The sequence below is a fragment of the Sphingomonas crusticola genome, assembly GCF_003391115.1.
Taxonomy (GTDB): domain Bacteria; phylum Pseudomonadota; class Alphaproteobacteria; order Sphingomonadales; family Sphingomonadaceae; genus Sphingomonas_I; species Sphingomonas_I crusticola.
This window is the reverse complement of sequence record NZ_QTJP01000001.1, coordinates 3,156,573-3,214,243: the sequence shown is the minus strand read 5'-3', so window position 1 is coordinate 3,214,243 and position 57,671 is coordinate 3,156,573. Positions and strand designations below refer to the sequence as shown.

Here is a 57,671-nt window from a genome sequence, read left to right as displayed (position 1 = left end):
CACATAAGCGCCGATCGTCTCCGCGACGATCGAAACCCGCACGGCGTCGACATCGGCTGCCGCGGCGCCGACATCGCCATGCGCGGCTTCGATCTCGCGCCGTACACGGCCGGACAGGTCGAGTTCGTAGGAGACGTCCAGTCCGGCATCGACCTGCCAGTCGTTACGCTTCGTCCCCGGCAGGCGCTGATCGGAAGGCAGTCGGCCGTAAGCGGGGCTGGCGCTGAGTGTGGTCTGCGGTAGCAGGTCGGAACGGGCGCCGCGCAGCGACGCCTTGGCGCGATCCAGCCGCGCCACTGCCACCCGGATGTCGGTGTTGGCGGCCAGCGCATCGCCGACCAGTCCGTCGAGCACCGGATCGTCGTAGAGTTTCCACCACTGACCTGGCGTCTGCGCGTCGCTGACCGGCGCACTGGCCGTGAGTAGAGGCGCCTGTGCATTGGCCGCAGGCAAAGGCGGCACGTAATTCGGGCCAACCGAACAGGCGACCAGCGCCAGTGCCGAGACGGCCGGAAGCAATTTGACGAAAGTCATGACATTTTCCTTATTCGGCCGGCTGCAGCGCGAGGCTGCCGGCCTGGCCGCCGCGGCGACGGGCAAAGCGATCGCCCAATGCGCGGCAGACAACGTAGAAGGTCGGCGTGAAAATCAGGCCGAAGCCGGTCACGCCGATCATGCCGAAGAAGACAGCCGTGCCGAGCGCCTGGCGGAGTTCCGAGCCCGCCCCCTTGGCGATCACGAGCGGCACTGCGCCGAGGATGAACGCGAAGCTGGTCATCAGGATCGGCCGCAGGCGGGTGCGCGCAGCATGGACCGCGGCATCGACCGGCGACATGCCCTGTTCTTCCTCCGCCTGTTTGGCGAACTCGACCACCAGGATCGCGTTCTTCGCCGCCAGCGCGATCAGCACGACCAGCCCGATCTGCGTGAGGACATTATTGTCCATGCCGCGCAGGTTCACGCCGGTCATCGCCGCCAACAGGCACATCGGCACGATCAAGACGATCGCCAGTGGCAGCGTCAGGCTTTCATATTGCGCCGCCAGCACCAGGAAGACGAACACCACTGCCATTGCGAAGACCAGCGCGGACGTGCTGCCGGCCGCCTTCTGCTGATAGGCGATGCCGGTCCATTCGTGACCGTAGCCCGCAGGCAAAGTCTTGTCGGCCAGCGCATCCATAGTCTTGAGCGCTTCGCCCGACGACGTGCCCGGTGCGGTGTCGCCATCAACCTCGACCGCCGGGAAGAGATTGTAGCGCGTTACGCGATACGGCCCGGTCTTGTCCTTGAAGGTTGCGACCGATCCGATCGGCACCATCGCGCCGGAATTCGAACGCGTCTTCAGGTTGGCGATGTCGGCGGTCGTGTTGCGGTACCGCGCGTCAGCCTGCGCGGTGACGCGATAGGTGCGGCCGAGCAGGTTGAAATCGTTGACGAACGCCGAGCCGAGATAGACCTGCAAAGCTTCGAACACGCGTTCCGGCGGCACGCCCAGCAGATCGGCCTTGCGCCGATCGATATCGGCGAAGATGCGCGGCGTGTTGGTCGCGAAGAAGGTGTAGATCTGCTTCAGGCCCTTGGTCTGATTGGCCTGGCCGATCAGACCATAGCTGACGGCGCCAAGGTCGTTATAGCCGTGGCCGCCCTGGTCCTGGACCATGATGCGATAGCCGCCGGCGGAACCGATACCTTGGATCAGTGGCGGCGGGACGATCAGCAGCCGGGCTTCGGTGATGTCGGCGGTCGCCTTCTGCGCTTCGCCCATGATGCTGCCGAGCGAGACCCCGAGCTTCTTGCGCTCCTCGAAGCTCATCAACGGGACGTAGGCCGCGGCAGTGTTCGGGGCGAGAGTCTGCGACGGCCCGTCGAAGCCGGCGAGCATGACCGAACCCTTGACCCCCTTGAGCGGCAGGATGCGCGCGGCAACCTTCTTCATCACGGCATCGGTGCGCGCGATCGAGGATCCGGGCGGCAGCTGGATCACGGTCAGGAAATAGCCCTGATCCTGCGCCGGCACGAAGCCGGTCGGCGTGGCCCAGAAAACGCCCACGGTGAGCGCGATCAAGCCCGCATAAGCCAGCATCATGCGACCCGGCCGCAGCACCAGCCGGTGCGTCAGGCGCCCATAGCCCTGGCTAAGCCGCTCGAACCCACGGTTGAACCGGCCGCCCGCAGTGCGGATCGCACGCCGCCAGCGTGGGCCGCCTTCGTCCTGCGCCGCGTGCGGCTTGAGCAGGATTGCGGCAAGCGCCGGGGAAAGCGTAAGCGACAGGACGAGCGAAATGATCGTTGCCGACGAGATCGTGACCGCGAACTGGCGATAGAAGGCGCCGGACAGACCGCTCAGGAACAAGGTCGGCACGAACACCGCGCACAGCACCAGCACGATCGCCACCAGCGCCGTCGAAACCTCGTCCATCGACGTTCGCGCCGCCTCGAGTGGCGTGAGCCCGCGTTCGAGGTTCCGCTCGACATTTTCGACCACGACGATGGCGTCATCGACGACGATGCCGATCGCCAGCACCATGCCGAACAGCGACAGGTTGTTGAGCGAATAGCCGACCGCCTCCAGCACCGCGAAGGTCCCGATCAGCGAGACCGGGATGGCCACGATCGGAATGATCGCCGCGCGCCACTTCTGGAGGAATATGAGGATGACCAGCACGACCAGGATCATCGCCTCGGCCAGCGTATGCTTCACCGCGTCGATCGACTGCGAGATGAATTCGGTCGGATTGTAGATCACGCGATAGGCGAGACCCTGCGGGAACTTGCCCGACATTTCCTTCATCGCGGCGGAGACACCTTCGGCGGCGGCGAGCGCGTTCGATCCGGGCCGTTGGAAGACGGCGACGATCACGGTCGGCTTGCCGCTGAGATAGGTGTTGGTGCCGTAATCCTGCGCGCCGAGCTCGACGCGTGCGACATCGGAGACACGCACCTGATGTCCATCGGGATCGGTGCGGACGACCACGTCCCCGAACTGCTTTGGATCCGTCAGGCGGCCTTGCGTCTCGACGTTGAGCTGGAAGGCCTGGCCCGTGTCATAAGGGGGCTGCCCTAGCGCGCCGGAAGCGACCTGCACGTTTTGCGCGCGCAGCGCCGACACGATGTCGCCCGCGGTCAGGCCCAATGCCGCCGCACGGCCGGGATCGATCCACACGCGCATCGAGAAGTCGCGGCTGCCGAACAATTGCACGTCGCCGACGCCGTCGATCCGCGCCAGGCGGTCGCGCACCTGGGTCAGGGCGTAGTTGGAGATATAGCCGCGATCGAGGCTGTCGTCGGGCGAGATCAGGTTCACGACCATCAGGAAGTCGGGCGAAGTCTTCTTGGTGACGACGCCAAGCCGCTGAACTTCTTCCGGCAGGCGCGGCACGGCGACCGCGACGCGGTTCTGGACCAGCACCTGCGCGGCGTCGAGGTCGGTACCGATCTTGAAGGTGACGGTGACGACCAGCTTGCCGTCGCCGGTCGATTGCGACGACTGGTACAGCATGTTGTCGACGCCGTTAATCTCCTGCTCGATCGGCGCGGCGACCGTCTCGGCCACCGTCTCCGCGCTTGCGCCCGGATAATTGGCGGTCACGGTTACGGTCGGTGGCACGATGTCCGGATATTGCGAGATCGGCAGCGCGAAATAGGCAAGCGCGCCGACGATGGTGATCGCGATCGCGATCACCGCGGCGAAGATCGGCCGCGTGATGAAAAAGCGCGAAAAGCGCATGATCTTTGTCCTGTTGGTCCGGCTTAGCGGGCGAAAGTGGCTTGGGCTGCGGCCGGAGCGATGGCGGACGGCGTCGCATCGGCACCCGCTTCGGGCGCGATCTTGCCGGGATGGGCATCGACCGGCATGCCGGGCAGCGCCATTTGCGTTCCGCTGATGATGACCTTGTCGGTCGGCGAAATGCCGGAAGCGATGACGCGCAACCCGTCGACGACGGGGCCGAGCTGCACCGGTTTGACGGCGACCTTGCCGTCCTTGCCGACAACCAGCAAAGTTTTGCGCGCCTGATCCGTCTGGATGGCGGAATCCGGCACCAGCAATGCGCGCTGCGTGCCACCGCTCGCCAGACGCATGTTTCCGAACATGCCCGGCGTCAGGAAGTAATTGGGATTGGGCAATACTGCCCGCCCCCGGATCGTGCCCGATCGAGGATCCAAGCCGTTGTCGGTGAAGTCGAGCCTGCCCTTCCAGCGATAGCCCGCTTCGTCCTGCAATTGAATTTCCACCGGCGATGCAGCCGTACCGGCGGCACGGGCCCGCTGCGCCTTGATGAACAACGCCTCCGACCCATCGAACGAGAAGTAGATCGGATCGAGCGCGTTGATCGTGGTGAGCAGGCTTCCCGCCGTGCCCTCGCCGCCCGCAACCTGATTGCCGGCGTCGACGCGACGATCGGAGATGCGGCCTGAGATCGGCGCGCGTACCTGCGTGAATTCAACATCCAATGCCTTATCCCGCGTTCGGGCATCGGCCGCCGCCACCGCGGCCTGGGCGGCCTGTACGCGCGCCCTCAAGGCATCGACTTCTCCGGCGGAGATCGCCTCGTCGCCGACCAGCCGGTTGGCGCGGGCGAGGTCGGCGCGGGCCAGTGCCAGCGTGCTGCGCGCACTGGCGCCATTGGCACGGGCTTCGGCCAGCGCGGCCGCAAACGGGCGCGGGTCGATCGTGAACAGCAACTGGCCCTGGCGGACGATGTCGCCGTCCTTGAAGTGAACGCCGACGACCTGGCCCGAAACGCGCGGCCGGACCTCGACCGTCTTGCTCGGCGCGAAGCGCCCGACATAATCGTCCCAGGCGCGGACGTCGCGCGCCAGCGGGCTGGCGATCGTGACGTTGGCCGGCGGCGGAGCGGCCGCAGCCGGGGCCTGATGCGTCAATTTCCAGGCTCCGCCGGCAACCAGCAGGGCTGCGACGACCGCGACGCTGCCGTTACGCACCGAGCGCGATCGGGCTGATCGCGCTTCGGCATCCTTATCGGCGTGGATGTCGTGGGTAAGCATGTTCATGCCGCGGAACTCCGGCGACGCTCGAGGCGCTTCGAAGCGACGCTGGCGAGCAAGGTTTCGAATTGGCCGGTCGAGAAACCGGCAGCGAGGAAGCGTTTGATCTCGGACACGGGCAGCGTGTAGCCGCGGCGCCAGGCATGGACGGCAACCCGACGCAAAGCTTCGAGCCGCGGGTCGGCCAGCGTGGATTCACGGCCAAGTCCGAACAGGCTGCCAAGCGCACGGGCAATGGGTCCGGGGGTGCTTAGGCTCGAAATGCTGTCGCGCCGCGACAGGGCGATGACGGTCCATTCCAGCGGGCTGAAATCGACCTTGCCTTCATCCTGGGCAGCCCACGGTGCCGGCACGGAATGCGCACCGGCGATCGCGAAGGCGGATGCGTGATCGAGATAAGCCATGATGTTTTCCCTTCTTATCTTCTCAAGGCAGCCGCACTCACTCACTAGCCGCAGGAATGCGGCCAGGTTCGCCGGCGGGCGGCGCAAGTCCTCGACGGCGAGCGGATACGCTGCTCGCGTCGGTCGATTTTACTGTTGGTTGGGGCGGGCCGGAGCCTGCGGATTACTGGATCGGGTTCTTCATTCAGGCGGCTCCTTTACGGTTCGCCACTTCAATACCGATCGGTATATAACGCTCTGCTGCGACGCGTCAACGGCTTTTTATACCGCTTAGTACTTTTTTATGTCAACGCCCCGGCCAGGTGCGCATCGCCATATCGACTAAGCTCTTGAGTTCCTGCGCAGAAGCCCCCGTACCGGACTGTACTGACAGCCCCTGCAGCACCGCGGTCATGTAGCGTGCCAGCGCTTCCGGCTCGATGTCCGCAGGCAAATCGCCCTCTGCCTTATACTCCTCGAGTCGCGAAATCAGCGCGTCGCGGGAGGATTTCTGGCGTTCGATCACGCAGTCCCGGATCGGCGACGGTTCCTGTCCGCATGCGACCGAACTGATCACGCCAAGACATCCCTTGGGGTTGCAGCTGCTGGTCTGCATTTCGAGCGCGCCCATCAAAAGCCGCTCCGCCATCCTGCGTGATGTCGGCTCCTTCAGCGCCTCGGCCATATAAGCCATCTTCTCACGCTCGTAGAGGTCGAGCGCCTTTTTGAAGAGTTCTTCCTTATTGCCGAACGCGGCATAAAGGCTGGGCTTGGCGATCCCCATCTCAGAGGTAAGCTCGGCCATCGAGGCGCCTTCATACCCGCGCTGCCAGAAAACCCGCAGCGCCGCGGTCAGCGCCTCGTCAATATCGAATTCACGAGGACGCCCCTTGGGCGTGAGACAAGAGAGAACGCTTTCCATACCGGGCGGTATATAGTGAAGATTGTGTCTCGCGTCTAGCGTCATGCTCCATAAGTCACGGAAATACCGAGCGCTCTCCGTGCGCGCTGTTCCATCGCTTCAATGCGCGATAGGCTGGGGGGTGCAAGCAGCGGATCAGAACCGGCTCGCGAACGCCCGTGCAGCCGTTCGCCAAGGGCAATATGCAGTGGCCGATTCGTTGGCGCGCGAGACGCTGCGGCAATCCCCCGACGATATCGACGCGCTCGAAATCCTGTTCCTCTGCCAGCAAGCCCGCAACGATCGGCCGAATGCGGAAGCCACTCTCCGCCGCGTGATCATGCTGGCGCCTGGCCGGCAGTGGCCGCGCAGCGACCTTGCCCGGCTTTTGCTGGCAGGCGGGCGCAGGCCCGAGGCCGAGCATGTGCTGCGCGCCGCGCTGGCGGTGGACGAGAGCCATGCTGAAGCCCATGCCATGCTCGGCGCGTTGCTGTCCGAGCGCGAAATATTGGTACCGGGCGCACATCACCTTCATCGCGCGATCGCGCTGGCCGGGCGGCACCCCCAGCTTCTCGCCAATCTCGGCCGCAATCTCATGCGACAGGGCAAGCTTGGGGAAGCCGAGCCTCTCCTGCAGGATGCCATTGCCGCCGCGCCGGACATGCTCGCGCCCCTCGTGCATCTGGCTGAACTGGCCGAGCAGCGTGACGAGTTCGATCGGGCGGCTTCCTTGCTGGACCGCGCGGAAACCATTGCACGGCGCGAGGGGCGCGACGTCACGGCCCAGCGCGCTCACCTGCTCAGCCGCACCCGGCAATGGCGCGCCGGTCTCGCCTTGCTTGATGCCGTTGCCGACCTCTCCGGCACACCGCTGCTGCTGCGCGCGCGGCTGCGCGACCGCGCTGCCCGCTATGACGAGGCGTGGTGCGACGCGGTGCAAGCGAAGGCGCAACTCGCGCAGGCCCGGGGGCACGTCTACGCCGCCGAAGCGGTTGCGCGCGACTTCGAAACGTTGGCCGCGCTTGCCGCGCGGCTGAGCGAGCTTACCCCGGCGCCCACGCGTAACGACGTTGCCCAGCCGATTTTCATTCTCGGCTTCCCCCGTTCGGGAACGACAATGACGGAGCAGGTGCTGGCCAGCCATTCGCGGATTCGCGCCGGAGGGGAATTGCCGTTCGTGGCCGAACTGCCGACGCTCATCCAGGGATGGACGGGTCTACCCTTTCCGGCCGCGCTCGAGCAGTTGAAGGATGACGCCGGCATCGTCACACGCATACGCGACTTCTACCTCGCACAGGCGGAGGCCTACGGGCTGCTTGCCGAAGGCGCGGACTTCTTCACCGACAAGATGCCGCTCAACGAAGTCTACCTGCCGCTGCTGCGCCTCGCTTGCCCTGCGGCACCGCTGATTGCGGTTCAACGCGACCCCCGCGATATTCTGGTGTCGGCGATGCAGCACGACATGACGCACGGCTTGCACTGCACGTATCGGCTGGAAGACGCCGCGCGCCATCTGGCATCCGTGTCAGACCTCACCGAACGATATCTTTCCGCCGGTATCGCCCCTTACGCATTTCGCTACGAAAGCTTCATAGCCGACCAGAAGGTCGAGACCGCGAGGCTGATGGGCTTTATCGGCCTTCCTCCAGAGCCCGCGCAGACCGCATTCCACCAAAGCCGCCGCCATGCACCGACGCCAAGCTATGCTCAGGTGCGTGAGCCGCTCCACAACCGGGCGGTCGGACGGTGGCGCAATTATACCGGGCAACTTGCGCCGGTCGCGCCGCTCCTCGATCGGCCGATCGCGCGCGGCGGTTACTGACGCAGGGCTGCCGCGAGCGGGATAGCATCCGCGCCGACGATCAGGTGAACGATGCCGTCGGCGGGCACCGCGATCGCCCGCGTGCCCAGCGCTTGCAGTGCGGCGGCATCGATCCGGTCGACATCCCGCAGCTTTAGCCAGACACGGCTCGAGGCTGCGCCTGCCTCGAGCAGATTGTCACGCCCTCCGATCGCAGCGAGCCAAGATCTGGCATCGACCTGCGCGACGGGGATTGCCGCTTGCTGCCCTGGTGTCGGAGCGGGTGCAGCGAGTGTCCCGGCGGCGGCGCGCATCTCCGTGGCAACCTGGTCGGCAATCGGCCCCAGCACGACCTGGAGACCCTGCGCGCTGGGGCGTAGCAGGCCCCGCGCGCCAAGCGCCTTGAGCCGCGGCTCATCGACATTCGCCTGATTTACCACCAGCAGCCGCAGCCGCGTGGTGCAGGCATCGATGCTCGAGAGGTTGGACGATCCGCCGAGCGCGGCAATAAAGGCAGCCCCGCGATCACCCGCGGCGACCGGCGCGGCGATCGCCTCCGTCTCGCGGCCAGGCGTGTTCAGGTTGAAGCGGCGGATCGCAAAGCTGAACGCGACATAGTAAATGCCGAAATATGCCAGCCCGACCGGCAGCAGCAGCAACGGCCGCGTCGCCTTGGTGAAGTTGAGCACATAATCCAGCGCACCCGCCGAGAAGGTGAAGCCCAGCTTCACCCCGAGCAGGTCCATCACCACGAAAGCAGCACCGGTCAGCAGCATGTGCACCGCGTACAAAGCGGGCGCCAGGAAGATGAAGCTGAACTCGATCGGCTCCGTCACGCCGGTGAGGAAAGCGGTCAAGGCCATCGACAGCAGCAGGCCGCCCACTGCCTTGCGACGCTCGGGCAAGGCCGCGCGATACATGGCCAGGCATGCCGCGGGCAGGCCGAACATCATCACCGGGAAGAAGCCTGCCATGAAGCTGCCGGCGGCCGGATCGCCCGCGAAGAAGCGCTTCAAATCTCCGGTCGAGCCATGGAAATCGCCGACGATGAACCACACGACGTTGTTGAGGATATGGTGAAGGCCGGTGATGATCAGCAGCCGGTTGAACACGCCGTAGAGGAACAGCCCGACCATGCCCGAATGGATTACGATGCGGCTGAGCCCATCGACCGCTGCGGCGATTGGCGCATAGCCGAAGCCGACGATTGCAGCGAGGAACAGCCCGGCGAAACCCGATACGATCGGCACGAAGCGGCGGCCGCCGAAGAAGGAAAGATAGTCCGGCAATTTGATGGCCGAATAGCGGTTATAGGCTGCCCCCGCCGCAAGGCCCGACAATATGCCGACGGGCACCGACAATTTGTCGATCGCCTTGGTGCGGTAGGCTTCGCTGGCGAGATCCGCCGCCTCCTTGGCCAAACCCGCAATCACTTCGGCCGGCACCGGCAACAGGGTCGCCGCACCGCGCGTGGCGATCAGGAAGCAGACCAGACCGGCAAGCGCGGCCGCGCCATTGCCGTCCTTGGCCAGCCCCGCGCCGATCCCGGCCGCGAACAGCAGGCCGAGATTGTCGAACACGGCGCCACCCGCCGCCGCAACGAACGGCAGGTTGAGCAAATCCGGCTGGCCGAGGCGCAGCAGCAGACCGGCGATGGGCAATACCGCGATCGGCAGCATCAGCGCGCGCCCGAGCGGCTGTAGCGATTCCAGCGAGAACTTCACGCTAGGCCTCCCATGAAGGCACGAACCAGCTCGCGCACGACAGCGGCGCTCGCCGCATCGCAGGCGCGGGCGGCGAGGATCATCGCGCCCTGCATATCGATCCGCCGAACGATCTGCTTGATTTCGGCAACGGCGGCCGGCGGCACCGATAATTCGGTCACGCCCAGGCCGACGAGGATCGCGACCGCTTGCGGATCCGCCGCGACGCCGCCGCACACGCCAGTCCATCGGCCATGCCGGGCGCCGCCATCCACCGTCGCGCGGATCAGCCGCAACACCGCCGGATGGAGCGCGTCGAGCCCGGCGGCGGTCCCTGCATTGCCGCGGTCCATCGCCAGCGCATATTGGCTGAGATCGTTGCTGCCGATGGAGAAGAAGGCCGCATCCGCCGCGAGCGTATCGGCAATCAACGCGGCCGCCGGTGTCTCGACCATGATCCCAAGCGGCGGCGCCGCGCGGCCCATCGCGATGGCTTCGCGATCAAGGATCGCCCGTGCTTCGGTGAGCTCGCTCGCGCTTGCAACCATCGGCAGCATAATCTTGAGACCAGGGGCATCGACACCGATCAACGCGCGGAATTGCGTCCTCAGCAATTCCGGCCGCGCGAGCCCCAGCCGCAAGCCGCGCACACCCAGCGCGGGGTTTTCCTCCGCCGGCATCGGCAGATAGGGTGCGGGCTTGTCGGCACCGATATCGAGCGTGCGCACGATCAAGGGGCGGCCATCGAGCGCGTCCGCGATCGCCTGATAAGCCGCGCGCTGCTCCTCTTCGTCGGGAGCGCTCGGCCGGTCGAGAAATAGGAATTCCGTGCGTAGCAGGCCGCATCCTTCGGCGCCTTCGCGCACGGCCGCCTGCGCATCGGCCAACGATCCCAGATTGGCGAAGACTTCGATCGTCTTGCCGTCGCGCGTGACGGCGGCCTCGTGCTGGCGGGCTCGCGCCGCCGCCCCGTCCCTGTCGCGCGCACCCTGCTCGGCCGCGGCCGCTGCTTGGGCGGCGGGAGAGGGGTCGATGATGACGATGCCTTTGCTGGCGTCGAGGATCAGCGGAATATTGTCGGCAACACGCTCGATCGCGCGTCCGAGCGCGGTCAGCATCGGCACGCCCATCGACGCGGCGATGATCGCCGCGTGCGATGTAGGCCCGCCCTCGGCCGTGCAGATGCCGCCGACGCTGGCATCGGCCAGCGCCATCAATTGCGAAGGGAGAATTTCCCGCGCGATAAGGATCGCCCCCGCCGGCACGGCGCGGTCGAGTTCCTCGCCCGCCAATGCCGCGAGGACCTGGCGCTCCACGTCGCGCAGATCGTCGATCCGTTCGGCGAAGCGATCGCCGCCGCCCGCGAGCGCGGCCGCAAATCCTTTGCCGGCCCCGATCCACGCCTGCCCGGCCGAGGCGCCTGCCGCGATCGCCTTCTCCGCCTCGCCCAGCAGCGCCGGATCGTCGAGAAAGGCGAGATGGGCCTGCGCGACCTGCGCGGCCGCGCCCTGCCCCAGCGACCGCGGCCGCAGATAGTCCCGCACGACACTGCGCGCCGTCTCGAGTGCCGCGCGCTCCTCCCCTATGCCGCTGCCGCGCGCACTTGGCGCCGGCACCGCCAAAGGATCGAAGCGGAAGCTCCTCCCCACGGCGAAACCGGGCGCGGCCGTGACGCCCCGCAGTGTCCCGGTCGGCGCGGCGGCTGGCTCAGGCTCAGGCTCAGCGACAAAGGCAGCCATCGGCATCGTCGCTGCATCGGAGGCGACCGCCGCCAATTCCCCCATGCCGCTTTCGATCAAGTCGACGATCGCCGCCACCGCCGCTTCCGCCTGCGCTCCACCGGCCGAAACCGTGACATCCGCGCCATGGGCAAGCGTCAGCGCGAGCATCGCCACCGGGCTCAATGCCGATGCGGTCCTGCCATCCTGCGTGCGTAGTTCCACGCTTGCCTCGAAGCCGCGCGCCAGTTCCGCGATGCGCGCCGCCGGGCGGGCGTGCAGGCCGTGCTTGAGCGGCAGCCGCAGGCTCCGCGAACTGGTCTGAACCGCTTGGTCGCTGGCTGAGGTCCCGGTGGTGGCCTGCACTTCGAGCAAGGCCGCGCCGCCCGCCACCAATCGTTCCGTACTGCCCGAAACGCCCTCGCCGCGCGTGACGATTACCGGCGTGATCAGGCTTCTCGCGTGGCGCGCGAGATAATCCATGTCGAAGCTGATGAGCGCCTCGCCCGCCGCAACGCGCTGGCCCTCGGTGACGTGGGCGGTGAAGCCGGCACCAGCGAGCGCCACCGTATCGATCCCGATGTGGATCAGGAGCTGTACGCCACTGTCCAGCTCGATCGTCACGGCATGGCGCGACGGGTTGAGCGTGACGATCACGCCCGGGCCCGGAGCGGTCACCTCGCCCTCGGTCGGATCGATGGCCACCCCATCGCCCAGCATCCGTCCAGCGAACACTGGATCGGGAACATCGTCGAGTGCGGTAACCCAACCGGCCAGCGGACTGGCGATTGCGACCGTCATTGATCCGGCGCCAGCGTCAACTTATCGATCACCCACAGCGGATTGAGCGCATCTTGCGTGAAGGTGATGCAAAGGTCGCGCGTGCCACCGCCTGCCTTGACCGCGCCGCTGAGCGTCGTGACGCCGCTATTCGCCGCGGCAGGCGCAAGCGGCAGCTTCGCGATCACCGGGCCGTCGCAATCGTCCTGCCGGATCTCCAGCTCACCCGCAGGCGTTTCCGGCTTGCGGAAGGTGATATGGTTGATCGCGTCGCCGATCGAGAAGTTGAACGGCACGTTGCCGACCACCGCCGTCGCCTTGCTCACCCCGTCGAGCGGAGCGCCGCGCCAGCGCCAGCACGGCTGCATGATATCGACCCAATGGATTGCACGCGGCCCGGCGGCGGGGCCGTCATCCTCCAGCCGCAGCGGCAATTTGTTCGCGCACAGCTCCAGCTGCGCCCCGTCGCGCGTGGACAGGCTTGCTGCATCGACGCGGAAGCTCTTCGCCACGCCCAATGGCCGGGCGTCGAGGAAAGCCTGTGCCGTCAGGATGCCGCTGGTATCGATCGGTGCCTGATAGGCCGGTGAAGCCGCAGTCGGCGCGGTCCCATCGGTGGTATAGCGGATCGTACCAATGCCTGCCTGTTGGCGCAGTGATACCTTGAGCGCCCCCGGTGTGCCGCTGATGTTGGCCTGCGGCACGAGCGGCGTCACATCATAGCCCAGCTTGAGCGCCTGATAACGGCCAAGCTCGGCGGCAAGCCGTGGCGCAAAGCCGGCCCAGTCGCGCGTCTCGGGCTTGGACCAGCCGAGTTCCGCCAGGATCGCCGCACGTGGCCAGATCATGCGCTCCACATAATCCGTGGTCCGGGCATGCTCGGTCCATTCATTGACCTGCAGGCCGAGCAGATGCTTACGCTCATCCACGGTCAGCGCCGGCGGCGCCACGTCGAAAGCATACAGCTTCTTCCAGTCGATGATTGCCCCGCGGCCGGGCGGCTCATCCGCGGAATCGCTCTGGCGATTGTCGAGATACAGGTCCGGCGCCGGCGACAGCACTGCGTCATGCCCCGCCTTCGCAGCCGTGATCGCGCCATCCATGCCGCGCCACGACATGATCGTGGCCGTCTGCGGCACGTCGCCGAGCAATATCTCGTCCCAGCCGATCAGGCGCCGCCCACGCTTTTCGATGTAGGCGCCGATCCGCGCGGTGAACCAGCCCTGCAGCTTGTCGTCGCTGGTCAGGCCGAGCGCGGTACGCTTGGCCTGAATGCGCGGATTGGCGGCCCATTGCTCCTTGGTCGCCTCGTCCCCTCCGACATGGATGTAGCGCGAGGGGAACAGCTCCATCACCTCGTCGAGCACATTTTCCAGGAAGGTGAAGGTCGCATCCTCGGTGCTGAACAGATTGGGCAATATGCCCCAATCGTTGCTCGGCTGGGTCAGCCGCGTTGGGGAGGATCCCAGTTCCGGATAAGCGGCGATCGCGGCACTGGCATGGCCGGGCATCTCGATCTCGGGCACGATCGTGATGTGGCGCGCGGCGGCATAAGCGACGATCTCGCGAACCTCGGCCTTGGTGTAGAAGCCGCCATAGCGCACCGGATTGCCCGCAGCGTCGAGACCAGCCGCGCCGGCTTCCTGGCGCCATGCCCCGACTTCGGTAAGGCGGGGGTAGCGATCGATCTGCAACCGCCAACCCTGGTCGTCGGTCAAATGCCATTGCAGCACGTTGAGCTTATCCAACGCCATCCGGTCGATCAGCCCCTTGATGAAGGCGGGCGGCTGAAAATGGCGGCAGGAATCGAGCATCACGCCACGCCAGGCGAATGCAGGCGCGTCGTCGATCGTCATGGCGGAGATCGTACCGCCGGGGCCGGCTTGCTGGATCAGCTGCCAGAGCGTGACCGCGCCATAATATAGACCGGTGTCGGTCGAGGCCCGGATGGTGACCCCCCTGGGCGTCACATCCAGCTTGTAGGCCTCGCCGCCAGTAACCGTGCGATCCCGCCGAAGGTGGATCGTCCGGCCCTTGCCGTCGGCGATTGCCGGCAGGCTGGATCGGATGAGCAATTCATTCAGCCGATCGGCGGCGGCGCGCACGCCGGGGTCGCCGGCATCGTATGACAAAGTGCTGCCCGCCGGCGCGAACGCCCCCGCTTTCGGCACGATCGAAGCCGGCATGGGCAGCAGGGGCACGGAAACCGTCAGAGGGCTGGCGGTTTCCGCGGCCGCCGTGCCCGACAGAAGGGCAGCGGCGGCAATCAACATCAGGCGCATCGACATTTCACCTCGGCCGGCACGCCCACCTTGTTTCAGAACGTGACCTTGGCGCCAACCCAGAAGGTGCGGCCGTTATTGTAATAGGCCCGCGGGATGCTGGGATTGCCCACGAAGTAATAGAGCTTCTTGTTGAGCAGGTTCTGCGCGTCCACCGTCAGCGCGATCTGTTGCGTGACATGAACCAGGATCGATCCGTCGAGCTGACCGAAATCGTCCTGCCACATTGGGGTGCCGCGATCGATGCCGGAGCGGAACTTCGATCGGAAGCTGTAGGCCGCGCGGGCGCTCAGCAGGCTGTTTTCGAAGTACAGCGTGGCATTGTAGGTATGCTTGCTGTTGCCATCGATCGTGCCCCCGCCCTTCGCCTTGGCGTCGGCATAAGTGTAATTGGCGAGGATGCCGAAGCCGAACCACAGCGGCTGCTGCCAGTTTACTTCGAAGCCCTTGTTGGTGCCGCCCTTGCCGTTGACGGGCGCGGTGACAAGGAAGTTCGCGCCCTGCGGATGCTGCTGGGTGGTGTAGAATTGCGTCGTCGTCTGGTTCGTGATGTACGATTGGATATCGAGCGCGAATACGCCGACCGAGATCAACGCCTGCTTGCCGTAATACCATTCACCTGCGACGTTATACTGCCAGGCGCGGGTCGGCTTGAGATGCGGATTGCCGCCGGCCGTGCCCGTCAGCGCCAGGTCCGAAAGCGAGAAGGCGCCGGCAAGCTGCGCGTAGCCGGGCCGGGTCATGACCTTGGAAACCGACCCGCGCACCAGCAGATCCGGCTGGATATTATAGGTCAGGTTGGCGCTCGGCAGGATGTCCCAATATTTGCTGTTGTCCTTGACCGTGCCGAAATTGCCGAAGACGTTCTTGATGTCGAGCACCGGCGCATTGGGGGAATATTGGGTCGTGTCGAGGTCGGTGTGGACCGCCCGCACGCCGACATTGCCGCGCCAGTCGCTGTCGTTGCCCAGTTTGGCCATCGCATAGACCGCCTGCGTTTCCTCCTTCACGGAGAAGCTGAGCGGCGGATAGAAAGCGAACTGGCGGCCACCCGCTACGCTGTCGAGCTCGTTCTGGACCTTGCCCTGGTCGGCCAGCGAATATTGCGGGAAATCGTAGAGCCCCTTGCCGAAGTTGCCGGGGATCAGATCGCCGTCATAGACGGTCCCGAGGCCGACGCCCTTCGTGCCGGAGTAGAGGCCGTTACCCGGCCAGGCATAAGCCGTATAATCGAGCGAACGGGTGTGATGGGTCAGGCGCCCGCCAACCTTGATCGACTTGACGAAGCCATTGTCGGGCAGCTCCAGTTCGACGTCGGCGCGGCCGTACAATTCCTTGTCCGGGGAGATGATTTTGCCGCCCCATGACCAGCTGTAATAATTGTTGAGATAGGCCTGGCTCGTGGGATCGGTCGGCAGGCCGGGGAACGACACGTCCGCCGTCTTGCCGGTGATCGAATAATTGACGCCGGTGTCCCAGTAGGTTTCCCAGGCGAATGTGTCGGTCGTGGCACCCTTGCCCTTGGTGTAGCCGACCTCACCGGTCAGCGTCAGGTTATCGGTCGCGTGAAAGGTCACATCTCCGTTGGCCACCAGCGTCGAGGAATAGGCCTTGCGGAAGATGTCGTCCTGCACGCGCCCCTGGATGGCCGCGCCGCCAGTCGTGGTCGGGTTGAAGTTCGCCTGCGTCAGAAAGCCATCTCTGATCGTGTAGCTGGCGAGCGCGTTGTTCGGCCCCGGGGTTGAATTGCTGCCGATCACGCGGCTGATCCACGCCATCGAATTCGTGTTCACATTGTCCGCGTCCAGGCGCGTGTAGAGACCGTTGATATTGACCTCGACCCGATCGCTCGGCTTGAACTGGACCGCGACCAGACCGCCCTTGCGCGTGCGCTTCTGCCGAAAATATGCGGCACCGATCAGGTTCGGCGCGGTCACGGTTTGCCCCGTACCCGCGAAGTTGGTGTAGTCGGTATAGCCCAGGATCTCCTGGCCATCGCGACGGAAGTCGCGCTTCTGGAAGAAGCCGGCGGCAAGAACGCCGAACGTTCCTTCATCATTCTTCCAGCTAACCAGGCCCGAGGCCTGCGGCGTCCACTTGTCGGCCAGATCGTTATAGGCGGCCTGTCCGGTCAGCGAGATCGTGCCCTGGGGCAGATCGAGCGGCTTGCGGCTGTGGAGATTGATCGTGCCGCCGATGCCGCCTTCCTGCAAATCCGCCTGACTGGACTTGTAGACTTCAAGGCTGCCGACGATTTCGGACGGCAGCAAGCTGAAATCGAAGCTGCGCCCGCCCGATGTCTGATCGAGCACGAACCAGTCGCCGGTGGCGACGCTGTGTCCATCGAGCAAGGTCAGGTTGAGCGAAGGATCGGTGCCCCGGATCGATACATTCTGGTTCTCGCCGAAACCGCCGGCAGCGGCCGAGCCGGTAACGACGTTGACGCCGGTCAGGCGTCCGAGCGAGTCGGCGACATTCTTATCCGGGAATTTGCCGATATCCTGCGCGGTGAGCACTTCGCTCACCATGTCGGAGCGGCGCTTCTGGTCGAGCGAGGCCTGGATCGAGGCGCGGATGCCGGTAACGACGATTTCGTCGCCATCCGCGCCGCTGCGCTCCTGCGCGGGGCTGACACCGCCCTTGATGTCGCCCGCCGAAGCCTTGCCTTCCGTCGTCGGCGTTGAATTGCTGGTCGATGTATCCTGCGCCCATGCGGGCGCGGCAACCGACATCGCGATCAGGCTTACACCGACTGCGAAAATCCCCTTACGATCCTTGACCATGCTAATGACTCCCCAATGCCGCCCGTGCGTGATGACAAGGCCAATCTATGACCAATGTGAAACAACCCTGCGAACGCCAGAACCGATACACTGCCGATTCCGTACCTGATGATGCGATTAGGACGGATTGGTAACAAGATTGCAATACCAAAAATGCAATGAAAGCAATTTTTGGTATTGTAGTGGTATCTTTCGTACGGCAAGAAGGGTGCAGCATGGAGGGGTCAGCATATGTTCGTTGAACGGGTCGGCCGGTTGTCCGCAGGGGACAGCGCGCCGCTCTATCTCCAGCTGCAGCGGGTGCTGCGCCAGGCGATCGAGTCGCAGATATTATCGGCTGACGAGGCCTTGCCGGCCGAGCGCGAATTGGCCGATGCCTTCGAAGTATCGCGCGTTACCGTGCGCAAGGCGCTGGACGGGCTGGTCGATGCCGGTTTGCTGACCCGCCGCCACGGCGCAGGCACCTTCGTCGCCACGCGGGTGGAAAAGAATTTCGCGACGATCACATCCTTTACCGAAGATATGCAGGCGCGCGGCCGCCATCCGCACAGCGAATGGCTCGCCCGGTCGGAAGGCCTGGTAACCCCGGAAGAGGCGATGGCGCTCGGCCTGAGCCCCGGCACGCGGGTCTTCCGCTTCACCCGCATTCGCTATGCCGACGAGCAATCGATGGCGCTGGAATTCTCAACCGTGCCGGCAAGCGATCTGCGCTCGTTGGATGCAGTCGAGGAGTCGCTTTACGCGGCGCTGGGCGATGCCCGTCCGGTGCGCGTTCTCCAGCGGCTGCGCGCGGTTTTGTTCACCGCCGACCAGGCCGAGATGCTCGATGTCGAGGCGGGCGCACCGGCACTGGAGATCGAACGCCGTGGCTATGCCCAGGATGGGCGGACGGTCGAGTTCACCCGCTCGCTCTACCGGGGCGACAGTTACGACTATGTCGCCGAATTCGGCACCGGCCCCGCTTGATTCCGATGCTCGATCCGCATTCCACCTTGATGTTCGCGGAAGCCGCGGAAGCCGCCGCCGCCATACGGCAGCAGCATGCGCGCAATGCCGATGCCGCCGCCCGGCTCGGCGAAATGCTCCGCGACAGTCCGCCGCGCGTCGTGATCACGCTGGCGCGCGGCAGCTCCGACAATGCTGCGACCTTTGCGCGTTACCTCATCGAAACGCATGCCGGCGTGCTGACCAGTTCCGCCTCCCCTTCGGTCTCGTCGGTCTATGACGCCGCGCCGGGGATGGATGGAACGATCATGCTGGCAATGTCGCAGTCCGGGCGCAGCCCCGATCTCGTGGCGGCGGCAACCGCGGCTAAGGATCAGGGCGCGTTCCTGGTGTCGCTGGTCAATGACGAAGCCTCGCCCTTGTTCGCGCTGGCAGACGTTGCCCTGCCCTTGTGCGCCAGCCCGGAAAAGAGCGTTGCCGCCACCAAATCCTTCATCGCGACGCTGGCCGCGATATTGCACATGCTGGCCGAGTGGCAGCAGGACGCGCGCCTGCTGGACGCCGTGCGCGCTTTGCCCGACCTGCTCGAGCAAGCCTGGGCAAAGGACTGGTCGGCAGCCCTGCCAACATTGCAGGCCGCGGATCACCTGTATGTCGTCGGCCGCGGCCACGGCTTCGGCGTCGCGCAGGAAATGGCGCTCAAATTCAAGGAAACCTGCGGCTTTCATGCCGAAGCGTTCAGCGCGGCCGAGATCCGCCACGGCCCGATGGCCTTGGTCGGGCCCGACTTCCCCGTGTTGCTGACCGCGCAGAACGACGAATCGCAGGAAAGCGTGCGCTCGCTCGCCGACCAGTTCACCGCCCGCGGCGCACAGGTGCTCGTTGCCGGCTTGCAGGGTACTTCGGGCATCACGCTCCCCGCGCTCGAGGCGGACCCGCTGGTGCAGCCGATCCTGCTCGTGCAGAGTTTTTATCGCATGGTGAACCAGCTTTCGGTGGCGCGCGGGCGGGACCCTGACCGGCCGCCGACCCTCGCCAAGGTCACGGAAACCCTCTGATGGCGCTGGCCCTCGTCAATGGCCGCGTCTTGCTCCCCGCCGGGTTGCGCGACGACGTGTGCGTGGTGATCGAGGGTGATCGCATCCGCGCCATTTCGTCCGAGCCCGCGGCTGAGGCCGAACGCATCGATCTGGCCGGCAAGCTGCTGCTGCCCGGCTTCATCGATACGCAGGTGAATGGCGGCGGCGGGATATTGTTCAACGACGGCCTGAGCGTCGAGGCCGTCGCCGCGATCGGGGCCGCGCACCGCAATTACGGGACTACCGGCTTTCTCCCCACGCTGATCAGCGACGATTTGAGCGTGGTCGCGCGTGCGATTGCCGCCGTCGATGCGGCGATCGAGGCGGGGGTACCGGGCGTACTCGGCATCCACATCGAAGGGCCGTTTCTCAGCCTCGCACGCCACGGCATCCACGACCCGGCGAAGCTTCGCCGGTTCGATGCCGATGCGGTCGAGCTGCTGAGCTCCGCCAGGCACGGCCGCACCTTGGTCACGCTCGCGCCGGAGGAAGTCGATCCGGCGGCGATCCAGGCACTGGTCGCACGCGGCGTGATCGTGGCGGCGGGCCATACCGATGCCGATTATGAGACGGTCCGCACCGCCATCGATCACGGTCTGACCGGCTTCACCCACATCTTCAACGCGATGTCGCCTCTGATGAACCGCGCACCCGGTGCCGTCGGTGCCGCGCTGGAGGATGACCGCACCATTGCCGGCATCATCGTCGACGGTCATCATCTTCATCCCGCCACCGTCCGCATCGCGCTGCGCGCCAAGGGCCCGGATCGGCTGATGCTGGTAACCGACGCCATGCCCAGCGTCGGCACTACGGAGACCAGCTTCACGCTGCAGGGCCGCCATATTCATGAGGAGGACGGCCTGCTGCGCGACGATCAGGGCGTGCTGGCCGGTTCCTCGCTGGATATGGCGAGCGCGGTCCGCAATCTGATGGCGCAGACTGGCGCTTCGCTCCGCTCCGCGGCCGCAATGGCGTCAGCCGTACCGGCACGCTTCCTGGGATTGGCCGAGGAAACCGGCACGATCGCCGCCGGGCTGCGCGCCGACCTCATTCTGGTCGATGACGATTTGAATGTCGTGCGGAGCTGGATCGGCGGCCGCGAGGATCTTCAGCAATAGGCTGTCAGCCAGCGGCACGCGCCGGTTTGGCATCCAGCCACCCGCCCTTGAATCCCGCCCGGCGCAGGCCGCGGACGATGTTCGGGTTTCGGCGCATCACCTTCCAGATGAAGCCGGTGAGATGATTTTCGATCATGCCCAGAATCGGGCCTTGATCGATTCCGATATAATCGCCGTCGACCCAGCATACACCCGGCACGATCCGCCCATATCGGATCGGGCCGCCCTTGAGCGACGGGTTGAACGAATCCCAGAAACCATATTCGCCGAAGATCGCGCGGCCGTACCGCGTCTGCATCTCGCGCAAGGCCGGAAGGACGATCTCCGGCGCGAAGGCGATCGAGCCGGCAGCGGCCGTCGGCGCCAGCGTTCCATCGTCGCGGTCGCCCGGGCCGCGCGCGGAATAACTGTAATATTGGCGGGTTACCCCGTCCTGCATGATCGTGAAGTCCCCGGGTCCGTCGCAGGCGGTGAGCCCCCACACGTTCGGCCCATAGCCGTCCCAGCCCCCGGGATTGCGGATCGCATACTCGCGCTGCGCATAAGTCGCGCGGCGGCTATTCTCGAAATAATCGAGCTGTCGTTCGCTGTTATAAGCGTCGTGGATCTCCCGGAAATCGACCCACATGTGGCTGTATTGGAAGCCGAAAAGCGGCGGGAAGGCGATATACGGGTCCTTGTCGGCGGCGTTCCAGGCACGGTCGAAGGTGGCGGTCCAACGATCCCACGTCTCCGGCTCGATCGGGTTTGTGGGTGAGCCGAGTGCGAGCACGTATAGCAGCAGGCTTTCGTTGAAGCTGTCCCAGTCGGACGCGATGAAGCCCTGTTCCGGATGCCAGCCCATCGCCAGGAAGTGCTGCCGCGGTCGCGGCCACGTCCATTCGACCCGATCGTAAATCTGCTGCGCAAGGGCCCGAATTTCCGCTTCCTCGGGATGGCGGCGGTCGAAATAGCTCTGCGCGAACAGGATGCCCCCGAGCAGCAACGCCGTATCGATCGTCGACAATTCGGTCTGCCCCAGCCGCGTGCCGGTGTTGAGGCCGAGGAAATGATAGAAGAATCCGCGATAACCGGCGACGCCCTCCGCCTCCGGCCCCTGCTTCGCGGCGGCGAAGAAACGCACAGTGGCCAGCGTGCGCTTGCGCGCTTCGCCCCGCGCCATCCATCCGCGCGAAACGCCAATCGGCCATGCCGTCAGCGCAAAGCCGGTCGCAGCGATGCTCGCGAACGAGACGGTCGGCCAGCGATCCGGCGCGAGGCCGTTGTCCGGCTGATGCGTATCGCGGAAATAGTTGAACGTCCGCCGTGCGATTTCGAGCAGAAAGGCTTCATCGCCCTCCGTCGTCCCGCCCGCCGGGCGGACATGGCCAAGGCCCGCGCAGCCGGACAGCAACGCGGTCGAGCCGAGCAGCAAGCTGCGCCGATCGAAACTGGTCAGAGGTGAAATCCTAGCCATCATATCTGCAGCCGCACGAATGCGGCCGCCATCTGCCTCCCGCCACTATCGCGCCCGACGGGCGGCTCTGTAACCGGTTTCATCGATCCGTGACAACCCGATCAGTCACGGCTGACAAGCGATCGTGGGAAGCGCAGCATCGCGCCCGAAGCGCCGGCCAGTCCCAATAAGGGCAACGCAGCCGTCAACCAGATCAGGCTGCTCAGGACCCGCGGCGATTGCGCCTCGCCCGCGACATAGCCGGACCAGGACAGCAATGCTCCGAAGACCGCCACGGCAACGCCCATGGTGACTTTCTGCATCAGCGCCGCGATCCCAAACAGGAACGTGTCCATACGGAGGCTGCCCGGCCGGCCGCCATGTTCGACAACATCGGGAATGAGCGCCCAAAAACCGAAGAACAGGCCCTGCCCGCCTGCCTGGAACAGGATGAACAGCATTTGCGCGGGCAGGATCGAGGTCGGCCGCAGCACCAGCAACCCGATCAATGCCAGCCCTGCCGTCACAGCGCTGATCTGCCATTGGGCGCGATGGCCGAGACGCGCCGCACAGAACATCCACAACGGGATCGCCAGCACGCCGGCGATGCTCATCATCGCAAGCGCCGCCGATCCCGCGGCGACATCTCCGACCTCATATTTGAAATAATAGGGAATCGCCCGGGTGAGTACGGCCATCGCCGCGACCGCGCCGCAGATACCGAGATTGACCATCGCGAAGGCGCGATTCCCTGCGATCGTGGCCACGACCGCCCTAAACCGGAAGGGCGGACGCGCGCTGGATAGAGGAGCCGCCACTGGCCGCATGCTGCCGACTACGAACAGCATCGCTGTCGCGACGATCCCGAACAGGCCTGCGGCGGCGGCATAGCCGATCCGCGGCATCAGCCCGATACAGGCCTGCGTCCCGATCGCCACGACGAACGCGGCGCCCGCCCCCAGGATCATGCGCAGCCCGGCAATGCGGGAGCGGCTCGCGCTGTCGGGCGCGATCTGCACCGTCAGCGCGGCATAAGGCACGTTGACCGCGACATAGAGCGTGCGGAACAGCATGTGCGCGATCAGCGCGAACCCCGCCAACCATGCTCCCTGCAAGGGCACGGGCAGGTAGAGCAGTACGAACGCGATCCCCAGCGGCACGGCATTGACGCGCACGAAGGCACGGCTGCTGCGCCGGTCGGCGGCGACACCGATGATCAGCGCCGCAAGCCCGTCCCAGACGGACGCGATCAGCGTGATCAGTCCCGCCAGCGCCGCGGACAGGCCAAGCGTGTCGGTATAGAAGAACAACAGATAGAAGGTGATGCTCTGCCAGTAGAGATTGCAGGCAAAGTCTCCGCTGGAGAATAAGAGGCTCCTGCCCCAGCCGAGCGGCGTTGGCGCCGTTGCCATCCCCGTCCCTGCACGAACAGGCTTCATTCCCGCATCGGCCAAGAAGGAATATGTTGTCCGCCGTGGATCATCGCCTTGCTTGTAGGCAAAGCCCGCGCGGCGACAACCGAAACGGCACGATCACGCCGTAAGCGTGAAGCTCGCGGGCGTGCCGCCGACCGACGACGGCGCGACCCAGACGTCGAATATGCCAGGTTCGGCATAGGTCTTGAGGTCCGGATGGACGAAGCCGAGATCCGCGGTGGACAGCGTGAATTCCACGGTCGCGCTCTTGCCCGGCTTGAGATCGAGATGCTGGAAGCCCTTCAGCGCGCGCACCGGCTGGGTCATGCTCGCCACGCGATCGTGGATGTAAAGCTGCGCCACCTCATGCGTCGCATGGGCGCCCGTGTTGGTGACGGTGGCGGTAACCTTCAGCACCTGCCCGCCTGACAAGGTCGGGGCGCTCACCTGGGTCGGCGCATAGGAGACGCTCGAATAGGTCAGGCCATGGCCGAACGGATACAGCGCGTCGTTGGTGATCTCGCGATAGCGCGCCTTCCAATTGGCGTCGTCACTGACCTGCGGCCGCCCGGTCGCGCGGTGATTGTAGAAAAACGGCTCCTGGCCCGATGCCTGGGGAAAGCTGACCGGCAGACGCCCTTGCGGTGCGAAATCCCCGAACACGACATCGGCGATGGCATGGCCGGTTTCCGAGCCGAGGAACCAGGTCGCCATGATCGCCGGCGCATTGCGGACCGCGCCGGCGAGCGCGAGCGCGCGGCCATGGCGCAACAACACCACCATCGGCTTGCCAGTCGCGGCAAGCGCCTCGGCCAGCGCCATTTGCGGAGCGGGAACGACGATATCGGTGCGCGACTGCGCTTCGCCCGCCATGTTGGTGCTTTCACCCACCACCAGCACGATGACGTCGGATGCCATCGCCGCCGCAATCGCCGCCGGGATCCCGCCTTCCAGCGGCTTTTCATAGTCCGAGCCACGCTCAACGCGCAGCGCGGCGTTCCGGCCGAGCGCCCCGCGAAATCCTTCCTCGATCGTCACGCAGCTTTCGATGTCGGGGAAGTTGGCCCATGGACCCGGGCAATCCGCTTTGTCGGCGATCGACGGGCCGATCAGCGCGATCGACTTGCCGGACTTTGGCAACGGCAGCAGACCGCCTTCATTCTTGAGCAGCACCACCGATTTGCGCGCGCACTCGCGCGCCAGCGCGATCGCGTCCGGGCGCCGCACGTCACGTTTCTCGCGGACCAGATCGAGCGAGCGGAACGGATTTTCAAACAGGCCGAGCGCCCGCTTGACCGTCAGCACGCGCCGCACCGACGTGTCGACCGTCTCCATGCTGACCCGTCCGTCCTTCACCAGGTCGGGCAGATGCTTGATGTACAATGCGCTCTGCATCGAAATGTCGCAGCCGGCATTGATCGCCTTGGCGGCGGCGTCCGGCCCGTCGGCGGCATAACCGTGCAGGATCATCTCCTCGTCCGACGTATAATCGGACACGACCAGGCCGCGGAATCCCCATTCCCCGCGCAATATGTCGGTCAGCAGATAATGATTGCCAGTCGATGGCACGCCGGCAATGTCGTTGAAGCTCGACATGGTCGAGAGCGCACCGGTATCGAACGACGCCTTGAACGCGGGCAGATGGACTTCGCGCAGCGTCGTTTCGGGAATGTCGGCGGTGTTATAGTCCATGCCGCCCAGGACCGCGCCATAGGCCGCGAAATGCTTGGGGCAGGCGAGCACGCTGTCATTGTTGCGCAGGTCGCCATTCTGGAAACCCTGAACGCGCGCCTTGGCGAACTCGACACCCAGATAGGTGTCCTCCCCCGACCCTTCGACCACCCGCCCCCAGCGCTGATCGCGCGCGACGTCGACCATCGGCGCGAACACCCAATGGATGCCCTTGGCCGACGCCTCGACCGCGGCGGCACGCGCAGTACGGCGGGCAAGCTCGGGGTCGAAGCTCGAGGCTTCGGCCAGCGGCACCGGGAAGGTCGTCTTCATGCCGTGGATCGTGTCCGCGGCGAAGATCATCGGGATCTTACTGCGCGACTGCAGCGCGATCCGCTGCAGCTCGCGGCCGCCCGCCACGCCGATTCCGTTGAACACGCCGGTCAGGCGCCCGGCGGCGATATCGGCCTTGAGCTGGTCGAGGCTCTGGCGGTTGGCCGTGGGATTGACCGGCGGCCCATCGGTGCGGGCGGGGTCGCTGTAAATGGTGAGCTGGCCCGCTTTCTCCTCGATGCTCATCCCGGCGATGATGCGTTCGATGAACGGATCGCGCGTCTCGGCGCGTTCGGCCCAGACGCGGGCGGGCGTCACCATCGCGGCGATCGCGGCGGCGGATGCCCCTTTCAGCAGCGAGCGGCGGGTCGGGCGTGAAGCGGTCATGGTCATACTTTCATACTGATGAATGCTTCGGCCCCGGCGCGCGGGCAGAAGAAAGGAAAGAGGGAAGTGACGGGCATATGTTCCCGGCCGTCCTCGCACGGCGCCACGAACGGCAGCCCGGAATCAATCGATGATCCCGGCTGTAAGCTGTGGGCATTCGTGTCGACTTGTGTGTGTTCGCCATCAAAGCTCGCGCCCAGCCGGAATATTTCTGGCTCAGCCGGCAGGCAGTATCGAAAGTCGTCCGAGCGTCGACACGCTGCGGGTAGATTCGCTTCCCCGGTGCTCCGCTATCATCTCCAGCTCCCTGTTGCCCATTATCGACCTAGCAGGCGCGACCTCCGCAACGCGAAAATCGAACGCATGAGTCGTGGATCTCCTGGAAGCAAGCTAACTTGTGTAACCGGTTTCAGCAACCCGTTTGCGGGAAGTCATCGCCGCGCTTGCTATTTCATGTAACCGGATACATCATAAACTCATTGCTGCAATTCGGCCTGACGCAGATCAGGCATTGACCTGATCCCAGGGAGGGGACTCGAGATGACAAATTCGCTCGGCAAGAAGGTTGCCGTTCTCGCACAGTTAGGAGCTTCGCTCGCGGTAATCGCAGCAGCGAGCGTGGTTATGGTCCCCACGCCGGCACTGGCGCAGGCCGGCGCGTCCACGTTGCGCGGCCACGCCAAGCCCGGAACCGAGGTGGTCGCCACCGCGGTCGATACCGGTTCGGTGCGCCGCACGACGGCGAGCGCGGACGGCACCTACGTCATCGCCGGCCTCCAGCCCGGCAATTATCGCGTCACCGCCGGCGGTCAGGCAACGGACGTGATCCTCTCGGTGGCTTCGACGTCCGTCGTGGACCTTCTTGCGGCTACCGCGGCGTCGACGGAGAGCGCGCCAGGTGAAGTCGTGGTCACGGGCACCCGCGCGACGTCCGAGATTCGTACCTCGCAGGTCAACCAGTTCGTGACGCTGCACGATATCGCGGCTCTTCCGCAGGTGACGCGCAACTTCCTGGAATTCGCCAGCACGGTCCCCGGCGTCCAGTTCAGCGTCGATGCCAATCACAACACCTCGCTGCGCGGCGGCGCGCAGCTGGCCGCAGGCGTCAACGTCTATATCGACGGTGTCAGCCAGAAGGATCTGGTCGGCGGCGGATCGGGCATCACCGGCAGCGCGGGTGCGCAGGGCAACGGCGATCCCGGCAACCCCTTCCCGCAGCTGGCGATCGCCGAATATAAGGTGGTGACCTCGAACTACAGCGCCGAATATGGCGATGCATCGAGCGCGATCATCATCGCCCAGACCAAGTCAGGCACCAACGAATTTCACGCCGAGGGGTTCGGCACCTTCACCAATCAGAAGCTGCGCGCGAAGACCCCGGTCGAGAAGGCCACCAACGCTGCCAAGACGAAGGAGCCCAGCAAGGAATATGGCCTCGCGGTGGGCGGTCCGATCATCAAGGATGTCGCGCATTTCTTCTTCACGTGGGAGCATAAGAGCCTTTCAAATCAGGCCGCCGTATTTCCCGGTTCAGGCGTAACCATAGCGCAGGCGACCTCCGTGTTGCCGCCGGACGTCGCGAGCCAGTATGGCCCGGTCACCAATCCGTTCACGGAAAACCTCTATTTCGGCAAGGTCGACCTTGAACCGACCGACAAGGACCGGATCGAGGCGACCGCCAAATGGCGTCTAGAGCATTCGGTATCCGGCGGCAGCGGCCAGGCGGCGGCTTCGACACAGGCCCCGTATCGCAACAACGACAAGCGCGCGGATATCCGCTGGCAGCACAATGAGGATCATTGGACCAACGAAGCGCTGGTGAGCTATCAGGACACCAATTCGTCGACCACGACGACCAAGGCCTCGCCGCAAATCCAATACCAATATTTCCCGAACGCCGCTAGCAGCAACGGCTCGATCGCGCTGATCCAGGTCGGCGGTCCGGGCTCCGGCGTCGGCGCGATCAATGCGCAGAAGGGCTGGAGCTTCAAGGACGATCTGACGCTGCCCAATGTCCGCCTTGCCGGCGACCATACGTTTCATGCCGGCTTCAGCTTCGGCTCGGTCAAGCTGACATCGCAGAATGCGAGCTCCGATGCGGCGAACGCGACCTATTATTATGCCGTGACGCCGAACGGCCTCTCGTCGACGCCGTACAAGCTGCAATTCCCCAATCTCACCGCCGGTTTCGACCAGGCGGGCATCACGACCCGGGACAAGCAGTATAGCGCCTATGTTCAGGACGACTGGAACGTCAATCGGCACCTGACGATCAACCTCGGCGTCCGTCTGGATTACGAAGTCGTGCCAGCCTATCTGGACTTCAAGACGCCCGCCAACGTCGTGGCGGGGCTGAATTCGAATTTCCCGGGAACCACGCAATCCTACGCCGCGGTACTGGCGATGGGCAATGGCTCGCTGCCCGGCTATGATATCAACGATTATGTCAGCACCGGCAGCAACCGTAAGGCGCCCAAGAACTTCTCGCCGCGCCTGGGCTTCTCCTATGATCTGTTCAGCGACAACAAGCACGTCTTCTTCGGCGGCTATGCCCGCGCCTACAATCGCAACCAGTTTGCCACGCTGGCGCTGGAGACGACCAAGATCGCGCTGAACGGCAACCCGGAAGTCTACTTCCCGTCCGCCCAGACGCAGGATTCTTTCGGCCCCTGCGCGACGGCGGCGGACGTCAACCCGGCCAATCACTGTTACGCCTTTAACCCGGCCTATCTCACGCCGGCGGGGCTGGCGGCCTTCCAGACCGATCCAACCTCGCACGAGGTCGATCTGCTGCACAACAATATCAAAACGCCTTATTCCGATCAGTTCAGCCTCGGCATGCGCAACAAGATCGGCGACTGGAATACCCAGGTCTCAGCATCCTATATCGAGAGCTTTGACAATATTGTCGGCCGCCTGGGCAATCGGTATTCGGACGGCGCCTATTTCCACAACGGGTCGCAGTGGGGCGGACAGGGCGTTCCCGGCGTCGGCGGTCTGATTCTGTGGGATAATGGCACCAAGGACCATCTCTGGCAGCTCGGCGTCGGCACGCAGAAGCCCTATACAAAGGCGTCCGGCTGGAGTGCGACTTTCTCTTACACCCTCTCGATCGGCAAACAGAACAACATCGCCGGGGGGTCGAACCCTTACCAGATCAACAATAATCAATATCTCTTCGATCTGCCCTATGCGAGCGACTATCCCACGATCCAGGCGACGGCGGTTCCCCGCCATCGCATCGTCGCAACCTACACACGCGACCTGTTCTGGGGCATTTCGGGCGCCGCCCGAGTAGAGCTGGCGACCCCGACCGCGGCGGCCTGGATCAAGGGCTGTCCGGCTGGACAATCTGTCTGCAACGACTTTGGCGGCGGCACGATCTTCGGCAGCAGCCGGCCGCACAACACCCTTGGCTACAAGGATATCGACGTGCAGCTGTCGAAGGATATCACCTTCTTCGGCGGGGTGAGCGGCTATTTCCGGGTCGACGTGCTGAACCTGTTCAACTGGCACAACTTCAATCCGGGCGACATTGCCGTTGCCGATTCCACGTTCCGGGCAACGTATAACAAGCAGGGCAATATCACTGGGACGCCACGGCTGATTAAGCTGTCCGCCGGTCTGCGTTTCTAACGACCAGCCAGCCTTTGGCCCTGGCGTGCGCGACGCTCGCGCCGGGGCCATTTCACTTTTTGACCGCTCGCACAGGCCTCCCCGGCTTGCTTGAGCTCGGCTTGCGGCGAGCGCATAAAGCCGTGACCTTCCTCTTTTCCGGTGTTCGATGACGCAGCAGCAAACCGGGCGCCCGATCCGTTCAATCGCTATAATCGGCGGTGGATCGGCCGGCTGGATGGCCGCAGCCGCAATCTCGAAGGTCTTCGGCCGCCAGATCGACGTCACTTTGGTCGAATCCGACGAGATCGGCATCATCGGTGTCGGCGAAGCGACGGTGCCCCACCTCTCCGCATTCAACCGCCTGCTTGGGATCGACGAGGCAGAGTTCGTTCGCCAGACCCAGGGCAGTTTCAAGCTCGGTATCCAGTTCAACGACTGGGGGCGGATTGGCGACAGCTACGTCCATGGTTTTGGCACGATCGGGCGCGATGTCGGCCTCCTGCCCTTCCACCAATATTGGCTGAAAGCGCGCGCCCACGGCCGCGGCAAGGATATCGGTCGCTACTCGATCAATACGGTGGCAGCGCCGCTCGACAAATTCACGGCCCCGCCGAGCGACGCGCCGCCCAACTCACCCTTGGCCGAGATCGCCTATGCCTATCATTTCGACGCGACGCTCTATGCGCGCTTCCTGCGGCGGCGCGCCGAAGCACAGGGCGCTCGGCGGATCGAAGGCAAGGTCATCGCCGTCCATCGCCACACCGACAACGGGTTCGTCGAGAGCGTCCAGCTCGAGAATGGCGATCATGTCGAGGCAGATCTTTTCCTCGATTGCACCGGCTTCCGCTCGCTGCTGATCGGGAATGCCTTAGGCGTGGACTTCGACGACTGGACGCACTGGTTGCCTTGCGACCGCGCGCTGGCGGTGCCGTGCGAAAAGGTCGGCCCGCCCGCCCCCTATACGCGCTCCACCGCGCGCGAAGCGGGCTGGCAGTGGCGCATCCCGCTCCAGCATCGGACGGGTAACGGCCACGTCTATAGCAGCCAGTTCATGACCGACGATCGCGCGGCCGATATCCTGCTCGCAAACCTCGACGGAAAGGCGCAGGCCGATCCCAGGCCGCTCCGTTTCACGACCGGCAAGCGCCGCAAATTATGGGATCGCAACGTCATCGCGATTGGCCTCGCCGGCGGCTTTCTCGAACCGCTGGAATCGACCGCCATCTATCTGGTGCAGGCGGGCATTAACCGCGTGATGAGCCTGTTCCCCAATGCCGACTGCGATATCGCGCTGCAGAATGTCTATAACGAGCAGACGGACTTCGAATATGAAAGGATCCGGGATTTCCTGATCCTCCATTACCACGTCACGCAACGGACGGATTCGGAATTCTGGAATTACGTCCGGACGATGCGGATTCCGGATACCCTACAATCCTATATCGACCTGTTCGTGGCCAACGGTCAGTTCTTCCGCAACGGCACGGAGATGTTCGGCCTAACGAGCTGGGTCCAGGTTATGCTCGGCCAAGGGCTGCATCCCCGCACCTATCACCCGGCGGTCGATTGGATCGCGGACCATGATCTGCACGCCTTGGTCGATCACGTCGAGAAGGTGGTTGCATCGAACGTCTCGCTGATGCCCGCGCACGAACAGTTCATCGCGCGCTGCTGCGCGGCGCCGGGCGGCTGAGTTAAGGATGGCTTTAGGGTCTGGCGTAGCTCAAATCGCGCCGAGCCCGACGCCGCCGGCAAGAGCTAGTCAGCCGGTGCAGATCGCTCCGAAATGCAACCGGTGCCCGCCTGACCCCGCTGTCGTTGGAGCCTTGACAACTGTACGCATTATGCATACATGCGCGCGAGGTCCGCCAACCTCCCGAGCGGTGATCGCGTGCCTGCCCGGCTCTTTCTCATAGGTCGCATGGTCGGGAAGGTGACCCCGGCACGCCCGGAAGCCCGAAATCATCAAGTTCGTTTCTGGTGTTTTTTTATTTTCGTCATCGGCGGCTCGGCCATTTCCGCGGCGATGGTGACGTTTCGCGGTGGCGGATTGCCCCTCACCGCCCCGCGTCAGGCCCTGCCTCAATCCTTCCGGAAGCCGATCTTCTTGAGCGCCGGCGCGATCTCGGGATTGGACATGAACAATTTCCAGATCAGCCCCGTCCGCTGGTTCTCGATCATCACCACCGCCGGCGCCTGGTTCAGCCCCATATAGCTTTCGTCGAAATAATTATCGGTCTCATTATAGCCGTCGGCGAAGCCGTATACGCCCCACGTCTTGGCGCCGAGATCGCGGTAGAAATGCTTGAGCGCAAGCATCGATTGGGCTGGCGTATAGGCAAACGAGCCGAGCGGGCCTTCCGGCGTGATCGTGCCATTGTCGTCTGACTGCAGCGGCCGACCACCGGCGTGGAGCCCCGCGGTGAAGCCCCACGCATCCGCGCCATAGCCCTTGAACTTGCGCGGATTGTCGATCGCATAGGCCTGATTGATCAGCGAGATGGCGCGGTTGTTGGTGAAATAATTGGTATAGGCATCGCGCATGCCGCGCGGATCGAAGCCCATGAACGAGAAATGGGTGAAGAACAGGTCGGAGCCATTGCCTTCCCCGACGTCCAGCTTGATCCCGTAATAGCTGTTGCCGTTGGTGAACTGGTCGCCCTGCGTCGTGCGGCTCCAGCGGCGCCGATATTCCACACCCAGCGCATTCTGCCCTGCCCAGCCGCTGTGCCACAAACTGGCCGGCACGGCATGCGTTGGCGAGGCGATTGCCAGCACATAAGCGATCATCGATTCATTCCAGCCGATCAGCGGATGGTGGATATAGAAGCCGTAATCGGGCGACCAATGCCAGTAGAGCACCTTGCTGTCGGGTCCGTTGCGATACCAATTCCAGTCGATATCGCGCCAGAAGCGGGTGATCGTATCGCGGATTTCGCGCTCTGCAGGCGTGTTGTGCGTGAAATATTGGCGGGCAGACAGCAGCCCCTGCATCATGAAAGCGGTCTCGATAAGGTCGCCGCCGTCGTCATATTTGCCGAAAAAGGCCATGGTTTTGCCGGTCCGGCCGTCGAGATAATGCGGCCATACCCCGTGGAAACGATCCGCCCGGGCAAGGAAGCGCACGATCTTGAGGAAGCGTTCGGCACCTTGTTCGCGCGTGATGAACCCGCGTTCGATGCCTACCAGCAGCGCCATTGCGCCGAATCCGGACGCTCCGAGCGCGACCTGATCCGGGTCGCCGGGCGTTACTTCCAGCGCCATTCCGGCATTGGGGTGCGCGCCCTCCCAATAATAGCGGAATTGCGCCTCCTGAACCATCGTCAGCAGGTCGTCGTCCGAAAGGGTCCGGGTCGTTGCCGTCACGGCCTGCGACACCGGCGACTCCTGGCCCGCGCCATTGACCGCACTGATGCGATAGCTGGCAGTCTTGCCGCTCGCGCCGAGAAAGTCCTCGTAACGCGCGATATGGCCTTTCTGGATGCCGATCGGCTCGAACGGCTTGTCGTCGATCGAACGATAGATGCGGTAGGATTCCACCCCTGGCGCGCGCTCCACCTGCCAGGAAAGATCGATGTGGCGGTCATAGCCCTTCGCCGCCAGGCCCATCGGCGGGGCCTTTGGCGGCGGCGCCACCGCCGCGGCCGGATCGTCGATGCGGATATCGTCGAGATAGAGCGTATGCGCCTTACCGTCGTCGATCCGCTGGACGAGGATGAGACCCGCAAGATGGCTGAGATCGGGCCGGCGATCCTCGGTCGAGGCGACCAGGTCGGTGATCTTGTCGAGCGGGATGCTGACCTGCACCCATTGTCGCGCCGGCAGTGAAGCGAGATCGCCCAGCAGGCGCATCGTCGGCGTATTGTTGCCGCGGGCGTCGGTCAGCACCAGCCCCGGCGCGGCATCGGCATCGAGCGGCTCTTCCGCATAGAGCCACAGGCTCAGCCGATTGCCGACGAAATTGTTGGTGCGGAAATATTTCTGCGCGTCGAGTGCCACCCGCCAGTCCCCGCCGTAACGCGAAGTCCAGTGGAGCTTGAGGCTATTGGGCGGCGTGTGGAACGTGCGCGTGTCCACCGGGATGGCATTTCCGGTCAGCTCGAGCTCGCTCGGCCCGGACTTGCTGGCGAGGCTGAAATGATAAGGACCCGCGACGCGCGCATTGTCGAACACGACGTGACGATCATACAATTGGGCGGATGCCGGGCAGGCCATCGCGAGCGCGAGCGCGCCGCACGTGAGCATCCCCAGGCCTGCTGCAAGCCTCTCTCGCGCCATCATCTTCCCCTCTCCGGTCTGTTACCGCCTCATTGGCATGTAATCGGTTCCAAACAAAGAGGGGAACCATTGGCGGGGGGTTTGACGGAACGGGCTGGACGACGTTTGCCGGCGGTTACAGCCGCGGCGTAGCTGCGCTTAAGGAGCGTCGCTCGGGTCCGGCATCTGGGTGGTGCCACGCACGACCAGCTCCGGAATCTGCACCTCGATTTTGGCCCCTTCCTCGTGACCGCTCATGATTTCGGTCAGACGGATCACGGCACGCGCACCGATCTCCGCGATCCGCACGCGGGCTGTCGTGAGCGCGAGGTAGCGCGCGATCGGCACGTCATCGAAGCCGGCGACGGCGATCTCCTCGGGCACGCGCACGCCGGCGGCACGCAACGCCTGAAGGCAGCCGACCGCCATCATGTCGTTTGCGGCGAAGATGGCATCGACCTTCATGCCGCTCGAGAGGATTTGGGCGGCGGCAGCCTCCCCGCTCTCCTCGTTGAAATCGCCGGGGAGCACGGTGATGACCGCATCCGGCGCCTCGGCGCGGATCACGTCCTCGAAACCTTTGTGCCGTTCGCGCGCATCGACGTTGTGATCGGGCCCGGCAATGTGCACGATCGAACGTCGCCCGATACTCACCAGATGGCGCGCTATGGCAGCCGCGCCCGCGCGATTGTCGATTGCCATGGACGGTCGGTCCATCGTCGGCTCGGACGTGTTGAGCAGCACCGCCGGCAGGCCACGCGGCAAGGATCCGGCCCACCCCTCGGATCGCATCTGCGGGCACATGATCAGCAGGCCGTCGACGCGTCCATGCATCGCGCGCAATGCCAGGCCCGCCTGAACCGGATCGGCGTGCATGTTCGACAGCAGCAATTGCAGGCCAAGCCGTGTGGCCTCGCGATCCATGCCCCGCACGATCTCGGAAAAGAATTCGCCGTGGAGGTCCGGCAGGACCACGCCGATCGCGTTCGATCGCGCCATGCTCAGGCTGCGCGCGCCGGCATGCGGAACATAGCCGAGTTCGTCCGCCACCGCGACGATCCGCGCCCGTGTTTCGGGGCGAACGCTCTTATGGCCGTTGAGCGCGCGCGATACCGAGGCGACCGACAGCTGCGCTTCCCGCGCGACGTCGCGTATCGTGGCCTCCGTCATGCAACCCCCACATCCTCAACCGCGATATCATGCGCCGGATTCACTCCGGATACCAACTATTCGCGGATCGAGAACGTAACCCGTTGCCAAATCAGGTACAAGCTGACGGCTTCCGGCGCGGTCAGTTCATCTGGGCATCTTGGCTGCGGTAACCTCGATCTCGACCAGGAAAGCGGGACCGGCCAGGGCCGCCACCTGGATGGTGGAACGCGCGACCGTATTCGGGTTGTCGGCCGTCCCAAAGAACATCTTGAAACCGTCGTTCATGCCGGCAAAATCCATCTTGCCGCCAAGCGCCGGGTCGCCGGCGAGGAACACCGTCATCTTGATGATGTCCGACATGGCGTAGCCGTGACTCGCCAATATCCCCTTGATCTTGGTGAGCGTGCTCACCGTCTGCGTCTTGGTATCGCCATAGTCGGCCATCGTCAGCGGTGGCGACGTCGGCTTGGCAGGATGGATTGGTGCGGCGAGTTGCCCGGACAAATAGAGCGTCTCGGCACCGGGCGGCACCAGCACCCCCTGCAGGATCAATGCCGGCGTCGGGCCGACTGTTTTGAAGCGCGTGATCTCGGCGGCCGGCGCTGCTGTCGCGAGCAGTCCTGCAGCGGCGATAAGACAATAGGCTTTCATCATCTTCCCCTGTGCGAAGAAGGAGGCGACGTCGCGCGGACGCCGCCTCCGGTTGTACCCGCGCTACGATCTAGAAGCTGAAGTCGATCCGCGCGTAATAATAGCCGCCATTGATACCGTAGGCGGAGAACGTGTTGGGAGCGTCGTAGACGTTGCCGGCGGTGGAAAGCGTCAGCACCGGACCGCTGCCGGGGACGGCCACCACCTTGGAGGGCTTCTTGTTGAACAGATTGTTCGAACCCACGGAGAATTTGAGGCTTTTGGTGAGATCGACCCCTACCTCAAGATCGGTGATAGCGGCCGTTTTGACCTGGTTCTTGTAATAGGTCCCCCCGTTGGGGCTGTAGAGGATGTAGGACTTGCCATAGAGCGTTTCGCGCGCCGTCAGCGAGAAGCGGTCCAGCGACCAGTTGAGCCCGCCGATGACCTTGAACTTCGGCGACGAGTGTTCGAGCGTGCTCGTCGATGTCCTGTCCAGCAAGGTCGCCGCGACCGGGTCGATCTTGGAAATCTTGATGTCGTTATAATTGCCCGACAACGTCAGGTTGAAGCTGCCATAATCGGACGGGATCATATAGCTGCCGACCACGTCGACGCCGTTGGTGTTGGTGTTGAGCCCGTTGGTGAACGCCGCCACCCCGACCTGCGTCACCGTTGGATCCAGCACGTTGCCGTGCGCGGCGATGGCCAGCAGCACCCGTGGATCGTTGGTCGCGCCGCCGAGGCCGAACAGCGTGCCGGAGCCGACGACACGATCCTTGATGCGGATATGATAATAATCGATCGTCAGCGTGGCCCGATCGATCGGCCGGAAGACCGCGCCGGCGCTGATGTTGAACGACTTTTCCGGGCGGAGATTGTCGAAGCCGATCAGCTTGGCCGCCGCCGAATTGGCCGGTAGCTGCACCGTCGCCGACGTCGGCGACACGTTGGTCGCAGAGTAGAACTCCTCCGCCAGCGTCGGAGCGCGGAAGCCGTTCGAAATAGTGCCGCGGATGGCGACCTCCGGAGTGAAATCATAGCGCGCCGTCAGCTTGCCAATGACTTCGCTCCCGAAATCGGAATAATGTTCGTAGCGGCCCGCTGCGTCGAGCTTGAGACCTTCGAATGGATTGAGCGCGATGTCGATATAGGCGCTTTCATTCTTGCGCGTATGATGCCCGGCGTCGGTCGGCTGGAAGCCCGGATAGGATTGGCCGCCTTCCTTGTAGATCGACGCGGGGTCGCCGCTGCCGATCGTGTAGCCATTCTTGCGATATTCGGCGCCGAAGGCGACGTTGAGCGGCCCGGCAAGCCCGACGTCGATCTCCTTGGAAAAGTCCGCGTTGAGCGTCAGTTCATCGTTGATGAACTTGCCGTCATACATCGTCGTCGGCGTGAAATGGGTGTCGACATACAGCGCGGCATTGGCTGAATTCTTGGTGTAGATCTTGTCCTGGTCGCGGCCATAGGTGGCGCTCACATCCCAGTGGAAACCGGCCAGATCGCCCTTGGCGCCGCCGGTGATCGCGGCGTCGTCCTCGCGGAACGCTTCCTGCGGGTTGAAGCCGAGTGGGTTGAACAGCACTTCGCCGGGCGTGGTAAGCGATCCCTGGACGCCCAGCACCGGCGAGTAACGCACGCGGTCGGGCACGCGATAATTCTCATAAGCGGCGGCGGTGCGGTGGCTGTACGTGCCGAAGCTGTAGAGCTGAACGTCGCCAAAATCGTAACCGGCGTTGAACCCGCCTTGTGCCAGCTTGGATTGTGGATCGCCGAAGATGCGGTTGACGTAGGGTGCCCCCGGCAGATTCTGGTAGAGCGCGACCTGCTGCGGCGAGAGGCCGGTGGCGGTCGAACGGACGGTGCCGTCGGGCAGGTAGACACGACGATCGATGCCGCCGACCTGGCTGCGCTGGTGGTAGCGGTACATGCCGGTCAGGTTGATGAACCCGCCCTCGCCCAATTTGGTGCCGAGATTGACGTTGCCCGAGACGATCTTGCCATCGCTCTTGTAATATTGCCCCGCCGTCGCGCTGGCGGAACCACCGTTATCGCTGTCCTTGAGGATGATGTTGATAACGCCGGCGATGGCGTCGGAGCCATATTGGGCCGCGGCGCCGTCCTCCAGCACTTCGATGCGCTTGATCGAGGAAGGCGTGATGAAATCGAGATCGGGAGCGGCGCCGCCCTGGCTGACGCCCGACAACACTGCCAGGTTGGCCGTGCCGTGGCGGCGCTTGCCGTTGACGAGGACCAGCGTGTGGTTGGGGCTGAGGCCGCGCAGACGGGCCGACAATGTTAGCTGGGCGGTGTCGCCGCCGAACGCTGCAGCGTTGAACGAAGGAATGAGCTGGGTCAGCACCTGGTTGAGGTTGGGTTGGCCGACATGCTCGATCGCCTCGGCCCCCAGCAACTTGATCGGTGCCGCGCTTTCCGCCGCGGTGATGCCGACTGAGCGCGTGCCGGTGACGATCACCTCATCATCTGCGGATACCCCCGCCGGGCTGGCTGGTGCAGGTGCCGGATCCGCAGCTTTTGCTGCCTGCGCGCCAGCGATCAGCGCCGCGGCGATCGCCACGCGCGAAATCATGCCAATGTTCGTATTCATATAGCCCCCTAAATGAAACCTAAGCCTCAGGAGCCTCTCACCGAACACGACTATGATCTGTCGCTTTTTTAATTTTGTACAAGCGCCAACCCTCCGCGAAGCGGAAAGTTGTTTTTCATCCCCCGAATGAGCCTGTTAAGTTTACAGCGAATCATTTCTCCTCATTCGCGCGAATCAACTACGTTCAAGAAGCTATCTTAATGATCAGGTGCTGCAAGTGCTCCGACGCTCCCGAAGATTTAGCGGCTAATACGGAGCGTGCCTGTATCATTTCGGCAACAATTCTTTTACCATGGCGACGAAGCGGACAGCCGTATCTCCGCATTGATAGCTAACCGCCTCCCCTGGCCGGTAGCCATGCGCCGCGTAGAACGGCACGCCGGGCAAGGTCGCCATCAGGGCACCGCGCGTGAAGCCGGCGGCGATGGCGGCGGCCTCGCATGCCGCCAACAGCTTTGTGGCGACCCCCTTGCGGGCATGACCCGGCGCCACGAAGAACGCCCTCATGCGTGCGGCCTCGCTGGCCGGATCGAGATAGCCGGGCTCGCGGGCAGCAAAGCGATCGCCGCCGAACAAGGTCCGCTGTCGGCTCCAGCCGCCGCAGCCGACAATCTCTCCCTCCTCCTCGGCGACGAAGTAGGTTCCGTCGGCGACAAGGTCGGAATCGACGCCGAAGACGTGCTCAATTGCCGCCTCGATCTCGCGTGCACTGTAAAAGCCTGCACTCAGCGCGCGTGCCGATGCGGTGATCAACGGCTCGAGGACCGGGATGTCCGGCGCGCGCGCCGGCCGGATGATGACGCCGGCCCGGATGGTTCGGCCGGCGTCGGACATGTCAGGCTGCAACCCGCGCATATCGAGGCTCGACCATCGCCTGGGCAGTGACGCGCGCCGCGAGCGCAGTCACCTGATAATGGGCGGACGCGATGCCCCCTTCCTGCCAGCCCGGTGTCTGACTGAGGGCGGCACTGGCGAAGTAGATCCGCCCGTCAGGTTTCTGCAGCAGGCGGAAGGCCGGCGTATCGATATTGCCTTCCTGCCGCCCCGCCTGCGCCGGATTCCAGGCCGGCCATGGCCCAAGGCTGTAGGGGATCTTGTGCCAGTTGACCGCGATGCCGTTGGCGAGGTCCTTGCCATGGCCGGGATGGACCTTCTCCACCACGCCGCGCGCATATTCGATCTGCTCGGCGATCGGACGCTTCTGGAAATCGGCGGCGATCGGGCCGGAGGCATAGCAGGCAAGCAGCATGCCGCGTGCCGAATGGATCGCGGCGGATGGATACCAGATCAGGCTGGTCGGCCCGCCGACGAAAGTGATGCCTCCGTAAATCTGGTCCTCCTTCTCCCAGAAGCGCGGCGCGTCGAAAGCGATCTTGTTGGAATAATCGTAGACCACGCCCGCAATCGCCTGCTTCACCGGCTTGGAGAAATTGGTGTCGATCGAGGTCAGCACCGGGAACGGGATGGTGCAGATCAGATAATCGCCCGAAACCGTGTTCATCACGCCGGACCCCTTGTCGCGATAGACGACTTCGACACCCTTCGCGGTGTCGCGGATACGCGTAACTTCCGCGCCCCGTACCGCGGGATGCTTGAGGTTGCGGTCGAAGCCGGCGTGAATCCGATCCATGCCGCCGACCGGCTCGACCATGGTTGCCTGCATGTAGAACACGTCGTCGAAAAGGGTCATCGGCAGCTGCTGGTTGGCGAGCAACGCGGACAGCGGCCGTGGGGGATAGCTGGTCGCGAAAGTCGGCCCGGCACCGGGTAGCGCGTCGAAGCCGGACCGCGCCGTTCCGGCGAACGAGCCTTTCTCGTCGAGATCGCCATAGAAGCGCAGGAACGGCAGCAACTTCTCCTTGTCGGCGGGCGTGAGCTGCTGGTCGAGCGCGCCTTGGCTGACTGCTTTGGAGAGCAATTCGGCAATGTGGCCGCGCATGTCGTTCACGGCCGTGCGCTGGCGCATCTTGGTGCCGTCGTCGGCGACGACGTAAGCGGAGCGGCTGGAATTGACTTCGACTTCGAGCGGCACACCGAATTTGTCCGCATAGCCGAGCAGGCCGGTGTGGAAGCTCGGGATACGCGCCGGACCGGCATTGAAATAGGCGCCGTCCGAGAAACGCGCGGTCTGCGTCTCTTCCCCGTTCATTTCGATCTTATCGCCGTCACGCACCGTCCAGGCACGTCCGCCGACGCGCTCGCGCGCCTCGAGCAAGGTGACGAGGAAACCCGCCTGCTCCAGTTCGTAGGCGGATACGAGCCCGGAAATGCCCGCACCCAACACGATTACATGCTTGCCCTTGCCGAGCGTCGGCGGCAGCGCCGGCATCCCCGCCGCGCGCGCCTTACTCATCAGTCCCAGCGCCTGCATCGCGCTGAAGGTCGCCCCCAATCCACCAAGATGGCCCAGCCGTTCGAGCAACTTGCGTCGTGTAATCACTATGCGACCCCCAATTTCAACGGGGGCATTTTGCCCTCCGAAGCACTGCCGCGGCTAAGCGGCGCGCCGTTCGGAGCATCGTCTCCCTGGGATCGGCCATCTGTCGGCGGCTGGCATGTGCTTGTCCGCCCCGTGACCTCGGGAATCGCAGACAAACGCAATCGCTGGCGGCGTGCAATTGCAATTATTGCAATTTTGTTACCTGCACGTCCTGATTTTGCGCAAAAGATTGCCGAGCGTGGTGAGCGCAGCGCACGTGCTGGCGTTGAATGCCCGATCCAGCTTCAATTGCCGACGATCGAGACCCTTGTTCGCTCCGCTAAAGCGTCAAGACAAAGAACCAAACCGCGGTCAGGCTGACCGCGGTCGCCACGACAAGTAAGGGCGAAATGATCGTACCGGAATGTCGCCAGCGCTGCGTTTTCCAATTGCGCGGCAACTCATCTGGTTGTGGCGAGCGCCACCGCCTCCTGGTCCTGATGAGGTCATCGCCACAGCGCCTGCATTCAGAAAAGAGCTTTCGCTCAACTTTGATGATCTTTCCGCGTTTGTGTATACCAAGATAACACGCAAGTGCGGATGTCCGGGATCGTGCCCGCCGCATGCAAAACCCCCGTTAGCGATCAGTTATCCCCACCGATGCTAGGCGAAATGACCAAGGATCAACACGACTAATAGCTCGGAAATGGACCGAGTTGCGCGGGAGCGAAGGGTCGATAATGCATAATTGCCGAAATTATCGGAGCTGAGGCGGCACGAGCCTTATTTCAACATCGCGGCAAGGTCACCCGACAGCAATGTGCCGACGCCGCCGGACACTATGGTGGCGAGGCCCAGATAGAGCGCGCTCACCCGGGCCATCCGCACCCGTGCCACGCGCTTGCGCCGAGCCACCCAATGCTCGCCGGCAGGCTCCGGCGCACGGTGCCAGATATAAGCCAGGGATCCCGCAAACGCCGCCATGACGAAGCTAAGCAACGCTATCAGATACATGCTAAGCTCCATCCCCACATCCAACTGAACGCGCATTAGGCGCGCGCGTTCATTTTTATCTGTTTCCGTTCTACGGCTTCGATCTCCGCTGCTACAATCTGGGGGAGCGCGCCATCGGGAACCATTCAGGATCGGATCAAATGGTTACGGGCAATGCAACCAAAGGCCTTCGAAACCGCCTTATGCAGCCTTCAACCGGGCGGCAACATATCAGGCCTGATTTCCGTCCCCGCCCCTCCTTGCACCCATTTGAAATGCTCACGCTATTTCAATATTTTAACCTGAGTTGCAGGCAGTTCGAAATCGCAACTTTCCGGCGGCAACGTCGTTCCGATCATGACGTTGAACGATTGCGAGGAGTGCGTGATGGAAGCGCAAGTGCCGTTATCGATCGCGGGGCAGGGCCAGATGTACCAAGGCCCGTTACCGGATCGCCATCGCGGCCGCCGCATTGAAGGGCAGGCTGAACAGGCATGAACTCCTTGCCCCTTGCACCCGTGCTCACCCACCATGGCTGACGACATCTCCTACCTCGGGCTGCTCGACGACGAGGCGATCATGCCTGACGCCGCCGCCTTGGAGCTGGCGCGGCTGGATCATGCCGGCACCGACCTCAATCCCTATCTCCAACTTTTGAACAGCCTCACCAACCGCCTGGCGATATTGGCCGAGGGGGCGGAGACAGCCGAGGCGCAGGCGCACGTGCTGGCCCGCGTCATGGCCGCCGAATATGGCTTCCACGGCGACCGGGAGCAGTATGACGACCCGGCCAATGCCGATATGATCCGCGTAATCGATCGCCGGCGCGGCCTGCCGGTGAGCCTGTCGATCCTCTATGTCGGCGCCGCGCGCCGTGTCGGCTGGACCGCAGACCCGCTCAACACGCCCGGGCATGTCCTCGTCCGGCTCGGGCCCACCACCGCACCCACCCTGATCGATCCGTTCAACAACGGTGCGATCCTGGGCGGGCAGGAGCTCGCCCAATTGCTGTCCGGCATATTGGGACGTGAGGTCCAGCCGCTCGCCGAGCATCTTGCACCGATGACCAACCGTGCCGCGCTGGTGCGGCTGCTGATGAACCAGGCGGGCCGGGCGGAGGCGTCCGGCGACACCGCACGCACGCTCTCCTTGCTGCAGCGTATCACTGCGATCGATCCCACGGGAGCGCATGGCTGGTGGGCGCGGGCACGGCTGGAACTCACTCGCGGCGACGTCACCGCCGCCCGCGCCAGCCTCAGCGCCATCCTCGAAGTGACGCGCGATCCCACCATGCGCGAACATGTCGCTGCTGCGTTGGACGGTCTGGCCGGTCACACCACCGGCTGACGACGCGCGGTCCTGATCACGCGAGACGCTGGACCTGCGCCCATCACCAGCTTGCCCGGAGCGTTCAGGACGCTCCGGCGAACCCCCAATGGCGGAGAGGGTGGGATTCGAACCCACGGTACCTTGCGGCACAACGGTTTTCGAGACCGTCCCAATCGACCACTCTGGCACCTCTCCGCAAAGGGGGTCCGGCCGAAGGAGCGGTGCCCCTAACGCAGCGAACCGCACTTGCCAAGCATGGGTTGCACAGGATCGATGCGACATTAGATTACAGATATGATTCCTTCCCGCAGTACGATTACCCCGCCAATCGGTCTGGACACGATGCCGCCCGTTTCGGAAGCGCGCTTCACGATCGGCGATGTCGTCCGCCACCGCCTGTTCGCGTTCCGCGGCGTGATCTTCGACGTCGACCCAGTCTTCGCCAACAGCGAAGAATGGTATGCCGCCATCCCGGAGGACGTCCGGCCCAACCGCGACCAGCCATTCTACCACCTGCTCGCCGAAAATGCCGAGAGCAGCTATATCGCCTACGTCAGCCAGCAGAACCTCGAGCATGACGAGACCGAGGAGCCGATCGACCATCCGGCCATCTCCGGCCTGTTCGAGCCGTTCCTCGACGGCCGCTACGCGCTGCGGCGGGAGCATCGCCACTAATCGCCACGCGATGCGCCCGGCGGTTCATGCTGCGGGCCGTAAATGCTTTTCCCTGCCGCCAAAGCCGCTTAAGGTCTGGCGATCGGAGAATATGTGCATGACGGCTCGTTGGTATCGTTCGTTTGGCCTGATCGCGTTGGGGGGCACTTTGCTCGGCTTGGCCGCACCGGCCGATGCCTATCTCTTCTGGTCGCGCCCGACGCTGGCCGGGGCTCCCGCCAGCGGAGGCGAAAACGGCATCACCCTGCCCATGCCCGGCGCCCAGCCCAAGGAGCTCGAGGCCAATCTGGTGTGGACGCTGCGCGCCGGCCTCAATGTGGCGGCGCTGCAATGCCAATTCGCGCCGACTTTGCGCACCGTCGAGAATTACAACAACATGCTGCACCAGCATTCGGGTGAGCTACAGGCGACCTATGCGACGCTGACGGCCTACTTCAAGCGCGTCGGCGGCAAGACGTGGCAGAATGCGCTCGATCAATATACGACGCGCACTTACAATAGCTTCTCGACGCTTCAGGCGCAGTTGATCTTCTGCGAGACGGCCGCGTCGATCGGCCAGCAGACGCTCGAAGAATCGCGTGGCCACCTCGCCGAAATCGCGATCAAGCGGATGCGCGAATTCCGCAATAGCCTGATCCCTGCCGGTGACCGGGCATTCGCCGTCCAGAATGCGCGCGTGCCATTCGATCCGATCGCCGATCCACGCTGCTACAACAAGAAGGGCAAGGAAGTCCGCTGCAAGAATTGAGCGCGGCCGATAGTCGTCATCGCGAGGGCACGCGCTTGCCTTTGGCGGCCTCGGTTCGCTCCGCTTGCAATAACGCCGGTCGGTAACAACTAGCGCAGCCCGAGCAGTTTGTGCGTCTGTACCGACAGTCGCCAGCGCGGGTTTGCAATCACGAAATCGATCGCCGCCCCGCGCGCTGCCGCGGCATCGACGCCGTCCATCGGCTGGACGAGCAGATGCCGGAAGTCCCAGCTTTCCAGTTCGCGCGGATCCAGCCCCTGCTGCGGCCACACCAGTTTGAGCTCGTCGCCGCTTCGCTGGACGATCTCGGTGCCGGCTTTGGGGCTGACGCAGATCCAGTCAACCCCGTCCGCCACCGGCAATGTGCCATTGGTTTCGATCGCGACGCGAAAGCTGCGCCCCTTGAGCGCAGCCACCAGCGCATCATCCAGCTGCAACATGGGCTCGCCGCCGGTGATCACGATCAGCGGCGTACCTCCGCCGCTTCCTTCGAGCCCCCCGCTCCACAAGGTCCACGCCGCCTCCGTCACCGCCGCCGCATCGGCGAAACGCCCGCCGCCGTCGCCGTCCATGCCGACGAAATCGGTATCACAGAAGCTGCATTGCGCATCAGCGCGATCCTGTTCGCGCCCCGACCACAGATTGCAGCCGGCGAAGCGCAGGAACACCGCACGCATGCCCGCCTGCAGCCCCTCCCCCTGCAATGTCAGGAACATCTCCTTGACGGCGTAGCTCACGCCGGCGGCACCGCGTAACGGGTCGGATCAGCCAGCCCGGCTTCCTCGAACCCCTTGCTGCGCAGCCGGCACGAGTCGCAGCGGCCGCAATGCAGGTCGCCCGGCTGCGGATCGTAGCATGACCAGCTCATGCCGGCATCGAGCCCCAACCGTGCCGCCTCCGCGGCGATATCGGCTTTGGTCATATGCAGCAGAGGCGTGTGGACCTTGAAGCTGTCGCCCTCCACCCCCGCCTTGGTAGCAAGGTTGGCGAGCGTCTCGAACGCCGCCACGAATTCCGGCCGGCAATCGGGATAGCCCGAATAATCCAGCGCATTGACGCCGATATGGATGGCGCGCGCACCGGTCGCTTCAGCCAGCCCGAGCGCCAGGCTCAGGAAGATCGTGTTGCGCGCGGGCACGTAGGTGCTGGGAATGCCCGGCTGCACGCCCTCCTTGGGCACGTTCATGGCAGTGTCGGTCAGCGACGACCCGCCAAACCGCGTCAGATCGAGCGGCAGCACGATGTGACGGATCGCCCCCAAGTGGGTAGCAATGCGCGCCGCGGCCTCCAGCTCAATGCGGTGGCGCTGATTATAATCGATCGTCAGCGCGACCAGCCTGTGCCCGGCCTCCACCGCCAGCGCGGCCACCACCATCGAGTCGAGCCCGCCCGAGACGAGCACCACCGCCGTCTGTTTATCGTCATTCGTCAGCATCGGCGCCGGATATAGGATCGATTGCCGCAGTGCAAAAGAAGGGCCGCCCGGTAAGGAGCGGCCCAGTATGCCTGTTAGGGCTGTCTAGGGAGGACAGTGCCCGAATGGCACGCTCGGCGGCTAACATGGGTCAACTAAACGCCGGGTTAACAGACCCGGGCACACCATTGTCATTGCGAGCGCAGCAAACCGAAGGTCGCCACAAGCAAGCGATTCAGTCTGGTAGCGCAACGAGCCCGTCGGCCTGGATTGCCGCGGCGCGTTCCGCGCCTCGCAATAACGTGCATCCGATGGCTGGCTAATAGCTGCTACGCCGCCAGCGGCTCGATCTTGAAGCCACGCGCGCAAAATTCGCAATTCACTTCGATCAGCCCGTCCGGGCCCGCCATCGCCGCGCGCTCCTCTTCCGGGAAGCGCGCGATCACGCGCGCCACGTGATCCGGGTCGCAGCGGCAGCCGCGCCGTGGCGCAATGCTGGGGCTGACCCGCACCTGATCCTCGTTGAACAACCGCCACAGCAACGTCTCGAGCGGCAGCTCGCCGTCGGCGAGCTCGGCGTCGCGTACGCTGCCGCCGAGGGCCGCGACATGATCCCATTCGGGGTGATCGAGCCTTGTGTGGATGCGATCGCGCCCTTCTTCGCCTTCCGGCAGATGCTGCAGCATCAGTCCGCCCGCCACCACGCTGCCGTCGTCGGCGCGGCCGATCCCGATCCGCACCAGGCTCGGTATCTGTTCGGACTGGGCGAAATAGGATTCCGCCGCCTCGGCCAGACTGGCGCCCTCAAGCGGGACGATCCCCTGATAGCGTTCCCCCGACGTCGCCTGATCGAAGGTGATCGCGAGATAACCCTTGCCGAACAGGCCGAATAGCGACGGATCGGCCGGCAACTCCCCCAATCGCTCGGCATCGTGGCGCACATAGCCGCGCATCTCGCCGCCGCGATAATCGGCGACGAGCAGGTCAATCACGCCATTCTCGGTCTGCGCCTGCAGCGTGAGCTGGCCCTCAACCTCCTTGAGGGTGGCTCCCAGCAAAGCGGCCAGCACGATCGCCTCGGCCAGCACCTTCTCGATCGCCGGCGGATAGCCATGCGCGGAGAGGATGGCGTTGAGCGCCGGCCCCAGCCGCACCAGGCGCCCGCGGGCGTGGCGATCGGGAATAGTGAAAGCGAGGGCGGTATCGAGATTTTCGGAGATCATGCCGGCCATTTAGGAAGCGTTTCGGGTTTTTGCGACACCCATCGATCCGGGCTCGACGTCGCCATCCCCGCGAAAGCTGAGACTGCGAGGCTGGCGCACGCTCTCTCCCGAGACCCAGCTTCCGCTAGGGTGACAGTGCTGCCTAAAGCCTCGCCAGACACCATAACAATACCGCTTTCTGCGCATGCAGCCGATTTTCGGCTTCGTCCCAGATCGCTGATTGAGGGCCGTCGATGACCGCATCGGCCACTTCTTCGCCGCGGTGCGCGGGCAGGCAGTGGAGAAACAGCCCGTCCGCTGCGGCGCCTGCCATCAACTCCTCGGTCACTTGATAGGGCGCCAGCGCCGCGAGCTTTTCGTCGGCATGCGCCTGGCCCATCGACACCCATGTGTCCGTCACCACGATATCCGCGCCCGCACCGGCAAGTTCGGGATCGCGGGTCAGCACGAACGGATGATTGCCCGACCGCGCCTTGGCGGCATCCACCACCGCCGGATCGGGATCATAGCCCTCCGGGCAAGCGGCGGTGACGTCGAAACCGAGCAGGCTCCCTGCCTCGATGATCGAATGCAGCACATTGTTGCCGTCGCCCAGCCATGCCCAGCGCGAGCCCTCAACGCTGCCGCGCCGCTCGATCACGGTGAGCAGGTCGGCCATGATCTGGCAGGGATGGCTATGATCGGTCAGGCCGTTGATCACCGGCACGGTCGCATGGCGCGCCATCTCGACGACCTTGTTGTGATCGTCGGTACGGATCACGATCGCATCGACATAGCGCGATAATACCCGTGCCGTATCGGCGATGCTCTCGCCGCGGCCGAGCTGCATCGACCCCGCATCCATCACGATGGTCGTGCCGCCCAATTGCCGCATCGCCATGTCGAACGACACCCGCGTGCGGGTCGAATTCTTCTCGAAGATCATCGCCAGCACATGGCCGTCGAGCGGCCGGTCGACGTCCGCCTTGCCCTTGGGCCAGCCCGCGCGCGTCAGCTTGCGGCGCCGCGCATCGTCCAGCATCGCACGGATGCCATCGCTGCCTGCATCGGCAAGGTCGATGAAGTGACGGGTCATAACTTCCAATCCCCTTCCGCTCATCCTGAGGAGAGCCGAGCTTGCCGAAGCTTGTCTCGAAGAATGGTCGAGACAGCATTTCGTCAAGCTCAATGCCTCCTCAGGATGAGCGGGATATTGTTAAGCCGCCTCCGGCACCCGATAGCTGCGCGCACCCGCCGACAATTTCTCGATACATTCGGCGATGTGGCTTTCGTCGATATTGAGCGGCGGCAGGACGCGCACGACATTGTCGCCGCCCGCCACCGTCAGCAGCCCGTGATTGTCGCGCAGATGCGCCACGAACGCGCGGCTGTCGCTCTTGAGCTTGATGCCAAGCATCAGCCCGACGCCGCGCACGCTGTCGAACAGATGATCGTGATTGGGCAGCAATTGCTCCAGCGCCTGGCGCAAGCGGTCGCCCATCCGCTGGACATTCTCCAGAAAGTCCTGCTCGCCGACGATGTCGAGCACCGCCTCGCCCGCCGCCATCGCCAGCGGGTTACCGCCATAGGTCGAACCGTGCGTGCCGATCACCATCCCCTTGGCCGCTTCCTCGGTCGCGAGGCAGGCACCGAGCGGGAAGCCGCCGGCAATGCCCTTGGCGACCGTCATGATATCCGGCGTGATGCCATATTGCTCATAGGCGAAGAAGGTGCCGGTACGCGCATAGCCGCACTGAATCTCGTCCAGGATCAGCAGCATGCCATTCTCGTTCGCCAGTCTGCGCAGCCCGGCGAGGAACTCCTGCGTCGCCGGCAAGATGCCGCCCTCGCCCTGGATCGGCTCGATCAGGAAGGCCGCGGCGTCCGGCCCGATCGCTGCTTCGGCCGCGCCAAGGTCGTTGAACAGGACGACGGTGAAGCCCGGCAGCAGCGGCTCGAATCCGTCGCGCATCTTGGCCTGATTGGTCGCCGAGATGGCGCCCATCGTCCGCCCGTGAAAGGCGTTGGAGAAGCTGATGATGCGGTTCTTCTCGGGCGTACCGTTGACATAATGATAGCGGCGCGCCGTCTTGATCGCGCACTCGATCGCCTCGGCGCCGGAATTGGTGAAGAAGACCGTATCGGCGAACGTCTTGTCGACCAGCCGCTGCGCGAAATGCTCGCCTTGAGGGCTACCGTACAAATTGGAAACGTGCATCAAGGTCGCCGCCTGGTCGGCAATCGCCTTCACCAGAACGGGGTGGCCGTGGCCGAGGATATTGACCGCGATGCCGGCGGCCATGTCGAGATAGCGTTCGCCCTGCTCGCCGATCAGATAGGCGCCCTCGCCGCGTACCGGACGCACGCCACACCGTGGGTAGACGGGCATGAGAGGCGTGATCGGCATCGAAACGGACTCCTTGATCATTCGACGAAATGTCGTTCGGAAAGCTCCGGAAAAGAAAAAGGCGACCCAAGCGGGCCGCCTGAAGCGCGCCTATATCGCCGCGCCCTAAGGAGCGTCAATCGTTGAGGCCGGCCGCGGCAGACCGTCATTGCGGGCACAGCGAACCGAGGGTCGCGGAAGGCAAGCAATCCAGTTCAAACGATCGCTGGAGCGCGTCGTCGCTATGCTCCTCGCAACGACCGGCGAACGAAAATCTAAACCCGCGCCAGCCGCCGCAACGCCACGAACGCCGCCGCCGCGCTTGCCGCATAAACCGCATGATGGCCGATATCGGTCGCAAGCTGCTGCGCGTCCCACTTGGTCGGCGGATCGGACAGGCCCAGCACCGTGATCAGCGCCGTACCGGCACCCCATGCTCCCACGAAGAACACCGCGCCACGCGTCGGCTCGGGCACCTTGCCGAGCGCCGCCAACCCCACCCCCAGGCCGCTTCCGAACGCGAAATGCGCGGCCGTCGTAAGCCGCTGTTGCGAAGCTTTGTCGGCCGCTTCGCTGCCCGTGATCGTCTCGACCGCTTCGGCAGGCGTGTCGGACGCCGCACGCCCGGTCAGCCGCATCTCGGTTTTCTGGCTCGCCATCATGAAAAGGCTGCCGACAAAGCCCGCCGCCAGCCCCAAGCCGGCAAGTTTCGCTGAGCGAGTAGGGGTGCTTTTATCCATCCGCGCCAAACCGTTCGCGGCGGCGGCAGGTTCCGGCTAGCCCGCGCAGCGCTTGCCGCTGGCCGGCTCGATTATCGCGATCTCACGGTCGTTTCGGCCAGAAGTGGATCGATCGGCTTGTCGAACTGAATGCCGATACGGCCGCTGAACACCCAGGCAACCTTGCCCTCGATCGTGCCGACGCCTGCCAGTTCGACTTTGACGGCATCGTCGGGGCAAACCAGCACCTGACTGACGACCATCATCCCCCCTGCGGAGAGATTGCGGACCCGCACCGGGACATGGGGAGCGCGCGGACCGCGCAACATCGCCATCAACAGCACGCTTTCGCGGGCGTCGGCCCGCGACGAACCGACGCGCTGGTCGGCTACTGCCACCTTCAGGTGCTTGAAAGGCCGCTCCACCGTCATCCCCAAACGCAGTTTCCCCGCTTATCTGTCGATGATCGTTGGAAAAGACTTAACCACGCATGAAGCCTATTCGTCGCGTGAGACTTTCTCGTTGCGCTCGTGGCGCTCCTGCGCCTCGACCGTCATCGTCGCGACCGGACGCGCTTCGAGCCGCGCGAGCGAGATCGGCTCGCCGGTCACTTCGCAATAACCATATTCGCCCTCGTCGATGCGGCGAATGGCCGCCTCGATCTTGGTGATCAGCTTGCGCTGGCGATCGCGGGTGCGCAGCTCAAGGCTCCAATCGGTTTCCGAAGAAGCACGATCGGTCACGTCCGGTTCGCGCAGCGAATCGACCTGAAGCTGGGCGAGCGTATCGCGCGACTCACGAAGGATCGAATCCTTCCAGTCCAGCAATTTGCGCCGAAAATATTCCTGCTGGCGGGGATTCATGAACTCTTCGCCCGCCGTCGGTCGATAGTCCTGATCAATGTCCGCGATGTCGTCCTGCTCGTCGATACGTTTCGCCGCCGTAGCCATGTGAGTAATCACCCGACCCTTGCGGAACGTTGGCCGTGGCCCCCGCCCCGTCTGCCCTGGGCGCGCCTATACGCGGGAGCGATGGGCCTAACAAGCGGGCGGCGCACAACAAAATGTCGCGCGCCGCCTTAAACCTAAATTAGTTGTGGATATCCTTAGCCCGGCGTCTTGGCGGCTGGGGCCGCGGCCTTGGCGGCTGCATCCAGTTCCGATGCCGTCATCGCAATCACCAGCCCGTTCGGACCTTTCGCGAAGGCCGTCTTCGGGAGCTGCGCCTTGGTGTTGGCGGTGGCCACCGTCACCAGATCCCCCGATACCGCGTCGACCTTGCCGACCACGCCGCCCTTGGCGTCGTTGACCGCGGTGCCGACCGTTATCTCCGTCGGCGTCGTCGCCTGGGCGACCTGCGCCTCCAGCTGCGCCTTGGTGATGGCGACCACCAGACCGTTGGCGCCCTTCGCAAATGAAGTGACGGGGATCGCCGCCTTGGCGGTACCGGTCGACAGGACCGCGCTGCCGTTGGCAACGGACTCGATCGTGCCGACGGGTGCGCCCGTCGTATCGCTGACGGTCGCACCGACCGTCACGTTAGGCGCCGCCGCCGATGCCGCCGCACTTGCTGCGGGCGCCGGCTGCGTTGCCTGGGCGAAAGCAGGACCGGCAAGCATCGCCGAACCAGCCAATGCAAAAACCAGATATTTCATTGCACTCTCCTTGAACGAAATCTCGATCACACTGCACCAACATAAGAAGTGTAGACGGTCAGGCAGCATTGCGCGGGATAAAGCGTGGCGCTGCCGGGTTCAGGCGTTCTTTTCTTCATGTTTCTGGAGGATCGACTCGATCTTGTCCACCGGATGACCGGTGAGATCCTTCGCGATTTCCGCCGCGATCTTGCCCTCTACCTGTTTGTGGTAATGTTTGCGTAGCTCGCCCAGTGTCTTGGGCGGTGCGACGATGATCAGCTTCTCGAACTGATTGGCCAGCGCCGCGCGATTGATGCGCTCGGCCGCCTCGGCGGCAAAGCGATCCTCCGCTTGCTGGTGGAAATCGGCCTCGCCCGCGGTCGATCCGCCGGCACCGGAACCTGCGGGCTTCTGCCCCGCCATATCGGTCTTGATATCGCGATCCGCCTGATCGGCCTGCTGCTCGGCCGCAACAACGGTCAGGCTGATATTGTCCGCATCGCCTTCATTCCGGAAGAACAGCATCTTGGCACCGTCGGCGACCAGAACATAGCTGTCGTGGGGAATGCGCATTGCTTCGTCTCCATGTCGTTTCGGACCCCTAACGCGCATTTGCGCGGGGCGGTTGCAGGCTTGCACGCGCCGCGCCGCACGGTCATTAGCCCGCCATGCACGACATCCGCGCCATCCGCGAAGACGCCGCCACCTTCGACGCCGGGCTGCAAAAGCGAGGCCTCGGTCCGCAGTCGGCCGGGCTGCTGCAGCTCGATCTGGAGCGCCGCGCCCGCGTGACCGAGGCGCAGGAATTGCAGACGCGCCGCAACGAGGTTTCCAAGGGGATCGGCAAAGCCAAGGCTGCGCGCGACGAGGCGGCGGCGGAAGCGCTGATGGCCGAGGTGGCAGGCATCAAGGACCGCATGGCGGCGCTTGAAGGCGAGGCGGCACAGGCCGCCCGCGGGCTGGACGAGGCGCTTGCCGCTATCCCCAATATTCCTGCCGCCGACGTACCCGAAGGCGCCGACGAGGCCGGCAATGTCGAGCAAAAGAGATGGGGTGAACCCCGCGCGCTGGATTTCACAGCGCGCGATCACGCCGATATCGGCCCGGCCCTGGGCCTGGATTTCGAGGCGGGCGCGCGCCTTTCCGGCGCCCGCTTCACCGTCCTGCGCGGGCAAGCGGCGCGCCTTCACCGTGCGCTTGGGCAGTTCATGCTCGACGTGCAGACCATGGCCAACGGCTATCAGGAGGTTGCGCCGCCTCTGCTGGTGCGCGACGAAGCGATGTTCGGCACCGGCCAGCTTCCCAAATTCGCCGACGATTCGTTCAGGACGACCGATGGCCGTTGGCTGATCCCCACCGCAGAAGTCAGCCTTACCAACCTGGCGGCCGGCCAGATCCTTGCCGAAGCGGATCTGCCGTTGCGCTTCACCGCGCTGACGGCCTGCTTCCGCTCGGAAGCAGGAGCGGCCGGGCGCGACACGCGCGGCCTCATCCGCCAGCATCAGTTCGAAAAGGTCGAGCTTGTCGCCATCGCCGCGCCCGAATGCTCGGACGATGAGCATGAACGCATGACCCGCGCCGCCGAGGGCATATTGGAGGCGCTGGAACTCCCCTATCGCCGCATGCTGCTCTGCGCGGGCGACATGGGCTTCACCGCGCGCAAGACGTTCGATCTGGAGGTGTGGCTGCCGGGGCAGCAGACCTATCGCGAGATTTCCAGCTGCTCGAATTGCGGCGACTTCCAGGCGCGCCGCATGGACGCGCGTTATCGCCCGGCCGAGGCCGCGAGCGGCAAGGGCGCCACCGCGTTCGTCCATACGCTCAATGGCTCCGGTCTCGCGGTTGGCCGCACGCTTGTGGCGGTGATTGAGAATTACCAGCAAGCCGACGGGTCGGTCGCGGTGCCCGACGTGCTCAAGCCCTATATGGGCGGGTTGGAGCGCTTGCTGCCGGCATGACGATCGCGGCGGCCTTGCTTGCGTTGAGCCTTGCATCGGCCGCGGCGTCCGACAAGGCGCCTCCCGCCAAACCCTCTGCGGCAAGGCCGGGAGTGATCAAGGGCACCTTCGCCCCCACGCCCAACCTTCTGTTCGTCGATCCCAAGCCTGCGGGCGGACAAAAACCGGTGTGGGATGTTGCCAAGGTTGCGCCAGACGCGGCCGATGTCGCCAAATCCACCTATGTCGTGCAGCCCGGCGACACCCTGTCCGCGGTCGTGCGCAAGACTGGCGCGGGCAACGCGGTGATCGCGCACGAAAACGATCTCGACCCGCCCTACACATTGCGGCCCGGCCAAAAGCTCAAAATCCCGGCCGGGCGTTATCACACGGTCCGCAAGGGCCAGAGCGGTATCGCCATCGCCCGCGCTTACGGCGTGGAATGGTCACGCATCGTAGAAATCAATCATCTCAACGAACCCTTCACGCTGCGCGCGGGCGAGCGGCTGATGATCCCCGCGACGAAGGAAGTGGCGAAGATGACGCTCGAGCAGCGTGCCGCCGCCTTCACCATCGACCTCACCGATATCGCGACCGGCAGCGAGCCCGCGCTCGCGCCCACCGCCCAGCCCGCCGCGCCGACCCCCTCGCCCGTGCGTACCCTCCCGCCGACCACAGCGGTGGCGGAGCCGGTGGTGCAATTTGGCGGCCGCTTCGCCTGGCCGCTCGAGGGCAGGATGATTCGCCCGTACGGGCCGATGGCCAATGGCGGCCGCAACGACGGCATCAATGTCGCCGCCCCCCTCGGCACTGCGATTGCCGCCGCCGCCGACGGCGTGGTGCTGTGGGTCGGCCAGCATCCGGCTTTCGGCAACGTCGTGCTCGTCCGGCACGGCAGCGGCTGGGTCACGATCTACGGCAATGCCGATAAATTGCTGGTCAAGCGCGGCCAGTCCGTGAAGATCGGCCAGACCATCGCCAAGGTCGGCATGAGCGGCACCAGCGCCGACCGCCCGCAGCTTTTCTTCGAGGTCCTGCAAGGCCGCAAACCGGTCAATCCAATGCGCCTGCTCCCCCGGCGCGGCGGCAGCGGCGACGACAGCGACACTCCCGACAACTAGACCTCGTCATTGCGAGGCGCGCAACACGCCGCCGCGATTAAGCAGGGAAAGGCATCTACCGCTTCGTGAGCCAGGACCGGCTCTGCTGCCCGATCAATTCGATCATATTGCCCTGAACCAGGCTGATATCGAGCGGATGCAGCCCCCACGGTGGCGCCGGGCTGTAACGCTGCAAACCAAGCCGCAGCAATTCCGCATTCGGGCCCGGCTCGACCCGCACCCGCAGCACCGCGCCCTGCGCATCAGTCACGCATTCGCCGCTCAGCTGGCCCGCCATCTCGATCAACGGCGGATCGCCCGCTGGGGCAAAGCTGGGCTTGCCCAGGAAGCCATCGAGCGTGCCGCGCCCGCCCCCGATCGCCGCCGGGCTCACGCATAACGCAGCCCCACCCGCGGTTGCGCCGAAAACACGCGGCCCGTCATAACCCTCGAAATAAGTCGACCAGGCGACCACGCAGCCCGCTTGGTTCGCCGCCGTACACGGGAGGATCGCCTTGAAGCTCGCCTGGTCGAGCCCGACGTTGCCGGCGAGATAGGCCGCCACCAACAATTTCTGCGCGGGCTTGCCGTCAATCTCCTCAGCGATGAGCTGCTTGAGCAGGATCGCGCCCTGGCTGTGCCCAACCAGCACGACCCCGCGGCCATGATTGTCGCGCGCCATATAGCTGCGCCATGCCGCCAGCACGTCGCGATAGGGAATGCCGAAATCGAAATTGGGGGCAGCCTTGCCCACCGCCGACTGCGCCATCGAATAGCGCAAGGCGGTGATGGTCAGCTGATGATAGGCCGGTACGAACACCCGGCACTGGGCGCCCAGCCGCGCGGCCTGTCCATGGACCGAGCGCTTCTCCTCCGCATCCGGCACGAGATCGCTGTACAGCGTCTTGTCGGTCGAGGCGGTCGGATAGACATAGAAGCAGTCGATCGGCGGATCCTTGGCGGCAACATAGGGCGCCAGCGTCCGTGCCCCCGCCGCATCGATCCTCATCGCATCGAGATTGGCCGAGCAGGTGCCGTCGTCGACGCCGGGCCGGCAGATCCAGTTGCCGGGCTGGGCATAGTCGACCGTGGGCGTATCGCCATGCGCGGGCAGGCTCGCGGGTACCGGCACCACCGGCATCTGGGCCGCGAGGGGAGCGGAGGCGATCAGACCCGCCAGCACCGAAACCGACAATCGCATGCAGCACACCCCTCGTAATTTCCTCCATGTCACGCTATGTGGCCCGCTTCCCCATGGCAACCACCCTTCCCTCCCCGCCCAAGGTCGGCATGGTGTCGCTCGGCTGTCCCAAGAACTTGGTCGACAGCGAGCGCATCCTGACCAAGCTGCGCGCCGACGGCTATCGCATGTCGCCCGATTATGCGGGGGCGGACATCGTGCTCGTCAACACGTGCGGCTTCCTTGATTCCGCCAAGGAGGAAAGCCTCGATGCGATCGGCGAGGCGATCGCGGAGAATGGCCGCGTCATCGTCACCGGCTGCATGGGCAAGGACGCCGAAATCATCCGTGCGCGCTTCCCCCAGGTCCTCGCCGTCACCGGCGCGCATCAATATGAGCAGGTCGTCGGCGCGGTCCACGAGGCGGCGCCCGTGCCGCCATCCGCTTACCTCGATCTCGTCCCGCAAGCTTCGTTCGGCGGCGACCTCAAGCTTACGCCCAAACATTACAGCTATCTCAAGATTTCGGAGGGCTGCAATCACCGCTGCTCCTTCTGCATCATTCCGGCACTGCGCGGCGATCTCGTCAGCCGCCGCCCGGATGCGATACTGCGCGAGGCCGAAAAACTGGTCGCCGCCGGAACGCGCGAATTGCTGGTGATCAGCCAGGATACGTCCGCCTATGGCCTCGATCTGCGCCACGCTTCCTATCCGCTGAAAGGCGGCGGCGAAGTCCGCGCCGACATGACCGATCTCGCCCGCCACCTTGGCCAGCTGGGTGCATGGGTGCGGCTGCACTATGTCTATCCCTATCCGCACGTGGACCGCGTCATCCCGCTGATGGCTGAGGGCTTAGTGCTCCCCTATCTCGACATCCCCTTCCAGCATGCCGCGCCGTCCGTACTGCGCGCGATGAAGCGCCCCGCCAACGACGCCAAGGTGCTCGAACGGCTGCGCAACTGGCGCAGCATCGCGCCGGACATCACGATCCGTTCCACTTTCGTCGTCGGCTTCCCGGGCGAGACGGAGGCCGACTTCGAATATCTGCTGCAATGGCTCGACGAAGCGCAGCTCGACCGCGTCGGCGCGTTCCGGTTCGAGCCGGTCGCGGGCGCCGCCGCGAACGACCTGCCCGGACAGGTCGCCGAGGAGGTCAAGGAAGAGCGCTACGCACGACTGATGGAGCGCACCGCCGCCATCTCCACCGCCAAGCTCCAGGCCAAGATCGGCCGGACGCTTGAGGTCATCATCGACGCGGTCGACGAGGAAGGCGGCGCTTCAGGCCGTTCGCAGGCGGATGCGCCGGAAATCGACGGCGAAGTGCATCTCCGCGACACGCACGGGCTGACCCCCGGCGACATCGTCCGCGTTCACATCGAGGATGCCGACGAACATGACCTGTTCGGAGCCGTCGCCGCCTGATCAGTCGAGATGGCGCCGCTCGATTTCGCGGAAGATCGCCACCGCGCGCGGCCCGTTGCTGTTTTCGCGTGCCAGCAGGTGGATGAGCTCACCGCTCCGCGTTCGCCGCAGGAAGGCATAGCCGGGGTCTTGGCCAACGGCCGCGCGCTCTTCGAGAAGGCTCAGCAATCCCCGACGGACCGCGAGGCTCGCAACCACCGCCACCAATGTCCCCGCGATCATGTCGGTCAGGTAATGCGTGCCTTCGACCGGCGTCGCCAGCAGCATCGCCAGATTGAGCGCCAGCAGGGGCCAGCGCAGCCGCCGGATCGGCCAGGCCGCGATAATGTAGAGGATGGCGCTCACCGTGTGGAAACTGGGCGCACACACTAGGCCGTGCAGCGAAGTCACCGCGACGCTGTGTACGGCATGCAGCCGCAACATCGGAATGATCTGCGCCTGATAGAGCGCGCTCTCCGGCATATAGGGAATGCGGCCGTGCCACAGATAGGCCAGCGGCCCCT

At 64.5% G+C, this 57,671-nt stretch carries 43 protein-coding genes and 1 tRNA gene (2 of these 44 cut by a window edge); 12 read left to right on the top strand and 32 right to left on the bottom strand.

Annotation, left to right across the window (positions count from 1 at the left end):
- From DX905_RS15155 to DX905_RS15135, 5 genes are all read right to left on the bottom strand, one after another.
- A protein-coding gene (locus DX905_RS15155; protein WP_116092612.1) for an efflux transporter outer membrane subunit crosses the window boundary here: on the bottom strand, window positions 1-534 show its 5' end (the start). 903 nt of this gene lie to the left of the window's left edge; 534 of the gene's 1,437 nt are visible here — the first part of the coding sequence; the start codon lies at window positions 532-534; its stop codon lies beyond the left edge, outside the window.
- A gap of 10 nt (window positions 535-544) precedes the next feature.
- Window positions 545-3,727 (bottom strand): efflux RND transporter permease subunit, encoded by a 3,183-nt coding sequence (locus DX905_RS15150; protein ID WP_116092083.1) that lies wholly within the window; start codon window positions 3,725-3,727, stop codon window positions 545-547.
- 23 nt (window positions 3,728-3,750) lie between these two features.
- Window positions 3,751-5,013 carry an efflux RND transporter periplasmic adaptor subunit gene (locus DX905_RS15145; protein WP_116092081.1) on the bottom strand — a complete coding sequence of 421 codons (1,263 nt, stop codon included), beginning with the start codon at window positions 5,011-5,013 and terminating at the stop codon, window positions 3,751-3,753.
- Complete coding sequence (locus tag DX905_RS15140; protein WP_116092079.1) at window positions 5,010-5,411, bottom strand: hypothetical protein; 402 nt, start codon at window positions 5,409-5,411, stop codon at window positions 5,010-5,012. Before DX905_RS15140 ends, DX905_RS15145 begins: the two co-directional genes overlap by 4 nt.
- A gap of 286 nt (window positions 5,412-5,697) precedes the next feature.
- The gene (locus tag DX905_RS15135) at window positions 5,698-6,312 is read right to left on the bottom strand and encodes a TetR/AcrR family transcriptional regulator (protein WP_116092078.1); all 615 of its coding nucleotides are present in this window, start codon (window positions 6,310-6,312) and stop codon (window positions 5,698-5,700) included.
- A gap of 187 nt (window positions 6,313-6,499) precedes the next feature.
- Here DX905_RS15135 and DX905_RS15130 point away from each other — a divergent pair, with 187 nt between their 5' ends.
- Complete coding sequence (locus DX905_RS15130; protein ID WP_240320886.1) at window positions 6,500-8,113, top strand: tetratricopeptide repeat-containing sulfotransferase family protein; 1,614 nt, start codon at window positions 6,500-6,502, stop codon at window positions 8,111-8,113.
- On the opposite strand, the gene nagE is transcribed toward DX905_RS15130, so the two are convergent.
- Genes nagE through DX905_RS15110 form a run of 4 tightly spaced genes read right to left on the bottom strand, consistent with a single transcriptional unit; the run spans window position 8,107 to window position 17,358 of the window.
- Window positions 8,107-9,816, bottom strand: a complete 1,710-nt coding sequence (gene nagE / locus DX905_RS15125) for an N-acetylglucosamine-specific PTS transporter subunit IIBC (protein WP_116092076.1) — start codon at window positions 9,814-9,816, stop codon at window positions 8,107-8,109. The two genes, DX905_RS15130 and nagE, sit on opposite strands and share 7 nt — an antisense overlap.
- Entirely contained in the window at window positions 9,813-12,314 is a 2,502-nt protein-coding gene (gene ptsP / locus DX905_RS15120; protein WP_116092074.1) for a phosphoenolpyruvate--protein phosphotransferase, read from the bottom strand. The genes nagE and ptsP overlap by 4 nt, the downstream gene beginning before the upstream one ends.
- The gene (locus DX905_RS15115) at window positions 12,311-14,575 is read right to left on the bottom strand and encodes a family 20 glycosylhydrolase (RefSeq protein ID WP_240320885.1); all 2,265 of its coding nucleotides are present in this window, start codon (window positions 14,573-14,575) and stop codon (window positions 12,311-12,313) included. The genes ptsP and DX905_RS15115 overlap by 4 nt, the downstream gene beginning before the upstream one ends.
- Window positions 14,576-14,610: 35 nt before the next feature.
- A complete protein-coding gene (locus tag DX905_RS15110) occupies window positions 14,611-17,358 on the bottom strand; it encodes a TonB-dependent receptor (RefSeq protein ID WP_240320884.1) in 2,748 nt (915 codons plus the stop codon).
- 231 nt (window positions 17,359-17,589) lie between these two features.
- On the opposite strand from DX905_RS15110, the gene DX905_RS15105 reads away from it, so the two are divergent.
- Genes DX905_RS15105 through nagA form a run of 3 tightly spaced genes read left to right on the top strand, consistent with a single transcriptional unit; the run spans window position 17,590 to window position 20,500 of the window.
- On the top strand, window positions 17,590-18,324 hold the full coding sequence (locus tag DX905_RS15105; RefSeq protein ID WP_116092070.1) for a GntR family transcriptional regulator: 735 nt from the start codon (window positions 17,590-17,592) through the stop codon (window positions 18,322-18,324).
- Window positions 18,325-18,329: 5 nt separating this feature from the next.
- Window positions 18,330-19,361 (top strand): SIS domain-containing protein, encoded by a 1,032-nt coding sequence (locus tag DX905_RS15100; protein ID WP_205412274.1) that lies wholly within the window; start codon window positions 18,330-18,332, stop codon window positions 19,359-19,361.
- Window positions 19,361-20,500: an N-acetylglucosamine-6-phosphate deacetylase gene (gene nagA, locus DX905_RS15095; RefSeq protein WP_116092068.1), complete on the top strand. Its 1,140-nt coding sequence runs from the start codon at window positions 19,361-19,363 to the stop codon at window positions 20,498-20,500. The genes DX905_RS15100 and nagA overlap by 1 nt, the downstream gene beginning before the upstream one ends.
- A gap of 4 nt (window positions 20,501-20,504) precedes the next feature.
- Here the strand turns inward: nagA and DX905_RS15090 are convergent, their stop codons facing one another.
- From DX905_RS15090 to bglX, 3 genes are all read right to left on the bottom strand, one after another.
- Window positions 20,505-21,959 carry a glucoamylase family protein gene (locus tag DX905_RS15090; RefSeq protein ID WP_240320883.1) on the bottom strand — a complete coding sequence of 485 codons (1,455 nt, stop codon included), beginning with the start codon at window positions 21,957-21,959 and terminating at the stop codon, window positions 20,505-20,507.
- A gap of 98 nt (window positions 21,960-22,057) precedes the next feature.
- Entirely contained in the window at window positions 22,058-23,347 is a 1,290-nt protein-coding gene (locus tag DX905_RS15085) for an MFS transporter (protein WP_162875669.1), read from the bottom strand.
- Window positions 23,348-23,467: 120 nt separating this feature from the next.
- On the bottom strand, window positions 23,468-25,741 hold the full coding sequence (gene bglX, locus DX905_RS15080) for a beta-glucosidase BglX (protein ID WP_116092608.1): 2,274 nt from the start codon (window positions 25,739-25,741) through the stop codon (window positions 23,468-23,470).
- 540 nt (window positions 25,742-26,281) lie between these two features.
- On the opposite strand from bglX, the gene DX905_RS15075 reads away from it, so the two are divergent.
- Both DX905_RS15075 and DX905_RS15070 read left to right on the top strand, forming a co-directional pair.
- Window positions 26,282-29,377 carry a TonB-dependent receptor gene (locus DX905_RS15075; protein WP_116092066.1) on the top strand — a complete coding sequence of 1,032 codons (3,096 nt, stop codon included), beginning with the start codon at window positions 26,282-26,284 and terminating at the stop codon, window positions 29,375-29,377.
- Between the two features lie 148 nt (window positions 29,378-29,525).
- A complete protein-coding gene (locus DX905_RS15070) occupies window positions 29,526-31,052 on the top strand; it encodes a tryptophan halogenase family protein (protein ID WP_116092065.1) in 1,527 nt (508 codons plus the stop codon).
- Between the two features lie 389 nt (window positions 31,053-31,441).
- Here the strand turns inward: DX905_RS15070 and DX905_RS15065 are convergent, their stop codons facing one another.
- From DX905_RS15065 to DX905_RS15035, 7 genes are all read right to left on the bottom strand, one after another.
- Window positions 31,442-33,637 carry a glucoamylase family protein gene (locus DX905_RS15065; protein WP_205412273.1) on the bottom strand — a complete coding sequence of 732 codons (2,196 nt, stop codon included), beginning with the start codon at window positions 33,635-33,637 and terminating at the stop codon, window positions 31,442-31,444.
- A 138-nt stretch (window positions 33,638-33,775) separates the two neighbouring features.
- A complete protein-coding gene (locus tag DX905_RS15060) occupies window positions 33,776-34,786 on the bottom strand; it encodes a LacI family DNA-binding transcriptional regulator (protein WP_116092063.1) in 1,011 nt (336 codons plus the stop codon).
- 126 nt (window positions 34,787-34,912) lie between these two features.
- Window positions 34,913-35,419, bottom strand: a complete 507-nt coding sequence (locus DX905_RS15055; RefSeq protein ID WP_116092607.1) for a RidA family protein — start codon at window positions 35,417-35,419, stop codon at window positions 34,913-34,915.
- Between the two features lie 70 nt (window positions 35,420-35,489).
- Window positions 35,490-38,009, bottom strand: coding sequence for a TonB-dependent receptor plug domain-containing protein (locus tag DX905_RS15050; RefSeq protein WP_240320881.1), 2,520 nt, complete (start codon window positions 38,007-38,009; stop codon window positions 35,490-35,492).
- A gap of 267 nt (window positions 38,010-38,276) precedes the next feature.
- Window positions 38,277-38,843: a GNAT family N-acetyltransferase gene (locus tag DX905_RS15045; RefSeq protein WP_116092062.1), complete on the bottom strand. Its 567-nt coding sequence runs from the start codon at window positions 38,841-38,843 to the stop codon at window positions 38,277-38,279.
- 1 nt (window position 38,844) lies between these two features.
- Window positions 38,845-40,449 carry a flavin monoamine oxidase family protein gene (locus tag DX905_RS15040; protein WP_205412272.1) on the bottom strand — a complete coding sequence of 535 codons (1,605 nt, stop codon included), beginning with the start codon at window positions 40,447-40,449 and terminating at the stop codon, window positions 38,845-38,847.
- 762 nt (window positions 40,450-41,211) lie between these two features.
- Window positions 41,212-41,442, bottom strand: a complete 231-nt coding sequence (locus tag DX905_RS15035) for a hypothetical protein (protein ID WP_162875668.1) — start codon at window positions 41,440-41,442, stop codon at window positions 41,212-41,214.
- A 510-nt stretch (window positions 41,443-41,952) separates the two neighbouring features.
- Between DX905_RS15035 and DX905_RS15030 the strand changes: the two genes are divergently transcribed.
- On the top strand, window positions 41,953-42,768 hold the full coding sequence (locus DX905_RS15030) for a SirB1 family protein (protein ID WP_116092060.1): 816 nt from the start codon (window positions 41,953-41,955) through the stop codon (window positions 42,766-42,768).
- 89 nt (window positions 42,769-42,857) lie between these two features.
- On the opposite strand, the gene DX905_RS15025 is transcribed toward DX905_RS15030, so the two are convergent.
- A tRNA-Ser gene (locus tag DX905_RS15025) sits at window positions 42,858-42,945 on the bottom strand.
- Between the two features lie 99 nt (window positions 42,946-43,044).
- Between DX905_RS15025 and hspQ the strand changes: the two genes are divergently transcribed.
- On the top strand, window positions 43,045-43,425 hold the full coding sequence (gene hspQ / locus DX905_RS15020) for a heat shock protein HspQ (protein ID WP_116092059.1): 381 nt from the start codon (window positions 43,045-43,047) through the stop codon (window positions 43,423-43,425).
- A gap of 97 nt (window positions 43,426-43,522) precedes the next feature.
- Window positions 43,523-44,173, top strand: coding sequence for a hypothetical protein (locus DX905_RS15015; RefSeq protein WP_240320880.1), 651 nt, complete (start codon window positions 43,523-43,525; stop codon window positions 44,171-44,173).
- Between the two features lie 89 nt (window positions 44,174-44,262).
- Here the strand turns inward: DX905_RS15015 and queE are convergent, their stop codons facing one another.
- The 10 genes from queE to DX905_RS14965 all read right to left on the bottom strand — a co-directional run bounded on the left by queE (window position 44,263) and on the right by DX905_RS14965 (window position 52,103).
- Window positions 44,263-44,910 carry a 7-carboxy-7-deazaguanine synthase gene (gene queE / locus DX905_RS15010; RefSeq protein ID WP_116092058.1) on the bottom strand — a complete coding sequence of 216 codons (648 nt, stop codon included), beginning with the start codon at window positions 44,908-44,910 and terminating at the stop codon, window positions 44,263-44,265.
- On the bottom strand, window positions 44,907-45,608 hold the full coding sequence (gene queC / locus DX905_RS15005) for a 7-cyano-7-deazaguanine synthase QueC (RefSeq protein ID WP_116092057.1): 702 nt from the start codon (window positions 45,606-45,608) through the stop codon (window positions 44,907-44,909). Before queC ends, queE begins: the two co-directional genes overlap by 4 nt.
- A gap of 308 nt (window positions 45,609-45,916) precedes the next feature.
- Entirely contained in the window at window positions 45,917-46,810 is an 894-nt protein-coding gene (gene hslO / locus DX905_RS15000) for an Hsp33 family molecular chaperone HslO (RefSeq protein WP_116092603.1), read from the bottom strand.
- Window positions 46,811-46,952: 142 nt separating this feature from the next.
- Window positions 46,953-47,885 (bottom strand): ornithine carbamoyltransferase, encoded by a 933-nt coding sequence (gene argF / locus DX905_RS14995; protein ID WP_116092056.1) that lies wholly within the window; start codon window positions 47,883-47,885, stop codon window positions 46,953-46,955.
- 120 nt (window positions 47,886-48,005) lie between these two features.
- Window positions 48,006-49,196 carry an aspartate aminotransferase family protein gene (locus DX905_RS14990; protein ID WP_116092602.1) on the bottom strand — a complete coding sequence of 397 codons (1,191 nt, stop codon included), beginning with the start codon at window positions 49,194-49,196 and terminating at the stop codon, window positions 48,006-48,008.
- Window positions 49,197-49,450: 254 nt separating this feature from the next.
- Complete coding sequence (locus DX905_RS14985) at window positions 49,451-49,915, bottom strand: hypothetical protein (protein ID WP_162875667.1); 465 nt, start codon at window positions 49,913-49,915, stop codon at window positions 49,451-49,453.
- A 71-nt stretch (window positions 49,916-49,986) separates the two neighbouring features.
- Complete coding sequence (locus DX905_RS14980) at window positions 49,987-50,325, bottom strand: PilZ domain-containing protein (RefSeq protein WP_116092054.1); 339 nt, start codon at window positions 50,323-50,325, stop codon at window positions 49,987-49,989.
- A gap of 66 nt (window positions 50,326-50,391) precedes the next feature.
- Entirely contained in the window at window positions 50,392-50,844 is a 453-nt protein-coding gene (dksA, locus tag DX905_RS14975) for an RNA polymerase-binding protein DksA (RefSeq protein ID WP_116092053.1), read from the bottom strand.
- Between the two features lie 155 nt (window positions 50,845-50,999).
- Window positions 51,000-51,548, bottom strand: coding sequence for a hypothetical protein (locus tag DX905_RS14970; protein WP_116092052.1), 549 nt, complete (start codon window positions 51,546-51,548; stop codon window positions 51,000-51,002).
- 99 nt (window positions 51,549-51,647) lie between these two features.
- Window positions 51,648-52,103, bottom strand: coding sequence for a host attachment family protein (locus DX905_RS14965; protein WP_116092051.1), 456 nt, complete (start codon window positions 52,101-52,103; stop codon window positions 51,648-51,650).
- A gap of 95 nt (window positions 52,104-52,198) precedes the next feature.
- On the opposite strand from DX905_RS14965, the gene serS reads away from it, so the two are divergent.
- A complete protein-coding gene (gene serS / locus DX905_RS14960) occupies window positions 52,199-53,488 on the top strand; it encodes a serine--tRNA ligase (protein ID WP_116092050.1) in 1,290 nt (429 codons plus the stop codon).
- Window positions 53,485-54,588, top strand: a complete 1,104-nt coding sequence (locus DX905_RS14955) for a M23 family metallopeptidase (RefSeq protein ID WP_116092049.1) — start codon at window positions 53,485-53,487, stop codon at window positions 54,586-54,588. The genes serS and DX905_RS14955 overlap by 4 nt, the downstream gene beginning before the upstream one ends.
- Window positions 54,589-54,643: 55 nt before the next feature.
- Here DX905_RS14955 and DX905_RS14950 read toward each other — a convergent pair whose 3' ends face one another.
- The gene (locus tag DX905_RS14950; RefSeq protein WP_116092048.1) at window positions 54,644-55,768 is read right to left on the bottom strand and encodes a DUF3089 domain-containing protein; all 1,125 of its coding nucleotides are present in this window, start codon (window positions 55,766-55,768) and stop codon (window positions 54,644-54,646) included.
- 53 nt (window positions 55,769-55,821) lie between these two features.
- On the opposite strand from DX905_RS14950, the gene rimO reads away from it, so the two are divergent.
- Window positions 55,822-57,168: a 30S ribosomal protein S12 methylthiotransferase RimO gene (rimO, locus tag DX905_RS14945; RefSeq protein WP_116092047.1), complete on the top strand. Its 1,347-nt coding sequence runs from the start codon at window positions 55,822-55,824 to the stop codon at window positions 57,166-57,168.
- On the opposite strand, the gene DX905_RS14940 is transcribed toward rimO, so the two are convergent.
- On the bottom strand, window positions 57,169-57,671 hold the 3' end of the coding sequence (locus tag DX905_RS14940) for a phosphatase PAP2 family protein (protein WP_240320879.1). 565 nt of this gene lie beyond the right edge of the window; the window shows 503 of its 1,068 coding nt (coding positions 566-1,068); its start codon lies off the right edge, out of view — the gene reads right to left on this strand; its stop codon occupies window positions 57,169-57,171.

Bases quoted from the DNA above. Each gene is read 5' to 3' on its own strand.
- argF (WP_116092056.1), bottom strand. From the start codon at position 47,885: ATGACCCGTCACTTCATCGACCTTGCCGATGCAGGCAGCGATGGCATC.
- hspQ (WP_116092059.1), top strand. From the start codon at position 43,045: ATGATTCCTTCCCGCAGTACGATTACCCCGCCAATCGGTCTGGACACG.
- DX905_RS15105 (WP_116092070.1), top strand. From the start codon at position 17,590: ATGTTCGTTGAACGGGTCGGCCGGTTGTCCGCAGGGGACAGCGCGCCG.
- DX905_RS15015 (WP_240320880.1), top strand. From the start codon at position 43,523: ATGACGGCTCGTTGGTATCGTTCGTTTGGCCTGATCGCGTTGGGGGGC.
- DX905_RS15100 (WP_205412274.1), top strand. From the start codon at position 18,330: ATGCTCGATCCGCATTCCACCTTGATGTTCGCGGAAGCCGCGGAAGCC.
- DX905_RS15090 (WP_240320883.1), bottom strand. From the start codon at position 21,959: ATGATGGCTAGGATTTCACCTCTGACCAGTTTCGATCGGCGCAGCTTG.
- DX905_RS15055 (WP_116092607.1), bottom strand. From the start codon at position 35,419: ATGAAAGCCTATTGTCTTATCGCCGCTGCAGGACTGCTCGCGACAGCA.
- DX905_RS14950 (WP_116092048.1), bottom strand. From the start codon at position 55,768: ATGCGATTGTCGGTTTCGGTGCTGGCGGGTCTGATCGCCTCCGCTCCC.
- DX905_RS14980 (WP_116092054.1), bottom strand. From the start codon at position 50,325: ATGACGGTGGAGCGGCCTTTCAAGCACCTGAAGGTGGCAGTAGCCGAC.
- ptsP (WP_116092074.1), bottom strand. From the start codon at position 12,314: ATGACGGTCGCAATCGCCAGTCCGCTGGCCGGTTGGGTTACCGCACTC.
- DX905_RS15065 (WP_205412273.1), bottom strand. From the start codon at position 33,637: ATGGCGCGAGAGAGGCTTGCAGCAGGCCTGGGGATGCTCACGTGCGGC.
- serS (WP_116092050.1), top strand. From the start codon at position 52,199: ATGCACGACATCCGCGCCATCCGCGAAGACGCCGCCACCTTCGACGCC.
- DX905_RS15140 (WP_116092079.1), bottom strand. From the start codon at position 5,411: ATGGCTTATCTCGATCACGCATCCGCCTTCGCGATCGCCGGTGCGCAT.
- DX905_RS15035 (WP_162875668.1), bottom strand. From the start codon at position 41,442: ATGTATCTGATAGCGTTGCTTAGCTTCGTCATGGCGGCGTTTGCGGGA.
- DX905_RS15135 (WP_116092078.1), bottom strand. From the start codon at position 6,312: ATGGAAAGCGTTCTCTCTTGTCTCACGCCCAAGGGGCGTCCTCGTGAA.
- DX905_RS15150 (WP_116092083.1), bottom strand. From the start codon at position 3,727: ATGCGCTTTTCGCGCTTTTTCATCACGCGGCCGATCTTCGCCGCGGTG.
- DX905_RS15085 (WP_162875669.1), bottom strand. From the start codon at position 23,347: ATGGCAACGGCGCCAACGCCGCTCGGCTGGGGCAGGAGCCTCTTATTC.
- hslO (WP_116092603.1), bottom strand. From the start codon at position 46,810: ATGATCTCCGAAAATCTCGATACCGCCCTCGCTTTCACTATTCCCGAT.
- queC (WP_116092057.1), bottom strand. From the start codon at position 45,608: ATGCTGACGAATGACGATAAACAGACGGCGGTGGTGCTCGTCTCGGGC.
- dksA (WP_116092053.1), bottom strand. From the start codon at position 50,844: ATGGCTACGGCGGCGAAACGTATCGACGAGCAGGACGACATCGCGGAC.
- DX905_RS15070 (WP_116092065.1), top strand. From the start codon at position 29,526: ATGACGCAGCAGCAAACCGGGCGCCCGATCCGTTCAATCGCTATAATC.
- DX905_RS15060 (WP_116092063.1), bottom strand. From the start codon at position 34,786: ATGACGGAGGCCACGATACGCGACGTCGCGCGGGAAGCGCAGCTGTCG.
- DX905_RS15050 (WP_240320881.1), bottom strand. From the start codon at position 38,009: ATGAATACGAACATTGGCATGATTTCGCGCGTGGCGATCGCCGCGGCG.
- DX905_RS14965 (WP_116092051.1), bottom strand. From the start codon at position 52,103: ATGCGCATTCCCCACGACAGCTATGTTCTGGTCGCCGACGGTGCCAAG.
- DX905_RS14970 (WP_116092052.1), bottom strand. From the start codon at position 51,548: ATGAAATATCTGGTTTTTGCATTGGCTGGTTCGGCGATGCTTGCCGGT.
- nagA (WP_116092068.1), top strand. From the start codon at position 19,361: ATGGCGCTGGCCCTCGTCAATGGCCGCGTCTTGCTCCCCGCCGGGTTG.
- rimO (WP_116092047.1), top strand. From the start codon at position 55,822: ATGGCAACCACCCTTCCCTCCCCGCCCAAGGTCGGCATGGTGTCGCTC.
- DX905_RS15075 (WP_116092066.1), top strand. From the start codon at position 26,282: ATGACAAATTCGCTCGGCAAGAAGGTTGCCGTTCTCGCACAGTTAGGA.
- DX905_RS15110 (WP_240320884.1), bottom strand. From the start codon at position 17,358: ATGGTCAAGGATCGTAAGGGGATTTTCGCAGTCGGTGTAAGCCTGATC.
- DX905_RS15030 (WP_116092060.1), top strand. From the start codon at position 41,953: ATGGCTGACGACATCTCCTACCTCGGGCTGCTCGACGACGAGGCGATC.
- DX905_RS14955 (WP_116092049.1), top strand. From the start codon at position 53,485: ATGACGATCGCGGCGGCCTTGCTTGCGTTGAGCCTTGCATCGGCCGCG.
- DX905_RS15045 (WP_116092062.1), bottom strand. From the start codon at position 38,843: ATGTCCGACGCCGGCCGAACCATCCGGGCCGGCGTCATCATCCGGCCG.
- DX905_RS14990 (WP_116092602.1), bottom strand. From the start codon at position 49,196: ATGCCGATCACGCCTCTCATGCCCGTCTACCCACGGTGTGGCGTGCGT.
- DX905_RS14985 (WP_162875667.1), bottom strand. From the start codon at position 49,915: ATGGATAAAAGCACCCCTACTCGCTCAGCGAAACTTGCCGGCTTGGGG.
- DX905_RS15145 (WP_116092081.1), bottom strand. From the start codon at position 5,013: ATGAACATGCTTACCCACGACATCCACGCCGATAAGGATGCCGAAGCG.
- DX905_RS15115 (WP_240320885.1), bottom strand. From the start codon at position 14,575: ATGCGCCTGATGTTGATTGCCGCCGCTGCCCTTCTGTCGGGCACGGCG.
- bglX (WP_116092608.1), bottom strand. From the start codon at position 25,741: ATGACCGCTTCACGCCCGACCCGCCGCTCGCTGCTGAAAGGGGCATCC.